We start from the raw sequence: 57671 nt of genomic DNA on the forward strand, positions 1-57671 counted from the left end.
CCGGGTCAACGCCGCGCCCGGCGCGGCATTGGCACTCCGCTTGACCGAGTGCTAACTCCGTCCTAGTCTCAGATCTGGCACTCAGCACTGCCGAGTGCCAATTACACAGCGACGGGCAGGTCCGGCACCCGCGACGACGGGCCTACCAGGTCGCCACCCATACAGACACTCCCGTTAGCCCTTTGAAGGGGGAGGTCGGATCGTGACGACCGCCAGCACCAAGGTTGCCATCAAGCCGCTTGAGGACCGCATTGTGGTCCAGCCGCTCGACGCCGAGCAGACCACGGCCTCCGGCCTGGTCATCCCGGACACCGCCAAGGAGAAGCCCCAGGAGGGCACCGTCCTTGCCGTGGGTCCGGGCCGGTTCGAGGACGGCAAGCGCCTGCCGCTCGACGTCGCCGTCGGCGACGTCGTGCTGTACAGCAAGTACGGCGGCACCGAGGTCAAGTACAACGGCGAGGAGTACCTCGTCCTCTCGGCTCGCGACGTCCTCGCGATCGTCGAGAAGTAATTCCGGCCCGGCTTCCGAGCCACCGGAACAGCAGTGACCACGCCCCGGTCCCACCGCGTCATACCGACCGGGGGCCCGGGGTGTGGTCTTTGACGAAGACTGAAGACGAGGTATTCCGCCGGTATGGCCAAGACCCTGAAGTTCGACGAGGACGCCCGTCGCGCCCTTGAGCGCGGCGTGAACAAGCTCGCCGACACCGTGAAGGTGACCATCGGCCCCAAGGGCCGCAATGTCGTCATCGACAAGAAGTTCGGCGCCCCGACCATCACCAACGACGGCGTGACCATCGCCCGCGAGGTGGAGCTCGACGACCCGTACGAGAACCTCGGTGCGCAGCTGGTGAAGGAGGTGGCGACCAAGACCAACGACATCGCGGGTGACGGCACCACCACCGCCACCGTCCTCGCCCAGGCCCTGGTCCGCGAGGGTCTGCGCAACGTGGCCGCCGGCGCCTCCCCGGCCTCGCTCAAGAAGGGCATCGACGCGGCGGTCAAGGCCGTCTCGGACGAACTGCTCGCCACCGCCCGCCCGATCGAGGGCAAGGAAGACGTAGCCGCCGTCGCCGCGCTGTCCGCCCAGGACAAGCAGGTCGGCGAGCTGATCGCCGAGGCGATCGACAAGGTCGGCAAGGACGGTGTCATCACCGTCGAGGAGTCCAACACCTTCGGGCTGGAGCTGGACTTCACCGAGGGCATGGCCTTCGACAAGGGCTACCTGTCGCCGTACTTCGTGACCGACCAGGAGCGCCTCGAGGCCATCCTGGACGACCCGTACATCCTCGTCACCCAGGGCAAGATCAGCTCGATCCAGGAGCTGCTGCCGCTGCTGGAGAAGATCATCCAGGCGGGCGCCTCCAAGCCGCTGCTGATCATCGCCGAGGACGTCGAGGGCGAGGCCCTGTCGACCCTGGTCGTCAACAAGATCCGCGGCACCTTCAACGCGGTCGCGGTCAAGGCCCCCGGCTTCGGTGACCGCCGCAAGGCCATGCTCGGCGACATCGCCACCCTCACCGGTGCGACCGTCATCGCCGAGGAGGTCGGCCTCAAGCTCGACCAGGCCGGTCTGGACCTGCTCGGCACCGCCCGCCGCGTGACCGTCACCAAGGACGACACGGTCATCGTCGACGGCGCCGGCGACAAGTCCGAGATCGAGGGCCGCGTCGCCCAGATCAAGGCCGAGATCACCAACACCGACTCCGACTGGGACCGCGAGAAGCTCCAGGAGCGCCTCGCCAAGCTCGCCGGCGGCGTCTGCGTCATCCGTGTCGGCGCGGCCACCGAGGTCGAGCTCAAGGAGAAGAAGCACCGTCTGGAGGACGCCATCTCCGCGACCCGCGCCGCGGTCGAGGAGGGCATCGTCTCCGGTGGTGGCTCCGCGCTCGTCCACGCCGTCAAGGTGCTGGAGGACAACCTCGGCAAGACCGGCGACGAGGCCACCGGTGTCGCGGTCGTCCGCCGCGCCGCCGTCGAGCCGCTGCGCTGGATCGCCGAGAACGCCGGCCTGGAGGGCTACGTCATCACTTCCAAGGTCGCCGAGCTCGAAAAGGGCCAGGGCTTCAACGCCGCCACCGGCGAGTACGGCGACCTGATCAAGGCCGGCGTCATCGACCCGGTCAAGGTCACCCGCTCCGCCCTGGAGAACGCCGCGTCCATCGCGTCCCTCCTCCTCACCACCGAGACCCTCGTGGTGGAGAAGAAGGAAGAGGAGCCCGCCGAGGCCGGTCACGGCCACGGTCACGGCCACTCGCACTGACCCGGGCCTGCCCGACCCGCGTACGAAGGCCCCCGCTCCAGCCGGAGCGGGGGCCTTCGGCCTGTCCTACGACGGCATTTCGACCACGCCGAGACGGCGCAGCATGCCCAGGAAGTCCCAGTGCCACCAGCCCTCCATGATCCTTCCGTCCTCGAACCGGAAGGTCGTGGTACCGGTCATCTCGACCGTCCTGCCGGTCGGCGGCATGCCCCGCATCTCCCCGGTGTTGGTGCCGCGCCAGCTCCAGCGCGTCGACACCTGATCGCCCTCGGCCACCTGGTCCTCGATGGTGAACCTGAAGTCCGGGAACGCCCTGCGGTATCCCAGGGTCTTCTCCCGGAAGGCGTCGGCGCCCGGGGTCTCCCGCTCGTCGGCGATGTCGTGGTCGACGTAACCGGCCGCGACCACCTCGTTGAAGGCCGCCGTGTGGTCCGTGCCGACGAGGTCTTCCAGCAGCCGGCGCACGGAGTCCTTGTTGAGCTGCTCGTCACGGACGACATCCAGGTCCGTGAACGTCGGCATCTCGTCGCAGAGCGCCACCATCTCCTGGAAGATCCGGTCGGTCTCCGGGAGCCGGGAGTTGCGCATCGCCTCCTCGTAGGAGGGGAACTCCACGATCTCGACGTAGTGGTCGTCCGCCGACCGGTCCTTGCCGATCATCGTGTGGGTCGCCGTCCGCCTGCCCTGCGTCGCCTCGGCCCACGAGTCCATGAGCCGGTTCATGTCGTCGTATCTGCTGGTCCTGCAGTCGATGATCTGGACGAATGTCATGGTGCCTCCCAAGAGTCCATGCCCGATCCCGGCCCCCGGTCCCTTGCTCATTTTAGGCCCGAATGACCGAATCGCCCCGGGTTCGGGTCAGTCCAGCGGATACGACGGCCCGAACTTCCGCCCCGCCCGGGTGGAGAACCGCCCCAGCGCTCCGCCCGGCGCCAGCCGGGCCGCCACCGCCACCGCCTTGTACCGGGCGTCCGGCACGCTCACCGACCTGCCCCGCGCCAGATCACGGACGGCCGCGGCCACCACCTTGTCGGCGTCCAGCCACGCCCACTGCGGGATGCTCGTCGCGTCCATCCCGGCCCGCTCGTGGAACTCCGTACGGACGAACCCCGGGCACAGCGCGAGCAGCCGCACGCCGGTGCCCGCCAGCTCCCGGTCCACGCCCTGGGTGAAGCTCACCACCCACGCCTTGCTCGCCCCGTACGTCCCGCGCGGCAGGAAGGCCGCCACCGACGCCACATTGATCACGAAGCCGCGCCCGCGCTCCCGCATCACACCGGTCGCGGCGCCCGTCAGCCGCAGCACGGCCTCGATGTGCACCTTGACCATCCGCAGCTCGTCCGCCATCGGCGCGTCCCCGAACGACCCGCGGTTGCCGAACCCCGCGTTGTTCACCAGCAGCGTCACCGGCCGGTCCCGGTCCAGCAGCCGGTTCTCGACCGCCTCGATCCCCTTGTCCGCGGCCAGATCCGCCGGCAGCACCTCCACCGGCACGCCGTACCGCTGCCGCAGCTCCGCCGCGTGCTCCTCCAGCCGCTGTTCGTCGCGTGCGACCAGGACCAGCGCGTGCCCGTCGTGCGCGAGGCGCCGGGCGAAGGCGGCGCCGATGCCGGCGGTGGCCCCTGTGATCAGTGAAGTCGTCATACGGTGCAGGCTAACGCCGGACCGGTGGCGCGGTGGGTACGGTCCGGGGCCTCCGGGGTGGGGTCCTGGACCGACATATTTACGTGCGTGACGGGTCGGTGCGTCGAGTTGCCCGGCATCCCGCACACAAATACGCGGAGCGTCCAGAACCCCGCCCTCCCCCAGCCTTCGGCCGGGGGTGCCCCCAACGACCCCGGCCCTCCCCTTTCGTCGGCGTCGAGCGGCCGGGAGGGGCCGGGGTCAGCTCAGTCGCTTCCGGGCGAGTGCCGTGATCTCCTCCGGCAGCGCGTCGGCGTCCAGCAGACGGGGCAGCAGCTCCGGTTCCCTCGTCACGGCCCGGAACTGCAGGGCGACCGTCACGGCGTGGTCCGGACGGTGGACGATCTCGATCGGGTCCCCGGCCCGGATCTCACCCGGGGCGATCACCCGCAGATAGGCGCCCGGGACGGCGGCCTGCGTGAAGCGCTTGATCCATCCGGTGCGGTCCAGCCAGCCCTGGAACGTGCCGCAGGGGATGCGGGAGCAGGAGACTTCCAGCACCACGTCGGCGCCGATGCGCCAGCGTTCCCCGATGAGGGCGTCGTTGACAGCGAGCCCCGCCGTCGTCAGGTTCTCGCCGAACATGCCGTTGGGCAGTGGCCGTTCGAGCTCCGTCTGCCAGGCGTCCAGATCCTCGCGGGCGTAGGCGTAGACCGCCTGGTCGGTCCCGCCGTGATGGGCGATGTCGTAGGCCCGGTCTCCGGCCAGGCCCACAGCCCCGTCGCCCTTCGGCCCCGGCGCGCTCACCGCCACCGGGCCTTCGACCGGCCGCTTGTCGATGGCGGTCAGCTCGGGACCGGTCTTCCACGGGTTGGGCCCGGGGCGGCCGACGTTCACGGAGAGCAGCTGCATACCGGCGACGCTACGGGCCCCCCGCGTCCGGTGCATCAGGTTTTACGGCGGGGTCGCCGCGTACGAGACGGGGGGGCCGGGGTCGGTGGGGGCACCCCCGGCCGAAGGCTGGGGGAGGGCGGGGTTCTGGACGCTCCGCGTATTTGTGTGCGGGATGCCGGGTCACTCACGCACCGACCCGTCACGCACGTAAATATGTCGGTCCAGGACCCCACCCCGGAGGTCCCGGACCGTACCCACCGCGCTGCCGGTCACCGGTTACCGGCCCGCGAGTGCGCCGAGCAGGCGGTCGACGTCGGCGCCGGTGTTGTAGAGGTGGAACGACGCGCGCAGGTGTCCGGCCCTCGCGGCGACCTGGATGCCGGCGGCACCCAGGGCCGGCACCGCCTCGGCCAGGCCGGGTACCGAGACGACGGCGGAGGGGGCGGCGCCCGGGGGGACCGCTTTGTGGCCCAGGTCGGCGACGCCGGCCCGGAAGCGCTCGGCGAGTGCCAGGTCGTGGTCGTGGACGGCGGTCACGCCGAGCCGTTCGACCAGCGCCAGCGACTCCGCCCCGGCGATGTACGGCAGGAACGGCGGGGCGACGTCGAAGCGGCGGGCGGACCGGGCGAGCTCCCGTACGGGGCCGTAGCACTCGCCCCACGGGTCCTCCGCCGCGAACCAGCCGGCGAAGTGCGGGGAGACCCCGTCCTCGGCGCCCTCGCGGACCGTCAGGAAGGAGACGCCGCGCGGGCAGAGCAGCCACTTGTAGGCGCCGCAGACCAGGTAGTCGTAGCCGTCCGCGTCCAGCGGGAGCCAGCCGACGGACTGGGTGGCGTCTACCAGCACCCGGGAACCGTGCCGCCGGGCGGCCTCGCGCACCGAGGCCAGGTCGGCGACCCGCCCGTCGGCGGACTGGACGCTGCTGACGGCGACCAGGCCGGTGCCCGGCCGGACGGCGTCCGCGACGCCGTCCAGGGGCACGGTGCGCAGGGTGATGTCGGGCCGGCTGGCGAAGGGGTTGACCACCGAGCTGAAGTCACCCTCGGCGACCACCACCTCGGCCCCGGCCGGCAGCGCGGCCGCGATCATCCCGACATGCGTGGTGACGGTGGCCCCGACGGCCACCCGGTCGGCGGTGACCCCGGTGAGCCGGGCGTACGTGGCGCGCGCCCGCGCGACGGCGGCCTCGCTGTCGGCGAAGGTGGCCGTTCCGTCGGCCCAGGCGCCGGTGGCGGCCCGCAGGGCGTCGGCGGCGCTGCGCGGGCCGATCCCGGCCGAGGCCGTGTTCAGGTAGACGGCCGTGCGCGGTACGTACTCCGCGCGCACCGTGAGGTCGAAGGGCTCGGACGAGGGCTCGGACGTCTCGGGGCTCCCCATGGGTTCCATGGCTCACGAGCCTGGACCCGGCGCGCCGCCGCGTCCAGGTCGCGGGTCGCCCCGCGGCCGCGACCGCGCTGCGGCGGCCGACGAGGCACGGGTACGTCCCGGCCCCGCCGCCCGTCTCAGGCGAAACGTTTCCTCAGTTGGTGTGAACGCTCATGACACGGTTGCGCGACCGGCCCATCATCTCCTCGCGCTCGTCCTCGGTCAGTCCGCCCCACACTCCGTAGGGCTCGCGGACAGCCAGTGCATGCGTCGCGCACTCGGCGCGTACGGGGCAGCGCATGCACACCTCCTTCGCCGCTGCTTCACGCGCGCTCCGGGCTGCGCCGCGCTCGCCCTCGGGGTGGAAGAACAGGGAACTGTCGACGCCACGACAGGCGGCGACCAGCTGCCAGTCCCAGAGGTCGGCGTTTGGGCCCGGGAGGCGGGAGAAGTCTGCCATTGCTCATCTCCTCAAGAGGTGGGCTTCAGGGGACGGTGCCCTCGACCGTACATCTACCATCGAAGTAGATGTAAATATGATTCATCACAAGAACGCCAGCAAACTCCCGCCATGCGGGTAAAAAGCCTCCAAACAGGCAAAAACTGACATTGCACCCCGGTCGGCGGGGGCGGTGTCCTGCAAGTGGATGCGCGAAGTGTGCGCTTTTGTTCCCTGTCGCACCCCTGTGACCTGCGATGTCGCTGCTCCGTGTCCGGGCGGCCACACAGGGCGTGCGAGACCTCCGCCAAACTCCGTAACTCTTTCGAGTGAGGGTCGTTGAACGTGCGGAAGTGGTTGGCGCTGGAACTATTCGGGCAGGCGCCCGAGGCCGTCAGCCCCACCGGTGACGATTTCGTACAGCCTGGAGGCTCAACGTGACGCGGATCAGCTGCGGAGGACGGTCATGACTTCCGTCCTCGTCTGCGACGACTCCCCGCTTGCCCGAGAGGCCCTGCGCCGCGCGGTGGCGACCGTGCCCGGCGTCGAGCGTGTAACGACCGCGGCCAACGGCGAGGAAGTCCTCCGCCGCTGGGGCGCCGACCGCTCGGACCTCATTCTCATGGACGTCCGGATGCCGGGCCTCGGCGGCGTGGAGACGGTGCGCCGGCTGCTGTCCGCGGACCCCGGCGCCCGCATCATCATGCTCACTGTCGCCGAGGACCTGGACGGGGTCGCCCTCGCGGTGGCCGCCGGTGCCCGGGGCTATCTGCACAAGGACGCCTCGCGCGCCGAACTGCGGGCCACGGTCACCCAGGCCCTTGCCGACCCGACCTGGCGGCTCGCCCCGCGCCGGCTGCGCTCGGCCGAGATGGGCGCGGCGCCCACGCTGACCGCCCGCGAGATCCAGGTGCTGGAGGGCATGAGTCACGGCCGCTCCAACGCGGAGATCGGCCGTGAGCTGTTCCTCTCCGAGGACACGGTCAAGACGCACGCCCGGCGACTGTTCAAGAAACTCGGCGCGTCGGACCGGGCACACGCCGTCGCCCTCGGCTTCCGCTGGGGCCTCGTCCGCTAGGCCGGCCCGGGGCGGTGACCGCGTTGGTTTCACCGGGTCGCGCGGGCGAAGGCCGGACGGACCCGGTGAGCGACTGCGGCCACCGCACTGGCCGGCCCGGCCGGTCATGGCTGTGCGCCGGCTGTGGGGTCGCTCCGCTCGTACCGGTTTCCGGAGCGAGGACGCATGCTTGAGGTATGGGACTCATCGGGGACAGACAAGCGGAGCGGCGTACAGCGCCTTCCCCTAAGGGCGGTGGCCGGGTGGCGGGTGGGAGGTTCGGGTTTTGCGTGAGCGGGTGCATGACATGACGGCAACCGGCGCGATCTCTCATAACGCTTCGGGGCAGAAGTCGGGGCGCGATGCGACGGATCGTCCGGCGGCGAGGCACTATGGACGGATGCGCGACGAGGCGATCGGAAACGAATCTGGCATTGGCGCCCTCGTCCGTCGCGCCGTCGAGGGCGACGAGCAGGCGACGCACGATCTGCTGGTCCATGTGCACCCGCTGGCCGAGCGGTACTGCCGCACCCGGCTGTCCCGGCTTCCCGGCGACGCGCGCCATTTCGTGGACGACCTCGCACAGGAGGTCTGCCTCGCGGTGCTGTGCGCGCTGCCCCGGTACCGGGACCAGGGCCGGCCCTTCGAGGCGTTCGTCTTCGGGATCGCCGCCCACAAGGTCGCCGATCTCCAGCGGGCCGCGATGCGCGGCCCCGGCAGCACGGCCGTCCCGTCCGACGAGATGCCCGAGCAGCCCGACGACTCCCTCGGCCCCGAGGAACGGGCGCTGCTCAGCAGTGACGCCGAATGGGCCAAGCAACTCCTCGCCAACCTCCCCGAGCACCAGCGCGAGCTGGTCCTGCTGCGGGTGGCGGTCGGGCTGAGCGCCGAGGAGACCGGCCAGAAACTCGGCATGTCGCCCGGGGCCGTACGGGTGGCGCAGCACCGCGCGCTCAGCAGGCTGCGGGCGCTGGCCGAGGAGACCACACAGGCAACCGCGCCGCTGGATGTGGACGGGCCCAAGGGCCTGAGCGCCTGAGCGCCTGACGCCCGCCGGTGGATTCGCCCGACCGGCGTGTCCCGCCGGGCCCAGTACCATGGGACATCTCGCCGGGCAAGACCATGGAGAAGGTGTCATGACGCTGAACGCCGACGGAGTAGCCGAGAAATTCGGGCTGCTCGGACTCACCTACGACGACGTGCTGCTTCTGCCGGGCGCGTCCGATGTGCTGCCGAACCAGGTCGACACCTCGTCCAGGGTCTCCCGCAACGTCCGGGTCAACATCCCGCTGCTGTCCGCCGCCATGGACAAGGTCACCGAGGCCCGGATGGCGATCGCCATGGCCCGTCAGGGCGGCGTGGGCGTCCTGCACCGCAATCTGTCCGTCGAGGACCAGGTCAACCAGGTGGACCTGGTCAAGCGCTCCGAGTCCGGCATGGTCACCGACCCGATCACGGTCCACCCCGACGCCACGCTGGCCGACGCGGACGCGCTCTGCGCGAAGTTCCGGATCAGCGGTGTCCCGGTCACGGACGCCTCCGGCAAGCTGCTCGGCATCGTCACCAACCGCGACATGGCGTTCGAGACCGACCACTCGCGTCAGGTCCGCGAGGTCATGACCCCGATGCCGCTGGTGACCGGGAAGGTCGGCATCTCCGGCGTCGAGGCGATGGGGCTGCTGCGCAAGCACAAGATCGAGAAGCTGCCGCTGGTCGACGAGCAGGGCCGCCTCAAGGGTCTGATCACGGTCAAGGACTTCACCAAGGCCGAGAAGTACCCCCACGCCGCCAAGGACGCCGAGGGCCGCCTGCTGGTGGGTGCGGCCGTGGGTGCCAGCCCCGAGGCGCTGGAGCGGGCCCAGGCACTGGTCGGGGCCGGGGTCGACTTCATCATCGTCGACACCTCGCACGGTCACAACAGCAATGTGCTGAGCTGGATCTCCAAGATCAAGTCCAGTGTGTCGGTGGATGTCATCGGCGGCAACGTCGCCACCCGGGACGGCGCCCAGGCGCTCATCGACGCCGGTGTCGACGGCGTCAAGGTCGGGGTGGGCCCCGGCTCCATCTGTACGACCCGGGTCGTGGCGGGCGTGGGCGCCCCCCAGGTCACCGCGATCTACGAGGCCGCGCTGGCCGCCCAGGCCGCCGGTGTGCCGATCATCGGCGACGGCGGTCTGCAGTACTCCGGCGACATCGGCAAGGCGCTGGCGGCGGGCGCCAGCACGGTCATGCTCGGCAGCCTGCTCGCGGGCTGCGAGGAGTCGCCGGGCGAGCTGATGTTCATCAACGGCAAGCAGTTCAAGTCGTACCGCGGCATGGGTTCGCTCGGCGCGATGCAGTCCCGCGGCCAGAGCACGTCCTTCTCCAAGGACCGCTACTTCCAGGCCGAGGTCTCCTCCGACGACAAGCTCGTCCCCGAGGGTATCGAGGGCCAGGTCCCCTACCGGGGCCCGCTCGGCACGGTGCTGCACCAGCTGGTCGGCGGCCTGCGGCAGACCATGGGGTATGTGGGCGCCGCCACCATCGACGAGATGGAGTCGAAGGGCCGCTTCGTGCGGATCACCGCGGCCGGGCTCAAGGAGTCACACCCGCACGACATCCAGATGACCGTCGAGGCCCCCAACTACCAGGCCCGCTGACCCGCACGGCACAGCCCGCGGCCCAGGGCCTCGCACCTACGGTCGCGGGCTCCCGCCTGTCGGCCCTGGGATAATGGGCTCGGCAAGCCACGAAGGAAAGGCCACACACGTGACTGAGATCGAGATCGGGCGGGGCAAGCGAGGCCGCAGGGCCTACGCATTCGACGACATCGCCGTCGTGCCGAGCCGGCGCACCCGCGATCCGAAGGAGGTCTCGATCGCCTGGCAGATCGACGCCTACCGCTTCGAGCTGCCGTTCCTGGCGGCGCCGATGGACTCCGTCGTCTCGCCCGAGACGGCGATCCGGATCGGCAACCTGGGCGGCCTCGGCGTACTCAACCTCGAAGGCCTCTGGACCCGGTACGAGGACCCCGAGCCGCTGCTCGCGGAGATCGCCGAGCTGGACGACGGGGCCGCGACCCAGCGGCTGCAGGAGATCTACGCGGAGCCGATCAAGGAGGAGCTGATCGGCCAGCGGATCAAGGAGGTGCGTGACGCGGGTGTGGTCACGGCCGCCGCGCTCTCGCCGCAGCGCACCGCGCAGTTCAGCAAGGCCGTGGTCGACGCGGGCGTGGACCTGTTCATCATCCGCGGCACGACGGTCTCCGCCGAGCACGTGTCGGGTTCGCACGAGCCGCTGAACCTCAAGCAGTTCATCTACGAGCTCGACGTTCCGGTCATCGTCGGCGGCTGCGCCACGTACACCGCCGCGCTGCACCTGATGCGCACGGGCGCGGCCGGCGTCCTGGTGGGCTTCGGCGGCGGCGCGGCGCACACCACCCGCAACGTGCTGGGCATCCAGGTACCGATGGCGACCGCGGTGGCCGATGTGGCGGCCGCGCGCCGGGACTACATGGACGAGTCGGGCGGCCGCTATGTGCACGTCATCGCCGACGGCGGGTTCGGGGCCAGCGGCGATCTGCCCAAGGCCGTCGCCTGCGGTGCGGACGCCGTGATGATGGGCTCTCCGCTGGCCCGCGCCACCGACGCGCCGGGGCGGGGCTTCCACTGGGGCATGGAGGCCGTCAACACCGAACTGCCGCGCGGCAAGCGGATGAACCTCGGTACGGCGGGCACCACCGAGGAGATCCTGCTCGGTCCCTCGCACGCCCCCGACGGGTCGATGAACTTCTTCGGGGCGCTGCGCCGCTCGATGGCGACCACGGGTTACAGCGACCTCAAGGAGTTCCAGCGCGTCGAGGTGACGGTGTCTCCGACCCACCACCGCTGACCGCTGACCGCTGGTCCGCACGTATCAGGACAGCCGTCCGCAGGGCCCGGCCGCGCGTTTCGCGCGGCCGGGCCCTTTGGTTTGCCCGTACGTACGGGAACGGAAACCGGATCGCAACACGGGATCTTGGCCTTTATTTGTGGTCACAACCGCCCCAACCTGCGCAATAACGCTTTGGCAGCCCCTGACACTCTTGAATTACTCAGATAAGCTCACGACACTCGGCTGGTTGTTCGCACCGGGGTTCGGCTGAGCGGTCGTGGGGGCAGACGGGCGTATCGCCCGGGGGGTCAAGAGCAGATGAGTGCAGTTCAGCCTGCCCGCGCCGGGGGGCACCGGGCGCAGGGCCAGCCGTCGGCGAACCGCCGGCGGGCGTTGGACAAGTCGCGGATCCAGCAGCTGGGGCTGCTGCCCAAGCCGCCGTCGGACGGTGAGAAGTACTCGTACGCCCGCCGCTATCTGTGGGTGCTGACGATCAGTTCGGTGATCAGCTTCTGCTGTCTGGCCTTCAGCCAGTACAAGCTGGCGCAGTCCAACCCGCTGCTGTGGCTGTACGCGCCGCCGCTGGTCTTCACCGTCATCTACTACCTGATATCCCTCCGGGTGAACGGCTTCACCAGAGACTTCGACCTCAAGGCCCACAAGCAGCTGGTCCGTGACTGGCGGCCGCAGGCCTATCCCACGGTCGATGTCTTCCTGCCGGTGTGCGGCGAGCCGATCGAGGTGCTGCACAACACCTGGAGCCATGTGCGGGCGCTGGCCGACCGCTACCCGGGCCGCTGCGTGCCGTTCGTCCTCGACGACGGCGCGAGCCCGGAGCTGGCGGCGATGGCCGCCGACTTCGGCTTCCGTTACGGCACCCGCCCGAACCGGGGCTGGTTCAAGAAGGCCGGCAACCTGCACTTCGGCTTCGGCCAGTCCGACGGCAAGTACGTCCTCATCCTCGACGCCGACTTCACCCCGCGCGCCGACCTGCTGGAGGAACTGCTGCCGTACATGGAGACGGACGAGCGGGTCGGCATCGTCCAGTCCCCGCAGTACTTCCGCGTCCTGGACTCGCAGAACTGGATCGAGCGTGGCGCCGGCGCCGTACAGGAGCTGTTCTACCGCTCCGTACAGGTCTCCCGGCAGGGCAGCGACGGCGCGATCTGCGTCGGCAGCTGCGCGATCTACCGCCGCGCCGCCCTGGACAGCAACGGCGGCACCACCCTCATCGAGCACTCCGAGGACGTGCACACCGGCTTCGACCTGCGTGGCCTGGGGTGGGACCTGCGCTATGTGCCGATCGCGGTGTCGACCGGGGTCTGCCCGGACAGCGCGGGCGCGTTCTTCAACCAGCAGTACCGCTGGTGCTCGGGCTCGATGAGCCTGATGGGCAGCAAGAAGTTCTGGGACGCGCGGATCAGGTTCTCCAGCCGGCTGTGCTACCTCTCGGGCTTCTTCTACTACATCCACACCGCGCTGTTCACCTTCGCGGCGCCGGTCATCCCGATCGTGCTGCTGCTGGCCATGCCCGACAAGCTCAAGGTCGACCATCTGGTGATGGTGCTGCCCAGCATCATCTACACGGCCGTGATCTTCCCGCTGTGGCACAAGTCCCCGTACCGCCTGGAGGCCTGGGCCGCCCGGCTGATGTACGGCTGGGCGCACTTCTTCGCCATCTGGGACATCCTGCGCAAGCAGCGGATGGGCTGGCAGCCCACCGGTTCGTCCACCGCGAAGAAGAACAAGACCCGCCGCTTCTGGCTGGGCCTGTGGGTGTGGAGCGCCGGCACCGCCGTGGTGTGGGTGGGCGCCGCCGCGTGGCGGCTGCTGCACGGCTATCCGCCGGACTTCGCGCTGGTGCTGTCCTCCGGACTGTTCTACGCCCTCGTGGTCGCCCGCGTCCTGGTGCAGCCCCGTACGCAGGCGCTCCCCGAGCCCGTCCTGTGACCCGCCCCCACCCGGTACGCCACGCCGCCGTGGCGCTGCTCGCCGCCGTACTGCTGTCCCTGACCGCCTGTACGTCCGGACCGGCGGACTCCGCCGGCTCCGGCTCCGGCTCCGACGGGTCGTCGTCCTCGTCGGGCGGCGGGGACTCCGCCCAGCAGAAGCCGGCGTTCGACGTCACCCCGCTGATCCACCCGGACGGCAAGTACCTCGGGGTGGCCGTCAACGGCGCCCCCTCCTCGATGAACCCGGTGGACCACTTCGCCGACCTGATCGGCAAGCAGCCCAACATCATCGCCTCGTACTCGGCATGGGGCGACGGCTTCAACGTCCAGGGCGCCAAGAACGCCCTGCAGTCCGGTGCGCTGCTCTACGTCTCCTGGGAGCCCTTCAAGCCCTCCGTGGCGAAGATCGCCGACGGCTCGCAGGACGACTACATCCGCGACTTCGCGGACGGCGTGCGCGAGGCCAACACCCCGGTCGCGCTGAGCTTCGGGCACGAGATGAACGGCGGCTGGTACCCCTGGGGCACCAAGAAGACCAAGGCCGCCGACTTCGTGAAGGCCTGGCGGCACATCCACGACCTCTTCCAGGAGCGGGGCGCCACCAACGTCATCTGGACGTGGAGCCCCAACGTCATCAACCCGGTCCCGGCGGTGAAGCTCAAGCCCTACTGGCCGGGCGACGCCTATGTGGACTGGGTCGGACTGGTCGGCTACTGGACGGCCGGCGGAGCCCACACCTTCAGCACCCTCTACGGCCCGACCACCCGGCAGATCCGCGGCTTCACCAAGAAGCCGTTCCTCATCACCGAGACCTCCTCCGAGACCGGTGAACGGCGCCGGGCCGACGTACGGGGCCTCTTCAAGGGCGTCGAGGACGATCCGGATGTCCTCGGCTTCATCTGGTTCAACATCGCCAAGCGCGCCGACTGGCGTATCCAGGCCAGCCCGCTGGCCATGGCCGAGTTCAAACGGCTCGCCGCCGACAGCGACTTCGGCTTCGACGTACGGAAGCAATGATGGGATCCGGAATCAACGAGCAGCACCACGGCTACGGCCGGCAGGCCGACCAGCAGCACGAGTACCAGTACCCGTACTGGGAGTACGCCGGCGCCCCGGCCGCGGCCGACCCCGACCCCGGCCCCGGCCCCGGCCCCGAGCCGGAGCCCGAGACGCCCGGCTATGTCGTGCCCGAGGTCCCGGTCTCCGCCTGGGCGGTCGACACCCGGCGCGCCACCTGGATCAGCCGCGGTGTGCTGCTGTGCGTCCTGCTGGTGCAGGCCGGGCTCTCGCTGCGGCTGCGCGGACGTGCCTTCGGCGACGAGGCGCTGTACATCGCCTCCGGCCACTACCAGATCGGCCGGCTGCTCCACGGCACCCCGCCGCCCGCCGACTTCTCCGGCTACTTCTCCGGCCATCCGATGCTCTACCCGGTGCTGGCCGCCGCCGTCGACTCGGCCGGCGGGCTGGCCGCCGTCCGGCTGGTCAGCCTGGTCTTCACGCTCTGCACCACGGCGCTGCTGTACGGACTGACCGCCCGGCTGTTCAACCAGCGGGCCGGACTGGCCGCCGCCGCGCTCTTCTCGGTGCTGGAGTCCACCGTCTTCCTCGGCAACTTCGCGACCTTCGACGCGCTCGCGCTGTTCCTGCTGGCCTGCGCCGCCTGGATCGTCGTACGGACCGGGCGCTCGCACCCGGCCCTGGTGCTGCTCGCCGTGCCGGCCGCCGTACTGGCTCCGGCCGTCAAGTACGCCGCCGCGCTGTACCTGCCGTCGCTGCTGGTGCTCGCCGTGCTGTCGGCCTATCCGTACCGGGGTGCGCGGGCCGTGGCACGCGGGCTGCTGCTCGGCCTCGGGGTCGTGGTGGTGCTCGGCGCGGCCGGCTATCTGAGCGGCTCCCTCGACGGCGTCGGCTTCACCACGACCGGCCGGGCGCAGGGCACGGACACCGCGCTGTCGGTGTTCCGGCGCAGCGCCGAGTGGGGCGGGGTGATGCTGCTGGTCGCCGTCGGCGGGGCGATCGACTACATCCGGCGGGCCCGGATGGGCGAGATGCCGTGGGCGCTGGGCACCACCCCGGGCCGGGTGCGGCGGACCGCGCTCGGGCTGCTGATGTGCGGCACGGCGCTGCTGGCCCCGCTGTACCAGGCGCATCTGCACGACGACATCTCCCTGTTCAAGCACGTCGGGTTCGGGCTGTTCTTCGCCGCGCCGATGGCCGGGCTGGGCATCAACCGGCTGATGGGCGCGCACTTCCGCTACCCGCAGCTCGGCATCATGGTCTGGGTCGCCGCGCTGGTCACGGGCATGGCGCAGACACAGGCCCTCTACCATCCGCCGGACTCCGCGCGCATGGTCGCCGCGCTGCGCAAGGTGATCGCCCAGGACGGGAAGAACGGCACCTATCTCGCCGAGCAGTTCGAGATCCCGGCCTACTACCTGCGGGACGTCACCGGCTGGAAGCAGTGGCAGAGCACCTTCGCCATCGACTACACCGACAAGGACGGCGACCGCCACACCGGCAACGACGGTTTCAGGGCCGCCGTGCGCGAGGGCCACTTCGACGCGATCGTGCTCACCGGCAACGTCACCCCCGAGGCCGACCGGGCGATCACCGCCGCGCTGCGCGGCAACGCCAGGTACCGCCTGCGGACCGTGCTGCACTCCACCGACGACTACGGATCGACGACCTACCGGATCTGGGTGAAGCGATGACCGTCACCGACCGCGCCCCGGCCGCCGACTCGGGCCGGGGGGACACCGACGCCCCCGCCGACGGCGGGCGGCGCTCCCGGCGCCGGACCACCCACCACCCGGCGGGCACCGCACTGGTCTTCCTGCTGCCGGCCCTCGTCACCCTCGGGGTCGTCCTGCGCGGCATCGGCGACCGGCAGCTGTGGCGTGACGAGCACGCCACCTGGTGGGCCGCGTCGCTCTCCTTCGGGGATCTGGGCGCCCTCATCAAGAACATCGACGTGGTGCTGGCGCCGTACTACGTCGTCATGCACCTGTGGATCTCGGTGTTCGGCACCTCGCCGACCGCGCTGCGCATCCCGGCCGCCATCGCCATGGCCGTCGCGGCGGGCCTGCTGGGGCTTCTCGGCCGGCGGCTGTTCACGCCGCGGACCGGTCTGCTCGCCGGGCTGCTCTTCGCCGCCGTGCCGAGCGTCACCCGCTACGGGCAGGAGACCCGGCCGTACGCCTTCGCGGTGGCCTGCACCCTGCTGTCCACGCTGCTGCTGCTGCGCGTCCTGGACCGGCCGACCCTCAAGGGCTGGGCGCTGTACGCGGTGAGCCTGCCGCTGGTGGGCTACAGCCACCTGGTGTCGCTGTCGGTGCTGGCAGGGCACCTGGGCCTGGTCGTGCTGGCCAAGCGCGGCGGCGACCGGACGGCGCACTGGGCGTTCGCCGCGGCGGCGACCTTCGGGCTCTCCTTCGTCCTGCCGATGCTCGCCCAGGGGTCCGGGCAGAGCGGGCAGATCGCCTGGAACAACCCGACCTTCCAGGACCTGGTCGACCACCCGCAGGAGCTGTTCGGCTCCTGGGTGACCGGCGGTGCGGTGATGGTCCTCGGCCTTCTCGGCCTGCTGGCGGCCCGCAGGTACGCGGTGCTGCTGGCGCCCTGGGTGCTGCTGCCGCCGGTCCTGACCTATCTGACCTCGGCGCAGCTGCACCTCTTCCTGCCCCGCTATCTGCTGTTCACCGTCCCCGCCTGGCTGCTGCTGGCCGCGGCCGCCGTCACGCGCCTCGCCGGGCAGCTGACCGAGGCCGCCGCCGCGCGGAGCGGGGCCGGGCGCCGGGTGGTGGGCGCGGTGCTGGTGCTGGCTTCGGCCGCGGCGTTCGTGTGGGTGGCCCAGCCGGGCATCGCGCAGGCGCGCAGAAACGATTCGGCCGAGCCGGACTACCGCAAGGCGGCCCGTATCGTCACGGCCGGCCAGAAGGCGGGCGACGGCATCGCCTTCTCCGGGCAGAAGTCCGAACGCCGGGCGATGTCCTACGAACTGCGGGACGACGCCGGGCGGCCCGAGGACGTGCTGCTGTACCGGACGCCGCAGCAGTCCGGCAGCTTCGGCGGGGTGGAGTGCCCCCTGCCGGCGAAGTGCCTGGCCGGCACCGACCGGCTGTGGGTGGTCTCAACCTCGCAACTCGGCAAGCCCTTCGCCGACATGAGCGAGCGGACCACCGAGGTCCTGGACACGTACTTCAAGGTGGCCCGGATCCAGAACCTGACCAACGTCCGGGTCGTGCTGCTGGAACGCGTGAAGCAGACCAAGCACGCGAAGAAAGCCCAGTAAGGAGGCCGTCGCCTTGCGGCTCACTGTCATCGGCACCGGCTACCTCGGTGCCACCCATGCCGCCTGTATGGCGGAACTCGGACACGACGTGCTCGGGGTCGACGTCGATCCCGACAAGGTCGCCGCGCTGGGCGCGGGCCGGATGCCCTTCCACGAGCCCGGGCTCGGCGAGCTGCTGGCCCGGCACACCGCGTCCGGACGGCTGCGCTTCACCACCTCGTACGAGGAGGCAGCGGCCTTCGGCCGGGTGCACTTCGTGTGCGTCGGCACCCCGCAGCGCGAGGACTCCGGGGCGGCCGACCTGACCCATGTCGACGCCGCCTTCGACGCCCTGGCCGCACACCTGGGCCCGGACGCGCTGGTGGTCGGGAAGTCGACGGTGCCGGTGGGCACCGCGCGGCGGCTGGCCGGGCGGCTTCCGGCCGGGGCGGAACTGGCCTGGAACCCGGAGTTCCTGCGCGAGGGCTTCGCCGTACGGGACACCCTGACCCCGGACCGGCTGGTGCTGGGGGTCGAGAGCGCCTCTGCCGAAACGTTTCTGCGGGAGGTGTACGCGGCCGTGATCGAGGCCGGGACGCCGGTGGTGACGGCGGACTTCCCGACCGCCGAGCTGGTCAAGACCGCCGCGAACGCCTTCCTGGCCACCAAGATCTCCTTCATCAACGCCATGGCGGAGGTCTGCGAGGCCACCGGCGCAGACGTGTCCGTACTGGCCCGCGCCCTCGGCCACGACGACCGTATCGGCGCCCGCTTCCTGCGGGCCGGCGTCGGTTTCGGCGGGGGCTGCCTGCCCAAGGACATCCGCGCCTTCGCCGCCCGCGCCGACGAGCTGGGCACCGGTGAGTCGCTGGCCTTCCTGCGCGAGGTGGACGCGATCAACCTGCGGCGCCGGGGCCGCGTGGTCGACCTGGCGCGTGAGCTGTGCGGCGGTTCGTTCGCCGGCCGGCGGACAGCCGTACTGGGTGCCGCCTTCAAGCCCGACTCGGACGACATCCGCGACTCGCCGGCCCTCGACGTGGCCGCCCGGATGCATCTGGAGGGCGCCGAGGTCGCCGTCTACGATCCACAGGCCATGGACAACGCCCGCAAGGCCTACCCGGCGCTCGGGTACGCCGCATCCGCGCCGGACGCGGTCAGCGGGGCCGATGTCGTACTGCACCTGACCGAATGGCAGGAGTTCCGGGACCTGGACCCGGCGGCGCTCGCCGCCGACGTGGCCCGCACCGGCACCGCCCGGCCGCGGATCGTCGACGGCAGGGGGGTTCTCGACGAGAAGCGCTGGACGGCCGCCGGCTGGTCATTTCACGCACTGGGCAGGCCGCATACGCCGCCCCACCCGAACGAGGAGAGACAGTGAGCACACCGGAGACGGCGGCGCCGATTCCCGCGCCCTGGGGGGACGTACCGGTCACGGTCGTCATGCCGACCTACAACGAGGCGGCCAACCTGCCGCGCGTGGCCGAGGCGGTGCTCGGCCTCCCGCTGCCCGGCCTGCACCTGAAGATCGTCGACGACAACAGTCCCGACGGCACCGGGCGCATCGCCGAGGAGATCGCCGAGAAGGCCAACGCGCTCGGTGTGCGCCGGATGAGCGTCATGCACCGCACCAGCAAGGACGGCCTGGGCCGGGCCTACGCCGGCGGGATGACCGCCGCCGTCGAGGAGGGCGCCGACTACGTCGTCCAGATGGACGCCGACGGCAGCCATCCGGCCCATGTCGTCCCCCAGATGCTCGGCACCGCCCTGTCGACCGGGGCCGGCTTCGTCGTGGGCAGCCGCTATGTCGACGGCGGCTCGCTGGCCGAGGACTGGGGCCTGCACCGCCGCGTGCTGTCCAAGTGGGCCAACTTCTACGCCGGTACGGTCCTGTCCACCCGGATCCGCGACATCACCGCGGGCTTCAACCTCTGGGACGCGCGGACCCTGCGGGCCGTCGACCTGGCCAGCCTGGACAGCGCGGGCTACAGCTTCCAGGTCGAACTCAAGTTCAAGGCGACCCGGTTGGGACACAACGGCGTCGAGATCCCGATCCGCTTCGAGGAACGCACCGAGGGCGTCTCCAAGATGAGCCTGGGCACCCAGATCGAGTCCGCGATCGTGCCGTTGCGCCTGCGGCTGCGCAACCGCGGTTAGGCCCTGTCTGACAAATCCCGCCTGTCCCACGACGCTCCCCCAGCCCGCCGGCTGGGGGGCACCCCCACCCGGCGGTAGCCGGGGGAGCCGCGGGACCCGCCCTCCGGGCGGCCGGCGCCATGTGTCGGACAGGGCCTGGGCCGCGACCGCCGGGCCGGCTGGTCAGAGCCGGGCGGCGGCCCCCACCGGGGTCGCCCCCCGGGTGTCCAGCAGCAGCTGGGCCTTCACGGCCAGGCCCTGCAGGTCGTACGTACGGTGGTGCTGGAGCAGCACCGTCAGATCGGCGTCCGCCGCGGCCTCCCACAGCGAGTCGGCGCGCGGCACCGGACGGTCCAGGACGCGCCACTCGGGGGCGTACGGGTCGTGGTAGCGGATCTGGGCGCCCAGCTCGATCAGGCGGGTGGCGATCTCGCGGGCCGGGGCGCCCTCCTGGTCGGCGAGATCGGCCTTGTAGGTGACCCCGAGCAGCAGCACTCGGGCGCCGCGCAGCGACTTGCCGTGCTCGTTGAGCAGCGCGGCCGAGCGTTGCACGACATAGCGCGGCATACGGGTGTTGACCTCCTGGGCCAGCTCGACCATGCGCAGCGGGTGGCCGAGCACCCGCCCTTGGTACGACAGGTAGTTGGGGTCCAGCGGCACCCCGTGGCCGCCGACGCCGGGGCCGGGGCGGAAGGCGTGGAAGCCGTAGGGCTTGGTCTCGGCGCAGCGGATGACGTCCCAGATGTCGACGCCGACGTCGTGGCAGAAGACCGCCATCTCGTTGGCCAGGGCGATGTTGACGTGCCGGAAGTTGGTCTCCAGCAGCTTGACCGTCTCGGCCTCGCGCAGCCCCCGGGCCCGTACGACGCGCTCGGTGAAGCGCCCGTAGAAGGCGGCGGCGGCCTCGGTGCAGGCCGGGGTGAGGCCGCCGATGACCTTGGGGGTGTTGGCGAGGGTGAAGTCCCGGTTGCCCGGGTCGGCGCGGCCGGGGGAGTAGGCCAGGTGGAAGTCGCGGCCGGCGGTCCAGCCGGACTCCTCCAGGACGGGCCGCAGGAATTCCCCGGTGGTGCCGGGGTAGACCGCCGACTCCAGGACGACGGTGGTGTGCGGCCGCAACTGCCCGGCCAGGGTGCGCCCGGCGGCCGCCACGGCCCCCAGGTCGAGCACCCGGTCCTCGCCCAGCGGCGTCGGCACGCAGATCACGGCGGTGCGCACCCGGCCCAGCGCCACCGGGTCGGCGGTGGCCCGGAAGCCGCCGGCCAGCATGCGGCGTACGTCGGCGGCGGGCAGGGTGCCGGTGGGTACGCGGCCGGCGTTGACGGCGGCCACGGTGCGTTCGTCGGTGTCGTAGCCGATGACGCCGAGCCCGGCGGCGCTGGCCGCCTGTGCCAGGGGGAGTCCGGTGTGGCCGAGTCCGATGACAGCGAGGTCTGCGGGCATGAGGCGGGTCCCTCTCCGTACGCCGTGGGTACGCTCCTGCGCGATCCCGAATGGCTTCAAAACATGCTAACCAGACAGATAGGTGATATGACTACGCGCCGCGCCGATAAGAGGACATGCCGGACAGGCAAGGCTGGCCGTGTGCGCGCGGACGGGTGACTCTGGAAGGACGGGTCCCCACCACGGGAGGCATGCACATGCGTACGGCGACACTCGGACCGTCGGAACGAGCCGCCGCGCTCGCGCGGATGGCTGAACAGGAACTCGACATTCTCGTCGTCGGCGGTGGTGTCGTCGGGGCGGGCACCGCGCTCGACGCCGCCACCCGGGGGCTGTCCACCGGGATCGTGGAGGCCCGCGACTGGGCCTGCGGCACCTCCAGCCGCTCCAGCAAGCTCATCCACGGCGGTCTGCGCTATCTGGAGATGCTGGACTTCGCCCTGGTGCGGGAGGCGCTGAAGGAACGCGGCCTGCTCATCCAGCGGCTCGCCCCGCACCTGGTCAAGCCGGTGCCCTTCCTCTACCCGCTCCAGCACCGCGGCTGGGAGCGGCTGTACGCGGGCTCCGGGGTCGCCCTGTACGACACCATGGCCATGACCTCCGGCCACGGCGCCGGGCTCCCGCACCACCGGCACCTCTCCCGGCGGCACGCGCTGCGCATAGCCCCCGCCCTGCGCAAGGACGCCCTGGTCGGCGCCCTGCAGTACTACGACGCCCAGACGGACGACGCGCGGTTGGTCGCCACCCTGGTCAGGACGGCCGCCGCCTACGGCGCGCTGGCCGCCAACGGGGCACGCGTCGTCGGCTTCCTGCGGGAGGGCGAGCGGGTCGTCGGCGCCCGGGTGCGGGACGTCGAGGGCGACGGCGAGTACGAGGTCCGGGCCCGGCAGGTCGTCAACGCGACCGGGGTCTTCACGGACGACACCCAGGCGCTGATCGGCGAGCGCGGCCAGTTCCACGTCAGGGCCTCCAAGGGCATCCACCTGGTCGTCCCCAAGGACCGCATCCACTCCACGAGCGGGCTGATCCTGCGTACGGAGAAGAGCGTCCTGTTCGTCATCCCCTGGGGCCGCCACTGGATCGTCGGCACCACCGACACCGACTGGGACCTCGACAAGGCCCACCCGGCGGCGTCCAGCGCCGACATCGACTACCTGCTGGAGCACGTCAACACGGTGCTCGCGGTCCCCCTGACCCGCGACGACGTCGAGGGGGTCTACGCCGGGCTGCGGCCCCTGCTGGCCGGCGAGTCCGAGGCGACCAGCAAGCTGTCGCGCGAGCACACCGTCGCCCACCCGGTGCCCGGCCTGGTGGTGGTGGCCGGCGGCAAGTACACCACCTACCGCATCATGGCCAAGGACGCCGTCGACGAAGCCGTCCACGGCCTCGACCGCCGGGTGGCCCCCTGCTGCACGGAGGACGTGCCGCTGGCCGGCGCCGAGGGCTATCACGCCCTGTGGAACACCCGGGCCAGGATCGCGGCCGACTCCGGGCTGCACGTCGCCCGGATCGAGCACCTGCTCAACCGCTACGGCTCCCAGACGGAGGAGGTCCTCGCCCTGATCGCCGACGACCCCTCCCTCGGCGACCCGCTGGGCCACGCCGACGACTATCTGCGGGCCGAGATCGTCTACGCCGCCTCCCACGAGGGCGCCCGCCATCTCGACGACGTCCTCACCCGGCGGACCCGGATCTCCATCGAGACCTTCGACCGCGGCACCCGCAGCGCCCGGGAGGCCGCCGAACTGATGGCACCGGTGCTGGGCTGGGACAAGGAGCAGATCGAGAAGGAGGTCGAGCACTACGAGAAGCGCGTCGAGGCCGAACGCGAGTCCCAGCGCCAGCCGGACGACCTGACGGCCGACGCCGCGCGGCTGGGAGCCCCGGACATCGCCGCGCGCTAGCGCGGTGGCGGGTCGGTCCCCGATCGCCGTACCGGACGGCATGCCGTCCGGTACGGCGATCGGTACGGCGATCGGGGACGAGCACGGCCGAAGGCCGCGCGACCCGGGGGCCGGTTATCGTTCTGGCAGCACAGCGATGCAAGCCACGGAGGGGGCGCGGTGTCGGACGAGGGAAGGCTGGTGGCCGGGAGATACCGGCTGTTGGAGCGGATAGGGCGCGGCGGCATGGGCACCGTGTGGCGGGCGGTGGACGAGCTGCTGGGCCGCGAGGTCGCGGTCAAGAAGCTGCACGCCCCGCAGGCCCACCTGCACGAGGACGAGCTGGCGACCCTGTTCGAGCGCACCCGGCGTGAGGCCCGGGCGGCGGCCCGGATCACCCACCCCAACGTCGTCGTCGTCCATGACGTCGTGGACGACGAGGGCCTGCCGACCATCGTCATGGAGTACGTGCCGTCGACCACCCTCGGCGAGCTGATCAAGAAGCACGGCCCGGTCGCCCCCGCCGAGGCCGCCCGCATCGGACGCGGCATGATCGCCGCGCTGCGGGCCGCGCACGCCGCCGGGGTGCTGCACCGCGACGTCAAGCCCGGGAACGTCCTGCTGGGCACCGGGGGCGCTCCCCCAGCCTTCGGCCGGGGGCACCCCCACCCGACGGAGTCCGGGGGAGGCAGGGTCGTACTCACCGACTTCGGGATCGCGCAGGCCTCCGGCACCTCCACCCTCACCCGGACGGGCGAACTGATCGGGTCCATCGACTTCCTCGCCCCGGAGCGGCTGACCGGCGGCGCCCCGGGCCCCGGGGCGGACCTGTGGGCGCTGGGCGCGACGCTGTACCAGGCGGTGGAGGGCCGGTCGCCGTTCCGCCGGGACACCGCCATCGAGACCGCGTACGCGATCGCCACCGACGAGGTGCCCCCGGCCGGCAACGCCGGGCCGCTCGGGCCGGTGATCGCGGGGCTGCTGGTACGGGAGCCGGGGGAGCGGATGTCCGCCGAGGAGGCGGAGCGGCTGCTGCGGGGCCCGGCGTCGGAGCAGCCGACCGCCCCGGTGGACCGGTCCGGCCTGCCCCGGCCGGCGCAGGCCGGACCGGTCCGCACCGGCCCCACGACCGCCCTGCCGGGCCCCCCGCCCGGGACCGCCCTGCCGGGCCCCGCGCCCGGGACCGCCACCAGTGGCGGCCGCCGCCGCAAGCTGCTGCTCACCGCCCTGGTGGCCGTCGTGGCGATCGCGGGAAGCACGGCGTACCTGGTCACCCGCCCCGGCAGCGACACCGGCAGCGACACCGGCAGCGACACCGACGCGCACGGCGACCGCAGCGGCAAGGCCACCGGGACCGCCACCCCGAGCGTGTCCGAGTCCGCCCTGCCGGAGATCCCGGCCGGCTACCACCTCGTCGACGAGACCGACCACGGCTACTCCGTCCCCGTCCCCGACGGCTGGACCCGCCGGGCCGCGGCCAACGGTGACGTGGACTTCATCGACCCGACGCGGAAGGTCGACCTCAAGGTCAGCGCCATGGACTTCGCCGCGGCGAGCCCGCTCCAGGCCTGGAAGGACCTTGAGCCCGAGACGCACGAGCGGGTCGGTGACAGCTATGAGCGGCTGCGGATGAACGGCACGAGCTGGCGCGGCCGGCCCGCCGCCCTCTGGGAGTTCCGCTGGCAGGGCACCGCCCGCGTCTGGCACGCCGTGGACCTGGGTTTCGGCCAGGAGGGTGGCACCGCGTACGCGATCTATCTTTCCGCCCCCGACGAGCAATGGGCCACGTACAAACCGGTGTTCGACAACGCCGTCGCCGGACTGCGGCTCGCGGGGTGACCCGCCTGGCAGGGGGTGCGCAAGATCACCCCGCGGCGTCAGGGATGATGGAGCCCCATCCGAACGGCAGCGGGGGCAGAGGGAATTCATGGGCCAGGGGCAAGGCACGGACGGTGCCGCCGGCACCGACCGCACCGAGGGACGTCTGCTCGCCGACCGGTACCGGCTCGGTGAGGTCCTCGGCAAGGGCGGAATGGGCACGGTGTGGCGGGCCAGGGACGAGACCCTGGGCCGCAGCGTCGCCGTGAAGGAGCTGCGTTTTCCGCACAACATCGACGAGGACGACAAGCGACGCCTCGTCACCCGCACGCTCCGCGAGGCCAAGGCGACCGCCCGCATCCGCAACACCGGCGCGGTCACCGTCTTCGACGTCGTCGAGGAGGACGACCGGCCCTGGATCGTCATGGAACTGGTCGAGGGCCGTTCCCTGTCCGACGCGATCCGCGAGGACGGCCCGCTCACGCCGAAACGTGCCGCCGAGGTCGGCCTCACGGTTCTCGACGTGCTCAAGGCCGCCCACAAGGAGGGCATCCTCCACCGCGACGTCAAACCGTCCAACGTGCTCATCGCCGACGACGGCCGCGCCGTGCTGAGCGACTTCGGCATCGCGACGATCGACGGCGACCCCTCCGTCACCTCCACCGGCATGCTGGTCGGCGCGCCCTCGTACATCTCGCCGGAGCGCGCCCGCGGCCACAAGCCCGGCCCGCCCGCCGACCTGTGGTCGCTGGGCGCGCTGCTGTACGCCTGCGTGGAGGGCCGCCCGCCGTACGACCGCGGTTCGGCCATCGCCACCCTCACCGCGGTGATGACCGAGGAGCTGAAGGAGCCCCTGAACGCGGGCCCGCTCGCGGACGCCATCCACGGCCTGCTCATCAAGGACCCCGACCTCCGGCTCGACGACGAGGGCGTACGGCCGCTGCTCACCGCGGTCGTCAACGCCCCCGACGACGCCGTGGCCCCGCCGCCCGACGCCACCCGCGTCATCCCGCTGCCCCCCGACCCCCCCGACCCGCAGCCCACCCCCACCGACGCCCCGCCGGCCACCCGCAAGGCCGCCGCAGACCAGGCCCGGGTCCGCAGCGCGCTGCGCGCCGTACGCAAGACCAAGCCCGTCCCGGTCCAGGCGCCGGTCGCGGACGCCGCCACGCCCCCGACCGCCGCCATGGCCGCGGTGGCGGGGCCGGCGCCGCAGGACGGGCGGCGGAAGCGGGTGATGCTCATCGTCGCCACCGGGGTCGCCCTCGCCGTACTCGGCACGGTCATCGGCTTCTACGCCGCCGCCCGGACCGGCGACGACGGCAGCGGCGTCAAGAAGCCGTCCGACTCCAAGAACAGCGGCTCGGCCAGTCCGTCCGCCTCCACCAAGGCCTCCGAGAAGGCGGCGGCGAACGGCGGGACCACGGGCAAGGGGTCGTCCAAGAACGCGGCCGACGGGTCCGCGTCGTCATCGTCGTCCTCTTCTTCCTCGTCATCTGATTCGTCATCCGACTCGTCCTCCTCCGGCAGCAAGAACACCCTGGCCACGACGCGGTACACCGCGTCGCAGGGCTTCTCGATCGGTCTGCCCAAGGGCTGGAAGTACGCGAGCGTCAGCAGCGCCGGAGTCCGCTTCACCGGCCCCAACAGCCAGAAGCTGCTGGTGGGATGGACGACCACGCCCAAGGACGACCCGGTCGCCGACTGGAAGAAGCAGGAGGGGTACATGACCCGCACCGCGTACCAGCGGATCTCCATAAAGGCCGTCGGTTACCGGGGCTGGGACACCGCCGACTGGCAGTTCACCTACACAGAGGGCGGCACCCGCTATCACGTCGTCGACCGGGGTACCGTGGTCAACAGCGGCCTGGGCTACGGAATCATGTACACGGCCCCGGACGCGTACTGGGACGGCGCCACCTCCACCGCGACCCGCCGCGCGTTCTTCCGCACATTCAAGTCGGCGAACTGATTGAACCCAGCCAGGTGATGTGGCCCGAGCACGTATCGTGAATGCCTGCGGACAGAAAGCTCCGGTTCCGGACCGGATCTGACGCTTTGGGGAGGCGTCGTGGACGACTACGCGGGACGGGTACTCGCCGACCGCTACCGCCTGCCCCGGCCGCCCGCCGACGAGTTCGAGCTGGTCGAGACACGCGCCTTCGACACGTACAGCGGGCAGGAAGTGCTCGTCCGCCAGGTGTTACTGCCGGAGGTGGTGGGCGCCGAGCCCGGCGACGACGAGACGGGCGGCGACAGCGCGCACCGCGCGCTGGAGGCCGCCCGGGCGGCGGCCGCGATACCCGATCACCCGCGACTGGTGCAGGTCTTCGACATATTCGTGGACGGCGGCAGCCTCTGGGTCGTCAGTGAACTGGTCGCCGCCAGGCCGCTGGCCGCGCTCCTCGCCGACAAGCGGCTCAGCCCCTACCGGGCCGCCGAGGTCGCCTCCGACGTGCTCACCGGGCTGGGTGCGCTGCACACCCACGGCTGGACCCACCGCAACGTCACCGCCGGTACGGTCCTGGTCTGCGACGACGGCCGCGCCATGCTCTCCGGGCTGGCGGCCGGCGCCGCGCAGGAGGCCCTGTGCGGCTACAACCCGGTACCGCGGCACGTCCTGGCGGGGCCGCCCGGCGCCTCCGGCGACGAATGGGCGGGCCCGGACTCCGCGCTGGAGCTGGAGCGCGCCCGGCAGGCCCGGATCACCGTCGTCGGCGCCGTCACCGAGCGCTGGGCGCCCGAACAGGCCACCCCGGTCCACGAGAACTGGCAGCTCGCCCCGCCCGTCGGCCCCGCCGCCGATCTGTGGGCGCTCGGTTCGCTGCTCTTCCGCAGCGTCCAGGGCCATCCGCCCTTCCCCGAGGAGAACACCGCCGAGCTGGTCCAGCTCGTCTGCGCCGAACCGCCCGCCTACGCCGAGGAGTGCGGGCCGCTGCGGCCCATCGTGGAGTCCCTGCTCCGCCAGGACCCCTCCGAACGCCCCGGCTCCGAGGAACTGCGCGGCTGGCTGCGCTCCCTGATCCGCTCCGCCCCCGAACCCGATCTGGGCCTCCAGACCGTGCCGGTGCCCGCCGACGACCCGCACAAGCTGCCGATCGTACGGCGCCGGGGGGAGCTCGTCCGCAAGCGCAAACAGGCCGCGGACCCGGTCCCCGTCCACCCCTCCCACGGCCGCCACGCCCGCGCCAAGGACCGCAAGGGCTCCCGCGCCCCGCGCAGCCTCGGCCTCTCGCTGCTGGTCGGTGTCGTCCTGCTGCTGGTCGCGGCGGTGGCGTACGCCGTCCTGTTCATGCCCCGTACCGACGACACGAGCGGCTCCGCCGACACCTCGAACACGCTGCCCGCGCAGGTCTCCGACGGCAAACCGGAACCGTCGAAGTCCGCCGCCTCGCCCAACTCCCCGCAGTCCTCGGCGCCGGCCACCAGCAAGGCGCCCTCGCGTTCCGCGTCCCCGAGCGCCACCGAGAGCGATATCGGCAGCGACTTCAAACTCCGCGCGGACCCGGCCGGCTTCACCGTGGCCGTCCCCACCGGCTGGCAGCGGCACGGCGAGAACACCAAGGGCCAGATCCGTTACACCGGCGGCGACATGGAGCTCATCGTCGTCCCCGGCCGGGACTCCGTGGCCGACTTCGGTTCCGACCCGATCGCCTACCAGTCCGACGGCGAGGCGGAACTCAACGCCTTCCACTCCTCCGACTGGTCCTCCGCCTTCGGTGTCCGGCGCCTCGACCTCTCCGGCGGCATCTCCGCCGCCGAGGGCGAGTACACCTACCGCGAGTCCGGCGGCCGCGAGGTCTACGCCGCCAACCTCGTCATGCTCCGCGGCGGCAAGTACCACACGGTGCTGTTCATCGGCCCCACGGCACGGACCGCCGACCTCAAGCGGTACTTCGACAAGGCCTCCGGGACATACCGCACCTCCGGCTGACAGCCGTCCGAGCTGACCTGCGGAAATCCGCAGCGCGCCAGCGAACACTGGCGTAATTGTGCGCGCCGGGTGAAAACTGGCTACTGGTGGGTATGCAGGAGGTGGGCAACCGCCGTAACCTCACGTCATGACGGACTCACCTACTGGCGGTAACCCGGTCGCTCCCACGGGAACCCGGACCGCGGCCGATGTGGTCACCCCCGATCTGGTCGCCCGGCTCGCCCGCGGGGTGGTCGGCAGCGGACGGACGGTGAACCACACCCCGCTGACCGGGGAGAAGCTCGCGGACCTGCCCGAGGCGACCCCCGAGGACGTGGCGGCCGCCTACGAGCGGGCCAGGAAGGCCCAGAAGGAGTGGGCGGCGACGCCGGTCCGCCGGCGGGCGGCCGTGCTGCTGCGCTTCCACGACCTGCTGCTCGCCCGGCAGGCCGAGATCCTGGACCTGATCCAGCTGGAGACCGGCAAGGCCCGCCTCCACGCCCACGAAGAGGTCCAGCTGGTCGCCGTCACCGCCCGCCACTACGGCCGCAAGGCCCCCGCATACCTGCGGCGGCGCCGTCACACCGGCGCGATCCCGGTCCTCACCAAGGTCGCCGAACTGCGCCAGCCCAAGGGCACGGTCGGCTTCATCGTGCCCTGGAACTACCCCTTCGCGCTCGGCGCCGGTGACTCGCTGCCCGCCTTCGCCGCCGGCAACGCGGTGGTGATGAAGCCGGACACCCAGACCGCCCTGACCCTGCTGTGGGCCCGCGAGCAGCTGATCGAGGCCGGGCTGCCCGAGGACCTGTGGCAGATCGTGATCGGCGAGGGCCCGGTGGTCGGCCCGGCCGTCGTCGAACACGCGGACTACGTCTCCTTCACCGGCTCCAGCCGCACCGGCCGGGACGTCGCCCGCCGGGCCGCCGACCGGCTCGTCGGCTTCTCCCTCGAACTCGGCGGCAAGAACGCCATGCTCGTCCTGAAGGACGCCGACCTGGACAAGGCGGCCGAGGGCGCCGTACGGGCCTGTTTCGCCTCCGCCGGCCAGCTGTGCGAGTCGATGGAGCGGATCTACGTCCACCACCTGGTCGCCGACGACTTCCTCACCCGCTTCACCGCCCGCACCAAGGCCCTCAAGCTCGGCACCGGCCTGGCCTACGGCGCCGGAATGGGCTCGCTGGCCGGCACCCGCCAGCTGGAGACCGTGACCCGGCACGTGGACGAGGCGGTCGCCAAGGGCGCCACCGTCCTGGCCGGCGGCCGGGCCCGCCCGGACGTCGGCCCGTACTTCTACGAGCCGACCATCCTGGACGGCGTCGAGGCCCCGATGGCGGTCTGCGCCGAGGAGACCTTCGGCCCGGTCGTCTCCGTCTACCGCTTCCGTGACGAGGACGAGGCGGTCGACCGCGCCAACTCCACCCCGTACGGCCTCAACGCGGCGGTCTGGAGCAAGGACACCCGCCGCGCCGCGCGCCTGGCCGCCCGCCTCCGCTCCGGCACCGTCAACATCAACGAGGGCTACGCCTCCGCCTACGGCAGCGTGCAGGCGCCGCTCGGCGGCATGGGGGAGTCCGGCATCGGCCGCCGCAACGGTTCCGAGGGCATCCTCAAGTACACCGAGGCCCAGACGCTCGCCACCCAGCGGCTGCTGCCGATGGCCCCCTCGCTGGGCATGAGCGATGAGCAGTACGCGGCCTTCATGAGCCGCTCGCTGCGCGCGATGAAGGCCCTCCGTCTTCGCTGAACCAGCGCCCGTACCAGGAGGTTTCGTACAGTGCCGTACGACTGTGACTACGACGTGATCGTCATCGGCTCGGGCTTCGGCGGCGCGGTGAGCGCCCTGCGCCTGACGGAGAAGGGGTACCGGGTCGGTGTCCTGGAGGCGGGCCGGCGATTCACGCGCGAGAGCCTGCCCAGGAACTCCTGGCGTCTGAAGGACTATCTGTGGGCCCCGGCCCTCGGTCTGTACGGCATCCAGCGCATCCATCTGCTGGGCAAGGTCATGATCCTGGCCGGCGCGGGTGTCGGCGGCGGCTCCCTCAACTACGCCAACACCCTGTACGTACCGCCGAAGGCCTTCTTCGAGGACCGCCAGTGGGGCCACATCACCGACTGGCAGGAGGAGTTGCGGCCGTACTACGACCAGGCGCGGCGGATGCTCGGCGTACGGCTCAACCCGACCATGACCCCCTCCGACGTCCACCTCAAGGCGGCCGCCGACAGGATGGGCGTCGGCGACACCTTCCACCTGGCGCCGGTCGGGGTCTTCTTCGGCGACGGCCAGGACGCCGACGGACAGGCCAGGACCGACCCCGGCGGCGAGGTCCCGGACCCCTACTTCGGCGGCGCCGGCCCCTCCCGCCGGGCTTGCCTGGAGTGCGGCGAGTGCATGACCGGCTGCCGGCACGGCGCCAAGAACACCCTCAACGAGAACTACCTGCACCTCGCCGAGCGGGCCGGGGCCGTGATCCACCCCATGACGACCGTCACCGGCCTGTCGGAGAATCCCGAGGGCGGCCACGACGTCACCATCGTGCCCACCGACAGGCGCCGCAGGGCCACCCCGAGGGTCCTGCGCGCCCGCCACGTCGTGGTGGCGGCCGGCACCTACGGCACCCAGACCCTGCTGCACCGCATGCGCGACACCGGCCGGCTGCCCGGCCTGTCGGGCCGGCTGGGCGAGCTGACCCGCACCAACTCCGAGGCGCTGGTCGGCTCCCAGACCATCGACCGCCGCTACCGCAAGCGCCACCCCGGCGCCACCGTGGACTTCACCCGGGGCGTCGCCATCACGTCCTCGATCCACCCCAACGACAACACCCATATCGAGCCGGTCCGCTACGGCAAGGGATCCAACGCGATGGGCGGCCTGGCCATCCTGCAGGTCCCGCACGGCGGACGGCTGCCCCGCGGCCTGGCCTTCCTCGCCAACTCCGCCCGGCACCCGGTGCTCACCCTGCGCTCGCTGTCCAACTACCGCTGGTCCGAACGCACCATCATCGGCCTGGTGATGCAGTCACTGGACAACTCCCTGACCACCTACCGCAAGCAGAAGGGCCCCGGAAAGGGACTGCTCACCGCCCGGCAGGGCCACGGCGCGCCCAACCCCGACTTCATCCCCGAGGGCGCCGAGGCCGCCCGGCTGGTCGCCGAGGACATCAACGGCTTCGCCGGCAGCAACATCGGCGAACTGATGGGCACCCCGCTGACCGCGCACTTCCTCGGCGGCTGCCCGATCGGCGAGGACCCCGATCACGGGGTCATCGACCCGTACCACCGTCTCTACGGGCACCCGGGCATCCAGGTCGTCGACGGCGCCGCCGTCTCGGCCAACCTCGGGGTGAACCCCTCGCTGACCATCACGGCCCAGGCCGAGCGCGCCATGTCCCTGTGGCCCAACAAGGGCGACGCCGACCCCCGCCCGGCCCAGGGCGAGGGCTATGTCCGCCTGCCGGCGGTGGAGCCCCGCCACCCGGCGGTCCCCGAGGACGCGTTCGGCGCGCTGCGGCTGCCGCTGCTCCCCGTCCCCGGGGTCCCGCCGAAGCAGGGATAACGGCTCAGGTTTCCGGCTCCGGCTCCGGCTCCGGCTCCGGCTCCGGGTCAGGCGGCCGTCCTGCGGCGCCGTACGAGGAAGACCGAGCCGACGCCGACCGTCACGGCCGCGCCACCCGCGAGGGCGATGTACGGCAGGGCCGCGGAGGAACCGGTGTCGGCGAGGCTGCCGATCGCGGTGTCGCCGGCCGGCCTGGTGTGCGACGCGCCGCCGTCCTGCGGCCCGGCGTCGTCGACGTCGCCCGGCTCCGTACCGGCGGCCAGGATGTCGAACTCGTAGAAGCTGTCGCCGCCCGCGTAGACGCACTCGCCCTTGTCGTCGGCGTAGCTGCCGATGCTGATGGCGACCCCGACGCCGGCCGGGGCGGTCCGGTCCACGTTCAGCCGGAGCTTGAGGGAGAAGGACTCGTGCGCCTGGACGTCGGTGTAGCCGACGTAGCCCGCCGCCCGGTCGTCCGGGCCCATCGAGATGTCGTGCCAGGTGCCGCTGTCCGGGTCCTGCCACTGGAGGGCCAGGTGCTCGCTGGTGACCTCGAACGACCCGCTGTCGACGGAGGCGGCGAACACGCCGAGGTCGACCCGGGTGTACGCGGTGTCGGAGGAGTTGTCGACGTCGAGGGTGAAGCCGTGCCAGCCGCTGCCGGCCACGATCTTGGAGGGCAGCCCGACGAGCGCGGTCGTGAGGTTGTCGTCGACCAGGTAGTCGTCGCCGTCGTCGCTGCAGTCCGGCCCGGCCGACGGGAAGGCGGACGGGCTCGCGCTGGCGCTCGCTGAATCCGACGCCGAAGCGGACGCCGAGGCCGAGGCCGATTCCGATTCCGACGCCGATTCCGACGCCGATTCCGAAGCGGACGCCGACTCGCTCGCCGTTGCCGATTCCGAGGCGCTCTCCGAGGCGGACGCCGAATCGGCGGCGGCCGGCGACCGGGTCGGCGTGTCGTCCGCGGCGGCGGCACCGGCACTGAGCAGCGCCGCGGGCACGATGGCGGCGGTCGCCGCCGCGGCGGCGAGGGTACGGCGAAGGTTCATACCGGCAAGACCCTGATGAAGGGTGCCCGGTTGTACGAAAAGCGCAGAGGATACGAATCCGTGATCTATTCGGTTCGTCCGTCCGTGGGTCGAATGTCCGCACCTGTCCCGCGAATGAGTACGCTGGATCTCGCAGAGCGGCCGGTCCCGGGCGTCCCCGGAACCGACCGCCTCTTTGAGTCGTGGCCGGGCCGCTGTCCCCTGCTGCCCAGCCACATCACCGGAGCGAGGTCCCACGGCGTGCCCCGCTTGTTCCACTCGGCGGGGGCCCGCCTCATCGCCCCGATGGCAGTCCCGCCCAGCTGCGTCTGGGCGGTGTCCACGCGTGGTTGTCCGACGTCTTCAGTTTTCCCTGGCCAAGGTGACCGCCCCTGGCTGGGACGGACACCGGTTTCAACGAACGCGGCCGGGCGCGGTCACGTGCCGTACGGGTGACGCCCCCCGAACGGGTCACACACGACCCCGGCAGAGCTCCAGAAGTGTCATCGCCAGTGCCGTCCCGGACCTGCCGAGGGCATCGCTCCAGTGGCCCAGCACCTCCATCTCGCGGGAGAGGTGCACCCGGCGGCCGCCGGACTCGATCCGGGTCCGCTGGATCTCGGCCGAGACGCCCATCCGTTCCTGGACGAGGGCGATGATCTGCCCGTCCAGCTCGTCGATGCGCCGCCGGGCGCCGCTGATCACGTCGCCGCTGATCACGTCGCCGCTGATCACGTCGGTGGGCCGGGTGGTGGGAGTGGCCGGCGTGGTCGGAGCTGTCGGAGTTGTCAGAGCTGTCATGGGGAGTGTCTCCTCCGGATCACGGCCCCGGTGCGCAGGACCCGGGAAACGCCAAGCGCCCCGGGCCGAGTGGCCCGGGGCGCCTGGTGAAGTCTGGGGTGAAGCTCTCAGACAGCACGACCATGGCAGCCGGACCAGCCGGTGCCATAGGTAAACGCGAAGCGCGCTGTCGAGAACATGGGGGGAGTATGCCATGCGGGCCGGGGGCCGGGCGAGGCCCGGTAGACTCGGCTGCAGCCCCCTCGTACGAAACCGCCGGAAGGCACGCCGTGGCATCAGCGACCCCAGCCGCCCCCGACACCGCGACGGACACCGTCCTCGTTGTCGACTTCGGAGCGCAGTACGCCCAGCTCATCGCGCGCCGTGTGCGTGAGGCCCGGGTCTACAGCGAGATCGTGCCCAGCACGATGCCGGTCGAGGAGATCCTCGCCAAGCGGCCGAAGGCGATCATCCTCTCCGGTGGCCCCTCGTCGGTCTACGCCGAGAACGCCCCGACGCTCGACCGCGCCATCTTCGAGGCCGGCGTCCCCGTCTTCGGCATGTGCTACGGCTTCCAGCTGATGGCCACCGCCCTGGGCGGCACCGTCGACAACACCGGCTCCCGCGAGTACGGCCGCACCCCGCTGGCCGTCTCCAAGCCGGGTTCGACCCTCTTCGAGGGCACCCCGGACCGGCAGTCGGTGTGGATGTCCCACGGCGACGCCTGCTCGGCCGCGCCGGCCGGCTTCACCGTCACCGCCTCCACCGACGTCGTCCCCGTCGCGGCCTTCGAGGACGACGAGCGCCGGCTCTACGGGGTCCAGTACCACCCCGAGGTCATGCACTCCGAGCACGGCCAGCAGGTCCTGGAGCACTTCCTCTACCGCGGCGCCGGCATCTCCCCGGACTGGACCACCACGAACGTCGTCGACGAGCAGGTCGCCGCCGTCCGGGCCCAGGTCGGCGACAAGCGCGCCATCTGCGGCCTGTCCGGCGGGGTGGACTCCGCGGTCGCCGCCGCTCTCGTGCAGCGGGCCATCGGTGACCGTCTGACCTGCGTCTACGTCGACCACGGCCTGATGCGCAAGGGTGAGTCCGAGCAGGTCGAGAAGGACTTCGTCGCGGCCACCGGCGTCCAGCTCAAGGTGGTCGACGCGCAGGAGCGGTTCCTCGGCGCCCTGGCCGGGGTCTCCGACCCCGAGGAGAAGCGGAAGATCATCGGCCGCGAGTTCATCCGGGTCTTCGAGCAGGCCCAGGCGGAGATCGTCGCCGAGGCGGCGGACGGCGAGGAGGTCGCCTTCCTGGTGCAGGGCACCCTCTACCCCGACGTCGTCGAGTCCGGCGGCGGCACCGGCACCGCCAACATCAAGTCCCACCACAACGTCGGCGGTCTCCCCGACGACCTGGAGTTCGAACTCGTCGAGCCGCTGCGCAAGCTGTTCAAGGACGAGGTCCGCATGGTCGGCCAGGAGCTGGGGCTCCCCGAGGAGATCGTCCAGCGCCAGCCCTTCCCGGGCCCCGGCCTCGGCATCCGTATCGTCGGCGAGGTCACCAAGGAGCGGCTCGACCTGCTCCGTGACGCCGACGCCATCGCCCGCGAGGAGCTCACCCGCGCCGGCCTGGACCGTGACATCTGGCAGTGCCCCGTCGTACTCCTGGCCGACGTCCGGTCGGTGGGCGTCCAGGGCGACGGCCGCACCTACGGCCACCCGATCGTGCTCCGCCCCGTGTCGTCCGAGGACGCCATGACGGCCGACTGGTCCCGGCTCCCGTACGACGTACTCGGCAGGATCTCGACCCGGATCACCAACGAGGTCGCCGATGTGAACCGTGTGGTGCTGGACATCACCAGCAAGCCGCCGGGCACCATCGAGTGGGAGTAGCCCTCCCCGACCCCTCGACGGCCACGCCGCCGCCCCGTACCGGGCGGCGGCGTGGCCGTTCTCGTCGGATCCGGGTGGATGCGAGGAGCCGGTGCGGCGGCAGGCCTGGTCATCTCGGGTACCTAGCGGTAACTTCCGCCGCATGAACGACACCGCGCCGACGCCGCCGCAGCCCGTGCCCACCGAGCAGCTGCACTTCGCGCTGCCGCCCGCCTTCACCGACCCCGCCGACGAGCGGCGCCACCGCCGGGAACGGCTGGCCGTCGCGCTGCGCCTGTTCGGGCGGCTCGGGTACGAGGAGGGGGTGTCGGGCCACATCACGGCCCGCGACCCGGAGCTGACCGACCACTTCTGGGTTAACCCGTTCGGGGTGCCGTTCGAGCATGTCGGGGCCGGCGATCTGGTCCTGGCCAACAGCGCGGGCCAGGTGGTCGAGGGCACCCATCACGTCAACCAGGCGGCGTTCGCGATCCACGCCCAGGTGCACCTGGCCCGTCCGGAGGTGGTGGCGGTGGCGCACAGCCACTCCCCGTACGGCCGGGCCTTCGCCGCACTGGGGGAGCGGCTGGAGCCGATCACCCAGGACGTCTGCGCCTTCTACGAGGACCACGCGCTCTTCGACGCGTACACCGGCGTGGTCGTCGACGAGGACGAGGCCCGCCGCATCGCCGAGGCTCTCGGGCCGCACAAGGCGGTGATCCTGCGCAACCACGGGCTGCTGACGGTCGGGGGCACGGTGGACGCCGCGGCGTGGTGGTACGTCACGATGGAGAAGGCCTGTCACGCGCAGCTGACCGCGAAGGCCGCGGGCAAGCCGGTGCCGATCGGCCACGACGACGCGGTGCGCACCCGGGACCAGATCGGGAACGATCTGGTGGCGTGGATCAACTACCAGCCGATGTACGAGGGGATCGTCCGTAGGGAATCCGGCGTCCTCGACTGAACCAGGCTCCGCCCGAGCACGTATGCACAGGTGGAGCGCATCGGGCGAGCGAAGGGCGGAATGCGATGAGTGTGACCGGTATATCTGGTAATGAGACGGCAGGGCCTGAAGGCCTCGGCGGCCCCGGAGACGCCGGGCACAGTCAGGGCCCCTGGCGGGACGCCGCCGGGCGGTTCGCCCTGCTCCCGCTGCGGATCTTCCTCGGCGTGACCTTCGTCTACGCCGGCCTCGACAAGCTGACCAGCGACACGTTCTTCACCGACTCGGCTCCCGGTTCCCTGGTGAACATCCTGAACGGGGTCAAGACCAGCGCCGCCGTCCCGGCCCTGATCGACCTCGCCCTGAAGAACCCGCACGCCTTCGGCTACGCCATCGCCCTCGGCGAGGTCGCGGTCGGCCTCGGCACACTGCTCGGCCTGCTCACCCGGCTGGCAGCCCTGGGCGGCGCGCTGATCTCGCTGAGCCTGTGGCTGACCGTGAGCTGGGCGACTCACCCGTACTACTACGGCAACGACCTGGTCTATCTGATGGCCTGGCTTCCGCTGGTCCTGGCCGGGGCGCCGCTACTGTCCGTCGACGCCGTCATCGCCGGCGCCCGGAACCGGAACCGGAGCCGGAGGCACTGACCGCCGCCCCCGTACGATCCGGCTCAGCAGCGCGCCCACGGCGGCCAGGGCCAGGCCGCCGGCCGCCAGCGGCACCGACCGCTGCGGCCCCAGCCGCCAGGCGCCCGAGGCGTCCAGCAGGAAGGCCGCCGCGAGGCAGAGCAGGACCAGGCCCGTGAGCAGGGCCGCGGCGTCGAAACGGTGCGGCTTCACCGGAGCACCTTCACCTGTCCGAGGGTGACCCGCAGGTCGAGCCTCATCGTGCCGGCGGACTTCCCGCCGTCCGCCGGCGGGAGTGTGACCTCGCGCTCCAGGTCGGGCTGTACGTCGACGTCCTTGTCGGTGTCGCCCGGCAGCTGGATGTCGCCGACGCCCACCTGGAGGCGCATGATCACGGTGACGTCGTCCGGCACCGTGACCTCGACCTGACCCGCGCCCAGCTCGACCCGGGTCCGTACGGCCGTGCGCCCCGGCCGGACCGCGCTCAGGTCGAGTCCGGCCCGGCCCGCCCCCAGCGTGTACGAGGGCCGCACCGCCGCCGCGTCAGCCGGCGCCCAGGACCGGTCCGCCCAGTCCGTGCCGATCGACTTCGGCATCGCAGCCGAGGCCACCAGCAGCCCGGTGAACAGCACCGCCCAGAACACCGTGCCGCCGCCGAGCCGCCCCCACCAGGTGCTGACCAGGAAGCCGAGCCCCAGGACGGCCAGCGCCGACCCGAAGCCGATCTCCAGGGCGGTGCCGAGCGGCCGGCCGTGCCAGGACACCGCCGTCCCGGTCGCGGCCGCCGCCGCGGCCAGCAGGAACAGCGTCCCGCCGAGCATCGACCCCTCCCGGCGCCGGGCGGCCCGGCGCCGTTCACGCCAGGCCCGGCGGTGCGGCTCCTCGTACGGCCCGTCGTCGGGGCCCCAGACGTACGGCGTGGCGTACGGCCCCTCCTTGGTGAGCGGCTCCCGCCACCACGACCCCGTACTGGGGGTGGGCGGCGGCTGCGCGGCGGGCGGGGCCGCCGGCGCGGGCTGCGGGCCCGCCGCCTCGGCACCGCGTCGGGCGTTCTGCGACCAGTAGACGGCACCGGCCAGCGCGGCCAGCAGGACCAGCGAGAAGGCCTGGTTGCCCGGACTGCCCAGCGTCGACAGGAACAGCCCGCAGCCGACCAGGGTGACCAGCACCGCCGTCAGCGCCATGCCCTCCACGCGCCCCGACAGCAGCCGGTGCGCCTCGCTCTGCTCCACCTCGCCGCGCTGCTTGCCCTCCAGCGGCACCAGCAGCCAGCCGACGCCGTAGGCGACCAGCCCCAGGCCGCCGGTCAGCGCCAGCACCGCGAGCACCACCCGGAACACCACCGGGTCGATGTCGAAGTACCGGCCCGCGCCCTCACAGACGCCCGCGATCACCTTGCGCTCACGACCGCGTACGAGTCGCCGGACGGGCGGTGCGCCGGCCTCCGTGGTCTGCTGTGTCATGCCCCTATGGTGGCGGCCCGGGACCGCTCCGGGTACCGGGGTCCGACCCTGGAAGGGCCCTGATCCGCTGTCCGGGGCAACCCTGATGCCGTAACGGCCCCCGGCGTGTGACGATCGGGGCATGCCGTCAGCCGCCAGCCCGCCGACCGGGGCGTCCTTCCTGCAGGAGCCGCCCGCGCAGCAGGGCCGCAAGCTCTACCGCAGCTCCGAGGGCCGCATGGTCGGCGGCGTCGCCCGGGGCCTGGCGGGGCACCTGTCGCTGCCGGTGGCCTGGGTGCGGGTGGTCTTCGTCGTCCTGGCCACCATCCACGGGCTCGGCATCCTGCTCTACGCCATCTTCTGGTTCGTCGTCCCGCTCGGCGTCGGCGGCGTCAACCCCGCCGAGGCCAAGGAGCCCCGCGACGCCCGGTCCTGGCTCGCGGGCCGGCGCCCCGACAAGGGCCAGATCGTCGCCCTCATCGCGCTCGCGTGCGGTTTCGGCATCCTGCTGGACAGCCTCAACCTCGGCCGCGCCAACACCTATGTGTGGCCCCTGCTCCTCATAGGCCTCGGTGTCGCCCTGGTCTGGCGCCAGGCCGACAACGCCCGCCGCGCCCGCTGGGCCGAGATGAGCCGGGGCAAGCGGTTCCTGCCCGTCGCCCGGGGCGCCGCCGGGGTCATCCTGGTCGGTGTCGGCGTCACCGGCTTCCTGGTGGTCCGCAGCTCCGCCAGCCACATCGGCACCATCCTCCAGGCCGCGCTGGCCGTCCTGGTGGGCGTCGCCCTGATCACCGGGCCCTATCTGGTACGGATGACGCAGGACCTGTCCGCCGAGCGCCGGGAGCGCATCCGGGCCCAGGAGCGGGCCGAGGTCGCCGCCCACGTCCACGACTCCGTACTGCACACGCTGACCCTCATCCAGCGGCACGCCGACGACCCCCGTGAGGTCGCCAAGCTCGCCCGCGCGCAGGAACGCGAACTGCGGGCCTGGCTGTACCGGGCCGCGGGCAACGGCGCGGACCGGGCGGGCGAGGAGCCCGACACCGTCGCCGAGGCGGTACGCCGGGCCGCCGCCGAGGTCGAGGACGCCCACGGGGTGCCCGTCGAGGTGGTCTGCGTCGGCGACTGCCCCCTGGACGAACGCCTCGGCGCCCAGATGCAGGCCGCGCGCGAGGCCATGGTCAACGCGGCCAAGTACGGTGGGGACGAGCCCGTTCAGGTGTACGCGGAGGTCGAGGAGAGCAAGGTCTTCGTATCCGTGCGCGACCGCGGCCCCGGCTTCGACCTGGACGCGGTGCCGCAGGACCGCATGGGCGTCCGGGAGTCGATCATCGGGCGTATGAAGCGCAACGGCGGCGAGGCGCGGCTGCGCTCCGCGCCCGGCGGGGGGACAGAAGTGGAACTCGAGATGGAGAGGTCGTCATGACGGAAGAGCAGCGACGGGTCAGGGTCGTGCTGGTCGACGACCACCGGATGTTCCGTACCGGTGTCCAGGCCGAGATCGGTGACACCGACCGCACCGGCGTCGAGGTCGTCGGCGAGGCCGCGGACGTGGACCAGGCCGTCACCGTCATCGCCGCCACCCGGCCCGGCGTGGTCCTGCTCGACGTCCATCTCCCCGGCGGCGGCGGGGTGGAGGTCCTCAAGCGCTGCGCGCCGCTGATGTCCGACGCCGAACAGCCGGTGCGTTTCCTGGCGTTGTCGGTCTCCGACGCCGCCGAGGACGTCATCGGCGTCATCCGCGGCGGTGCCCGCGGCTATGTCACCAAGACCATCACCGGCCCCGACCTGGTCAACTCCGTCTTCCGGGTCTCCGACGGCGACGCCGTCTTCTCCCCGCGGCTCGCCGGTTTCGTACTCGACGCCTTCGCCTCCACCGACGCCCCGCCCGTCGACGAGGACCTGGACCGCCTCACCCAGCGCGAACGCGAGGTGCTGCGGCTGATCGCGCGCGGCTACGCCTACAAGGAAGTCGCCAAACAGCTCTACATCTCCGTCAAGACCGTCGAGTCCCACGTCTCGGCGGTGCTGCGCAAACTCCAGCTGTCCAACCGTCACGAGCTGACCCGCTGGGCGACCGCCAGGCGCCTCGTCTAGGAATCAGGCGAGGCGCCTCCGTGACGGAACGGCTCAGCTCTCGGTGACCATGAGGGCGGCCATCATTCCCTCGTCCTCGTGCTGGGCGAGATGGCAGTGCAGCATGTACATGTACGTGTCGTCCGCGTAGTCCGTGAACTCCATGGCGATCTTGATCGTGGCGGCGCCGATGACCTCCACGGTGTCCTTCCAGCCGAGGTTCACGCCGGTCGGAGCCACGCCGTTGATGGAGACGATCTGGAACGGCACGTCGTGCAGATGGAACGAGTGCTCCAGCTGGGAGGAGTTGACGACGGTCCAGATCTCCTTGGCGCCCAGCGTGGTGGAGAGCATGGTCATACCGGCCATGGTGGTGCCGGCGTTGCCGTTGACGGTCATGGTGGCGCCGGTGTTGTTGAGGGTGATGGTCCTGGCGGTGAAGTCGGCCGTGTCGTAACGGGTGATGGTGTTCAGGGTGTCCGGGAGGTCGTCGGGGCTGTCGGTGCCCTCGGCGGAGATGGACAGGAACTCGTAGGTGCCGCTGCCGCCGGTGATCCAGCCGGTGGTGATGACCGCCTGGAGGGCGGCCGCGTCGGAGAGGTCCATGACGATCTCGGCCCGGGAGCCCGCGACGAGGCGGATCTCCTCGACCTCGGTGGCCTCGGTGAGGTAGGCCTGCTCGGTGGCGATCTGGGTGAGGGTCTCGCCGTCGGAGCGGGAGATCGTGATGATGTCCGACAGCGACGCGTTGAGCAGCCGGAACCGCACCCGCTTGGTGGTGGCGGTGAAGGTGAGCGTGGTGTCGTCGACATTGGTGCCGTTGACGAGGAGGGGGAAGTTGAGGCCCTGCTCCTGGTAGCCCGCGAGGTCGTACTTGATCTCGCCGTCGTCGTCGACGGCCAGGCACTGGAAGATCAGCGGAATGTCGTCGACGCCGTAGTCACTGGGGAGCGCGGCGGTGGCGTCGGAGTCGTCCTCGACGATCAGCATGCCGGCCAGGCCCATGGAGACCTGCTTGGCCGTGGTGCCCAGGGCGTGCGGGTGGTACCAGAGGGTGGCCGCCTCCTGGTTGACCGTGAAGGACGGTGACCAGGTCTCGCCGTCGGCGAAGGCGACCTGCGGACCGCCGTCGACCTTGGCGGGGACATGGGCGCCGTGCCAGTGGACGGTGGTGTCCTCGCCGAGGTTGTTGGTGACGTCGATCTGGACGGTGTCGCCGTTGGTCACCTTGATCGTCGGGCCGAGGAACGAGCCGTTGAAACCGGCCGTGGCGCTGCTGACGCCGCTGAGCACCTCGTACTTGCCCGTCTGCATGTCGAGGGTGAAGACGGAGGTGCTGTCCGACGTGGTGGCGGTGAGCAGCTCGGGGACGACCAGGGTGCCGGTGGTCGAGGTGGTGGCCGCCGAGGCGCGGGACTTGTCGTCGGCGAACTCGATGAACGACAGGGCGGCGGTGGCCGTGGTGAGCGCGGCTCCGGCACCGATGAGTCCGCCGAGAAAGCGCCGGCGGTGCAGGCCCTTGCCGCTTCTGCGGTCGGCGCGGTTTCCAGGGCCTTTGGATCCCTCGGGTGACGGGGGTCTCGTGGTGTGTGTCATGAGGCAGGAGAGTGGCCTCGTGATCAAGGAAGAAGCTGTGGTTCAGGCGAACAGCATCTGAGATAACCCCGATTTTGCTGTGAGTTGGTCTCATGTGCGCCCCGCCCGGCTGCCCGACTGCCTTGTGTGCACGCCGAGTTGTGGGTTGCGCGTCGCGTTGCGCGGGCCGTGTCGGCGGGCCGTGTCACGCGGGCCGCGCCGCCCCCGCGAACGGCATCTCGTCGATCGGCGCGATCCGCACCGGCGCGCCCGGGTGCGGGGCGTGGATCATCTGGCCGTTGCCGATGTAGAGGCCGACATGGCTGATGCCGGAGTAGAAGAACACCAGGTCACCCGGCTGGAGTTCGGACCGCGGGATCCGGGACCCGGCGTTGATCTGGGTGTACGTGGTGCGGGGGAGGGAGACGCCGGCGGCCCGCCAGGCGGCCTGGGTCAGGCCGGAACAGTCGTAGGCGGAGGGGCCGGTGGCGCCCCAGACATAGGGCAGGCCGAGGGCTCCGTAGGCGAAGGAGACGGCCTGCGCGGCGCGGGCGTTGGGGGCGGCCTCCGTGCCGGCCTGGCTCCCCGGGCCGGACAGGGCGCCGCGGGCCCCGCCGGAGACGCCGCGGGTGGCCCGGTAGCCCGGGGAGGCGGCGTCCAGGGCGGTGCGCTGGGCCCCGGTGAGGCGGTCCAGGATCTGCTGGGCGGCCTTGAGCTTGGACTCGACGGCGCGTTTGTGGGCGCGCAGTTCGGTCCGGGCCCCGCGCAGGGTGGCGAGTTCGCCGTCGGCCTCGGTGCGCAGTTGCCTGACCTCACGGCGCTGCGCGGTGAGGGTGCGCAGGGCGGCGGACTGGCGGCCGCCGAGCTGGTCGATGAACTGGGCCCGCTCCAGGTACTGCGCGGGGGTGGAGTCGAGGGCGAGCTGTACGGCGGGGTCGATGCCGCCGGAGCGGTACTGGGCGGTGGCGATGGAGCCGAGACGGTCCCGGGTGGCGTTGAGACGGCCGGTCCTGCGGGCCAGTTCGTCCTGGAGGCCGTCGATCCTCGTCAGGGCGGCGTCGGCCTTCGCCCGGGCGCCGTTGTAGGCCTCGGTGGCGGTCTCCGCCTCCTCGTACAGCCGGTCCACCTGGGCCTTGGCCTCGGCTGTGGTCAGCCGGGGCTCCGCGTGGCCGGTCTCACCGAGCAGGGCCACGGACGCGGCACCGGCCATGGCGATGGTCGCGGCGGTGCGAGCGGTGGAGCCGGCCAAGGAGCGCTGCTTGGGCCTGCTGTGCGACGGCACGTACGCCTTCTCCCTTCCTAGCCGCCGTTGACCGCGATCCGGCGGCGGCCGCACGGGGGGCGGCCGCCGCCGGATCCTCGGCGGGGGCGGCCGTGCCGGCGCTTGCTCGCCGGCAGTGGGGATCGGCCACCTGGAGGAGGACGCTAAACCTGCCCGTCACCCGGGGGCGGGCAGGAGCGCGGGACTGCTTTGATTCGTCCGGTAACCGACCGGGGATGACCGCTGTTCGACGGGCGTTCCGCCCGTTCGCCGACCGTCTGTGACCGATGAGGTGATTGAGGCACACCTGGGTGTCGGGGGCTGCTATGGGCCTGGCTATGGTCCTGTGCCATGGACGTACTCATTCACTTCGTCGTCGGCCTGCACATCATCGGCATCGCGGCACTGCTCGGCGGCTTCCTCACCCAGATGAAGGCCATGGGGCGCGGCGAGGCCCGCTTCGTGCCCGGGATGCTGCACGGCGCACTGACGATGCTGGTGACCGGTGCCCTGCTGGTGGGCCTGAACCAGGCCGACGACCAGCCCGTCAACAACATCAAGATCGGCGTGAAGCTGGCCGTCCTGGTGGTGATCCTGGGCCTGGTCTACGTCAAGCGGGACGAGGAACGGCAGCCGGCGGCGGTTTTCGGCGCGGTGGGCGCCCTGACCATCGCCAACATCTTCATCGCGGTGCTGTGGACCTGAGCCCGGTCGGGCCCGGCCGGGCCCGCCGCGGGGCCGGGCCCGCCGCGGGGCTGTGCCGCCGCGGGCCCTTCGTCCGCTCAGGCCATCCGGGCGTAGCCGACGATCGGCATCTCGCTGATCGGCGCGATCTTGACGACCGTGCCGGTGTGCGGGGCGTGGATCATCTGGCCGTTGCCGATGTAGAGGCCGACGTGGCTGATGCCCGAGTAGAAGAACACCAGGTCCCCCGGCTGGAGGTCGGACGCGCTGACCTTGGTGCCGTAGCTGTACTGCGCGGCGGCGGTCCGCGGGATCGAGACCCCGGCGGCGGCCCATGACGCCTGGGTGAGCCCCGAGCAGTCGTAGGAGTTGGGGCCGGTGGCGCCCCACACGTACGGCTTGCCGCGCTGGGCCTGGGCGAAGGCGATCGCCTTGGCGGCCTTGGCGCTCGTGCTGCTGCTGGAACCGGTGCTCGTGCTTGTGCTCGTACTGGCGCTGCCGCTGGTCGAGGAGTGCACCGTGGCCGCGGCCTTCGCCGCGGCGGCCTGCTCCTGCTTCTTCTTCAGCGCCGCCAGCCGCGCCTTCTCCTTGGCGGTGAGGCCGTTCAGCAGCTTCTGGGCGGCCGTCAGCTTCTCCTGGACGGCCTTCTTCTCCTTGCTGAGCTCCTTCTGCGCGGCGTCCAGCTTGGCCAGGCTCTCCACGGCCTCGCCGCGCTGCTTGGCGACCTCCATCTGCTGGGTGCGGAAGGTCTCCAGCGCCGTTTCGGTGCGGCCGGACATCCGGTCCATCACGTGCGCGTTCTCAAGGAGTTGCTGCGGGTCGTTGGCCAGCAGATAGGTGGTCGTGCTGTCCAGGCCGCCGCTGCGGTACTGGGCGGCCGCGTACTCGCCGAGCTGGTCCCGGGTGTCGTTGAGCTTGGCGGTCTTGCGGGAGACCTCGTCCAGGAGCTTGTCGGCGGCGGTGCGCTGCTTCTCGGCCTTGTCCTTGGCCGCGTTGTAGCGCTCGGTGGAGGCCTCGGCCTGCTCGTAGAGCTTGTCGACCTTCGCCTGGACCTTCTTGATGGCCACCGTGGTGCTGCCGGCGCTGGGTGCCGCGCTCGCGCTCTCCCCGAAGAGAGTGACCGTCGCCAGTGCGGCGGTCGTGAGCCCCACGGCCGCACGCGGGCCGGGGGCGGTGAGTATGCCGGTGCGGGGTTTGCGGTGGGTCGCCAAGGCAGGCGGCTCCTTCCGTTGACCGCTTACCGGGTTAGCTGTCGGGTTCGGGCATCGGAAGGCCGCCCTACGGTCCGCGAAGGACCGATTCACCCCAAGGTCGTCGTACGTGGGTCCCCGGCTCCGGCTCGCGCCGGACTCAGCGAAGGCGGCCCGTGACGGCACGGTCACCGCCGGAGGAGCGGGCCACCTGATGCGGAACCGTAATCAACGGGAGTGGTCCTTGGGAAGACTGATGTTCGATATGTCCGGAAACCCATGTGTGACCTCTACCGTACGTACACGTTCCGGCAGGGACTGTCGGTGGCACGGCCTAGACTCGGGAGGCGATGAGCAGCCTCTTTGACGACAGCTTCCTGGCCCACCTCGAACCGGCCGACGGCCCGCCTCCGCCCCCGGAGGAGACGCCCGCGCCGGAGCCGGTTCCGCACGACCTGTTCGGCGGTCACTTCGACGTGCCCGTCGAGCGGGACGCGTACTACCGCGACGGCGCCCACCGGCCGGTACTGGACGCCGCCGCGCTGCTCGAAGGGCTCAACGAGCAGCAGCGCGCGGCCGTCGAGCACGCGGGGGGCCCGCTGCTCATCGTCGCGGGCGCCGGTTCCGGCAAGACCCGGGTGCTGACCCACCGGATCGCCCACCTGCTGGCGACCCGCCATGTGCACCCGGGCGAGATCCTGGCGATCACCTTCACCAACAAGGCCGCCGGCGAGATGAAGGAGCGCGTCGAGCAGCTGGTCGGCCCGCGCGCCAATGCCATGTGGGTGATGACCTTCCACAGCGCGTGCGTGCGCATCCTGCGGCGGGAGAGCAAGCGGCTCGGCTTCACCTCCAGCTTCTCGATCTACGACGGCGCCGACTCCAAGCGGCTGATGGCCCTGGTCTGCCGGGATCTCGACCTCGACCCGAAGCAGTACCCGCCGAAGTCCTTCAGCGCCAAGGTCTCCAACCTCAAGAACGAGCTGATCGACGAGGAGACCTTCGCCGGCCAGGCGGAGAACCCCTTCGAGAAGAAGCTCGCCGAGGCGTATGTGCTCTACCAGTCCCGGCTGCGCGAGGCCAACGCCCTGGACTTCGACGACATCATCATGACCACGGTCAACCTGCTCCAGGCCTTCCCCGACGTGGCCGAGCACTACCGGCGGCGCTTCCGCCACGTACTGGTCGACGAGTACCAGGACACCAACCACGCCCAGTACACCCTGGTGCGCGAGCTGGTCGGCACGTCGGAAGGCGTGGAGGATCCGGCCGAGCTGTGCGTGGTGGGTGACGCGGACCAGTCGATCTACGCCTTCCGCGGCGCCACCATCCGCAACATCCTCCAGTTCGAGGAGGACTACCCGCAGGCGCGGACCATCCTGCTGGAGCAGAACTACCGCTCCACGCAGACCATCCTCACCGCCGCCAACGCCGTCATCGAGCGCAACGCCTCGCGGCGTCCCAAGAACCTGTGGACGGAGTCCGGCGACGGCCCCGTCATCACCGGCTATGTCGCCGACCAGGAGCACGACGAGGCGCAGTACATCGCCGACGAGATCGACCGGCTGACGGACGCCGGGGACTCCAGGCCCGGCGATGTGGCGGTCTTCTACCGCACGAACGCCCAGTCCCGGGTCTTCGAAGAGGTCTTCATCCGGGTCGGGCTGCCCTACAAGGTCGTCGGCGGGGTGCGCTTCTACGAGCGCAAGGAGGTCCGCGACGTCCTCGCGTATCTGCGCGTGCTCGCCAACCCCGAGGACACCGTGCCGCTGCGGCGGATCCTGAACGTGCCCAAGCGCGGCATCGGCGACCGCGCCGAGGCCATGCTGGAGGCACTGGCGCTGCGGGAGAAGATCTCCTTCGCCGCCGCCCTGCGCCGGGTCGACGAGGCCTACGGCATGGCCGCGCGCTCGGCCAACGCGGTGAAGCGGTTCAACGAGCTGCTGGAGGAGCTGCGCACCGTCGTGGAGTCCGGCGCCGGGCCGGCCACCGTCCTGGAGGCCGTGCTCGAACGCACCGGCTACCTGGCGGAGTTGCAGGCCTCGACCGACCCGCAGGACGAGACCCGGGTGGAGAACCTGCAGGAACTCGCCGCCGTGGCCCTGGAGTACGAGCAGGACCGCACCGACGACGAGCCGGGCACCCTGGCGGACTTCCTGGAACGGGTCGCGCTGGTCGCCGACTCCGACCAGATCCCGGACGGCGAGGAGGGCGACGGCGGTGGCGTCATCACACTGATGACCCTGCACACCGCGAAGGGGCTGGAGTTCCCCGTCGTCTTCCTGACCGGCATGGAGGACGGTGTCTTCCCGCACATGCGCGCCCTCGGCCAGACCAAGGAGCTGGAGGAGGAGCGCCGGCTCGCCTACGTCGGCATCACCCGGGCGCGTGAGCGGCTCTACGTCACCCGCTCCACGATGCGCAGCGCCTGGGGCCAGCCCTCGTACAACCCGCCGTCACGCTTCCTGGAGGAGATCCCGGAGACGCTGATCGAGTGGAAGCGCACCGGCGGTTCCTCCGCTCCCTCGGCCTCCGCCTCCGCGGCGGCGGGCGCCGCCGCGGGGATCTTCTCCTCGCGGTCCGCCAAGGCCGGGCCGAGCGGCTTCGCGACCCGGCGGGTCGCCAAGGAGCGTCCGGTGGTGGCGCTGGCGGTCGGCGACCGCGTCACGCACGACTCGTTCGGGCTGGGCACGGTCGTCGGAGTGAAGGGCGCCGGGGACTCGGCGGAGGCGACCGTCGACTTCGGCGAGGAGAAGCCGAAGCGGCTGCTGCTGCGGTACGCGCCGGTGGAGAAGCTCTAGGGGCAGGGCAGGGCAGGGCAGGGCAGGGTCGTGCGGTGCGGGCCCGGGCCGGGCTCTGCGGGGCTCTGCCCTAGCGGGGGTCGAGACCCTTTTTGATCAGCCACTGCAACGGGTCGATGGCCGCGCCGCCGGCGGGCCGTACCTCGAAGTGCAGATGCGGGCCGGTGGAGTTGCCCGAGTTGCCGGAGTAGGCGATGACATCGCCGGCCTTGACCGTGCCGGAGCGGATCTTGGTGCTGCTGAGGTGGCAGTACCAGGTCTCGGTGCCGTCCGGGGAGGTGACTATGGCCATGTTGCCGTAGGCGCTGTTCCACTGGGTGCGGACGGTGCCGTCGGTCGCCGCCATCACGGGGGTGCCGTAGCTGACCGGGAAGTCGATGCCGGTGTGCACGGACATCCAGTTGACGCCGGCCTGGCCGAAGTAGGCACTGAGGCCCTTCTGCGTCACCGGGAGCAGGATCTTGGGGCGGGCGGCCTCCTTGGCGATGGCCTCCGCCTCCTTCTTCTTCCTCTCCGTGGCCTGGCGTTCCTTGAGGTCGATCCGCTCCTGCGTACGGCTGGCGCGGTCCGCGAAGTCGTCGGCGTCCCGGCTCACCCCGGCGAGCTGCTGGTCGAGCTTGGTGGTGGCGGTGGTGGTCGCCGCGTCGGCCCGGGTCTTCGTGGAGCCGGAGCCGGCGCTGCTGCCGGTCACGGTGGCGGCCGCGCAGGCGGCGACGCCCATCACGGCGACGGAGGGGACGGCGACGGTGAGCAGGGCAGAGCGCTTCGCGGGGCGGCGGCGCCGGCTGCGGTTGGCACTGCGGGGCCCGGCGGGCGAGGGGATGAGTACGGCGGCCGCGGGTTCCGCTTCGCATTCCGGTTCCGGTTCCGGTTCGTACTCGGGCTCAAATTCCAGCTCGGCTTCCGGCTCCGGCTCGTAGTACGCCTGGATGTCGGGCGCGGGCTCGGGCTCGGGTACGGGCTCGGGTACGGGCGTGGGCTCGGCGTACTGCTGGTACTCGGCGTACGCGTACTGCTGGGGGTACTCCTGGTACTGCTGCTGATAGGGCTGCTGCTGGTACTGCGGATACTGCTGGTACTGCTGGTACCCGTTGGTGTCCCAGCTCTGGGGGTAACCGTTCGATCCGAAGAGCGGATCATCGTCCGCGTAGACGGCTCCCACGGGCTGGTAGGAGGCGGTCGCATAGCCGCTCTCGTACCCGTAGGTGCTGTACTCCGGATCGTTCACCGCTTCTCTTTCGCCTCGGCAGCAGGAGAATTAGCGGCGACTGTATCCCCCTGTGGGGGACGGGGACAATCTTCGGCAGGTTTCGGACCTCCGCAATGCACTGTGTTCGATACGGTTTCGAGCGTCTTCGGCGTCCCTAGGCCGCGTCCATGGCTCCGGACGCCAGTTCCTCGCCCACCAGTGCCTCCCGGATCCCGGCCGCGATGGCCGCGTGGACGGGCATGGTGAGATGTCCGATTCCAGCGATGTGCACATTTCGTGCGATGAGATCCGGATGTTCCAGGCGCGCCGATTCGACGGGACTCATCAATTCGTCGAGGTCGCTCCAGAAAGCGACAAAGCGGGTGCGGCAGCCGGGGGCGGCTTTCGCCAGCTCGTCCATGAGTTCGGAATTGGGCCGCATCTGCCGGACGATCGGATGCGGGTTCAGCAGCGGCGCGGCCCGGGTCCCCGAGTGCGGGGTCCCCAGGGTGACCAGGGTGCGGACGCGGGAGTCGCCGCCGAGGCGCTGGACGTAGTACCGCGCGATCAGGCCGCCGAGGCTGTGGCCCACGATGTCGACCTGGCTGTGCCCGGTGCGTTCGCAGACCTGTTCGATGTGGCGGCCGAGCAGGGCGGCGGCGGCCCGGACGTCACAGGTGAGCGGGGAGTAGTTGAGCGCCTGGACATGGGTCCAGCCGTGCCGGCGCAGAAAGCGGCGCAGCAGGGCGAAGACCGACCGGTTGTCCACGAAGCCGTGCAGGAGGAGGACGGGCGGGTGGGAGCGCCCGGCGGTGGGGAGGAGAGGCGGTGCCTCCGATTCCGGGCCGGGATCGATGACGATCTGGAGCTCGCGCTCCTGAAGGATGCCGGTCGGATAGAGGAAGAGATGCCCGGTCAGGATGGCGATCTCCACGGCTGCGGCTCTCAGGTATGCCGCGTGGCGCAGCAGACGGTCTCCGGCTCCGAAAGACAGGACGGCCATGGCCTACCTCCCGTGCGGCACGCCGGGAACGTCCCTGTCCCCCGTGTGCCGAAGAACGCTTGAGCCCGCGCCGGGCCCCCGACCGATCGGGGGCCGTCTGCGGGCCCTTCGCGTTGCCAACGTGTTTCGTGTCCCACTGTGTGATTTCCCCCTCGCTGCGCGTTGTAAAACTGTCCGGCGCGGGATCCTGGCGATAACGTTCGTTCACGCTTGGGTCCGCCGAGCGCTGGAACCGTGCATGGAGGCAGTGATGGGAGTGTCCGGTCCGATCCGCGTTGTGGTGGCCAAGCCAGGGCTGGACGGCCATGACCGTGGGGCCAAGGTCATTGCCCGTGCCCTGCGCGACGCGGGCATGGAGGTCATCTACACCGGCCTGCACCAGACGCCCGAGCAGATTGTCGACACCGCGATCCAGGAGGACGCCGACGCGGTCGGGCTGTCCATCCTGTCCGGCGCCCATATGACGCTCTTCGCCAAGGTCCTGGACCTGCTCCGGGAGCGCGACGCGGAGGACATCAAGGTCTTCGGCGGCGGCATCATCCCCGAGGCGGACATCGCGCCCCTCAAGGCGCTGGGCGTCGCCGCGATCTTCACCCCGGGTACGCCGACCGGTGACGCGGTGGCATGGGTCCGGGGGAACGTGCGTCAGACCGCGGAGGCGTAACCGCACAGCCCTGGCCAAAGCCCGGCGCCGCCGCGGGACAGACGGGGCGCAGGCGGGGCACGGAGCCTAGGCCAGCTCGGCGAGCATGGCCGCGCGCAGCCGCAGTGTGCCGACCAGTCGCTGGAAGGCCTCGGCCCAGTAGGCGGCGGCGCCCGGAGTGGCGTCGGCCGGCTCGTCCGCCACGGCGGTGAGCGGGGTGGCCCGGTCCGCCACAGCCGGGTCGAGACAGCGCTCGGCCAGCCCCATGACGCCGCTGAAGCTCCACGGATAGCTGCCGGCGTCCCGTGCGATGTCCAGCGCGTCGATCACGGCTCCGCCCAGCGGCTCGGCCCAGGGCACCGCGCACACGGCGAGCATCTGGAAGGCCTCGGACAGCCCGTGCGAGGCGACGAAGGCGGCCACCCGGTCCGCGCGCTCCCGCTCCGGCAGCACCGACAGCAGCTTCGCCGGGTCCCCGACCGGTGTCTGCCCCAGCAGGGCCCTTGCCCATTCCGCGTCCCGCTGCCGTACGGCGGCCCGGCACCACGCCGCGTGCAGGTCGCTCTGCCAGGAGTCGGCCACGGGCAGCCCCACGACCTCCTCCGCCGTACGGCCGCCGAACCGCTCCCGCCAGGTCGCCAGCGGTGTGGCGTCCACCAGCTGCCCGAACCACCACGCCCGCTCCCCGCGCCCGGCCGGAGGGACCGGCACGATGCCGTCCCGCTCCATCGCGGCGTCGCAGGCGTACGGCGCCTCCACCAGGATCCGGGGGCCGGAGTCCGTGCGGCCGCCCCGGTCGGTGGACAGGTCGAGGGACACACAGCTGCGGGCGCGCTGCGCCATCCGTGCCGCCAGCGCCGAGCCGGGCAGGGCGGACAGCAGCTCGGCGGCGGTCGCCCGGACGTTGCGGCTGCGGTCGGACAGCGCCTGTTCGAGGAACGGCTCGTCGGCCGGTGTCAGGCCGTCGCGCAGCGCGTCCACGAACATCAGCCTGTCCTCGGCCCGCTCCGAGGCCCAGGTGGTCCGCAGCAGCGCCAGCCCGCGCTCCGGGTCCCCGGTCCGCAGCCGGGTGAGCACCGCTATCCGCTCCGCGAACAGGCCCTCCTCCCACTTCCCGAGGTCGGGGTCGGCGCCCGGGGCCCCGCCGCCCCCGGTGCGCAGCGCGAACCTCCAGTCGGTGTTCAGCTCCGCCAGCCACAGCGCCCTGGCCCCGGCCAGCGTCAGTGCCTCCGTACGGATGTCCGTGCGCGCCCTGGCCGCGTCCAGCAGTGCGGGCAGCAGCGCGGGCGGGGCCGCGTACCCCCGGGCGTTGGCCGCCGCCAGCCACTGGGGCAGCAGTTCCCCGACGTTGGGCTCCGCGCTGCGTCTGCCCCCCGCGCCGGACGCACCGCCGCCCTTCCGGTCGGCCAGCAGCAGGGCCAGCCTGCGCCGTGCCGCCTCCGGCAGTGCCGGCCGCTGGTCCACCGGGGCCGGGGCCGGCCGGGGCCCGGCCGATGCCGGACGCAGGCCCGCCCGGCGCCGTACGGTCTCGGCCGCGGCGCGGGCCAGCAGCGCCTCCGGCTCCCCGCCACGCCGCTCCGTACCGAGCAGGGCGGTGCCCACGAGTTCGTTCCAGGTCATCCTTCAGCTCTCCGTTCAGGGCGGGAGTCGGCAGGGTGCTTCAGGGGCGGGGCCTCACAGCGGCACCGGCAGGCCGTCGCCGCCCCACACGGTGAGCGGCTGGAAGCCCCGGTGGCCGAGCTCCCCGAAGACGGTGACGGGGTGGCCGCCGGAGACGGCCGCGAGCCGCCACGGGGTGGCCCGGAGGGCGAGGGGCAGGGCGTCGGCGCCACCAGCCGGGTCGCCCGCGGCGTCGGCGAGCTGCCAGCCCGTGGAGGACGGTATGGGCACGACCCCCGAGAGGACGACCGGCCAGGCGTCCAGCCAGGGGTCGTCGGCGAGGGCGTCGCCGTAGGAGGAGAGGGCCGGGCCGACGGCGGTGCCGGGCGGGACGCCCCCCGGGACGGCGGGCCCGTGAGCGGGGCCGAGGGTGGCGCGCAGCGGGCGGGCGGCGGGGTGGTACGCGAGGTCGGCGTCGAGCCGGAGACCGACGGGAAGGGCGAGTTCGGGTGCCCGGCCGCCCGCGCCGAAGGACAGCAGCAGCGCGGGACGGCCCCCGGACTCGCCGTGCAGCCAGATGCGACGGGTCGTCAGCCGGTCGTCGGAGGTGTCGTGCTGGGCCAGTACGAGCCAGTGGTCCCGTACGGGGCAGGCATCGCCGGTGCCGGTGCCGGTGAAGCCGATCCGGGTGCGGACGGTGGCCGCCAGACCGGCCGGCAGGGTGTCCTGCCGGGTGTAACCCTGCGTCAGCAGGTAGAGGAGCGAGGCCTCCTCCAGCATGCGTGAGGGCCAGTCACCGCCCGTGCCGACGACGCCGCCGAGCTCACGGACCCGCGAGGCCAGTCCGGGCGCCTGGGCGTCGACCATGCGGGCGGCGGTCTCGTCCCAGCTCCGGTAGTCCTCGCGTTCGGCGCCGGCCAGGCCGGTGCGCAGCAGGTCGGCCAGCCGCTGTTCGAGCTCGGAGGCGCCGGCCGCGACCCGCTGGGCGCGCCGCTCGGCCCGCTGCCGGGCGGCGGCGGGGTCGGCCAGGGTCCCGGCGGCCGGGCGGGCGGCCTCCCGCTCCCCACGGCCGTGGCGGGCGTCGAGCCATTCCGTCACCCAGTCGGGACGGCCGGCGGCCGCGGTGGCCGCGACGGTGCCCCCCGACCACAGGAGCAGCAGCCCGAGTGCGTGCTTGCACGGGAACTTGCGGCTCGGGCAACCGCACTTGTAGCCGGGCCCCGACGTGTCGACGACCGTGCGGTAGGGATTGCCGCCGCTGCCCGCGCACAGCCCCCACACCACCGGCCCGGTCGTGCCCGTGCCGGACCAGGGCGCGGGCGCCGCGAGCCGGGCCCCGGCCTTGCGTGACGAAGCGTCAGGGGCCAGTGCCAGAACCTGGTCCGCCGTCCATCGTTCCTGTCCCTCTTCCTCCATGTCCGCAACGCTACGGCCGAGCACTGACAAACGGCTCCGACCTGGGCGTTCGGCTCTGCCGAGGCCGATTGTCAGTGGCGTGATGCATGGTGGGAACCACGGACGGCCGCGGGGGCTGACGGGTCGTCCGTTCCATTCCATGTGCGAGAAAATCAGGGGGGATCCATGTCCGCCGACACCACGCTCAGGCCGCATGCCGAGGACGCGTTCGCCCAGGAGCTCAAGGCCCTCGCGGCGGCCGACGACCGGCCGCGCCCGGCCCGCTGGAATCTGTCGCCCTGGGCGGTCGCGACATATCTGCTCGGAGGTGTGCTCCCCGACGGCCTGGTCATCACGCCCAAGTACGTGGGTCCGCGGCGGATCGTCGAGGTCGCTGTCAGCACCCTGGCCACCGACCGGGCGCTGCTGCTGCTCGGTGTGCCGGGCACGGCCAAGACCTGGGTGTCCGAGCATCTGGCGGCGGCCGTCAGCGGTGACTCCACGCTGCTGGTCCAGGGCACCGCGGGCACACCCGAGGAGGCCATCCGCTACGGCTGGAACTACGCGCAGCTGCTGACGAACGGGCCGAGCCGGGACGCGCTGGTGCCGGGCCCGGTCATGCGGGCGATGGCCGAGGGACGGATCGCGCGGGTGGAGGAGCTGACCCGGATCCCGGCCGACGTCCAGGACACCCTGATCACCATCCTGTCCGAGAAGACCCTGCCGATACCGGAGCTGGCCGCCGAGACGCAGGCCGTGCGCGGCTTCAACCTCATCGCCACCGCCAACGACCGTGACCGCGGGGTCAACGATCTGTCCAGCGCCCTGCGCCGCCGCTTCAACACGGTGGTGCTGCCGCTGCCCGCCTCCGTGGAGGACGAGGTCGACATCGTCGCCCGGCGGGTCGACCAGCTCGGCCGTTCGCTGGAGCTGCCGGTGCTCCCGGACGGCACGGACGAGATCCGCCGGGTCGTCACGGTCTTCCGCGAGCTGCGCGGCGGGGTGACCGCCGACGGCCGCACCAAGGTCAAGTCGCCCTCCGGGACGCTGTCCCCGGCCGAGGCGATCTCGGTGGTCACCAACGGGCTGGCCCTCGCGGCGCACTTCGGCGACGGCGTCCTGCGGGCGGGCGACATCGCGGCCGGTCTGCTGGGCGCCGTGGTCCGCGATCCGGCGGCGGACCGGGTGGTGTGGCAGGAGTACCTGGAGACGGTGGTCCGTGAACGGGACGGCTGGAAGGACTTCTACCGGGCCTGCCGTGAGGTGTCGCGATGAGTGGTGAGGGCATCGCGCTGCTGGGGGTGCGGCACCACGGGCCCGGCTCCGCCCGGGCGGTCCTGGCCGCCCTGGACCGTCACCGGCCGGGCATCGTGCTGATCGAGGGCCCTCCGGAGGCCGACGCGGTGGTGGCGCTCGCCGCGGACGAGGGCATGCGGCCGCCGGTCGCGCTGCTCGCGCACGCGGTGGACGACCCCTCGCGGGCCGGGTTCTGGCCGTTCGCCGAGTTCTCGCCGGAGTGGGCGGCGATCCGCTGGGCGCTGGCCGGGGATGTCCCGGTGAGCTTCATCGACCTGCCGGCGGCGCATTCGCTGGCGATGCGGGATGGGGAGGAGGACCGGCAGGATGGGGAGCCCGGTCCGGACGCGAGGCTGGATCCGCTGGCCGTGCTGGCGCGGACCGCCGGGTACGACGACCCGGAGCGCTGGTGGGAGGACGCCGTCGAGCATCGCGGGGCGGCGGACCCGCTGGCGGCCTTCGAGGCGCTGGGCGAGGCGATGGCCGTCCTGCGGGAGGCGTTCGGGGACGGCGGACACCCGCGGGACGCGCCGCGCGAGGCGCATATGCGGCTGCGGGTACGGGAGGCACGGCGGGCGCACGAGCGGGTCGCCGTGGTGTGCGGGGCCTGGCATGTCCCCGCACTGGCCGCGCGGGCCACGGTGGCCGCCGACCGGGCGCTGCTGCGGGGGCTGCCCAAGGTACGGGCCGAGGTCACCTGGGTGCCGTGGACGCACCGGCGGCTGGCGCGGGCGAGCGGATACGGAGCCGGCATCGCCTCGCCCGGCTGGTACGGGCATCTGTACAGCGCCCCCGACCGGCCGGTCACCCGGTGGATGACCAAGGTCGCCGGGCTGCTGCGGGAGGAGGATCTGCCGGTGTCCTCCGCCCATGTCATCGAGGCCGTGCGGCTGGCCGACACCCTCGCGGCGATGCGCGGCCGCCCGCTCGCCGGGCTGACCGAGACGACCGACGCGGTGCGGGCGGTGATGTGCGACGGCTCCGATGTGCCGCTGGCGGTCATCCGGGACCGGCTGGTCGTCGGCGACGTGCTGGGCGAGGTGCCGGACGGGGCCCCGGCGGTGCCGCTCGCCCGCGACCTGGCGCGGGAACAGCGAAGGCTGCGGCTCAGGGCCGAGGCGGCGGACCGGGAGATCGAGCTCGACCTGCGCAAGGAGACCGACGCGGGGCGCAGCAGGCTGCTGCACCGGCTGCGGCTGCTGGGCATCGGCTGGGGCGAGCTCATACCCTCCCGCGCCGGGACCGGGACCTTCCGGGAGACCTGGCGGCTGCGCTGGGAGCCCGAGCTGGCCGTGCAGGTGGCCGAGGCGGGCATCTGGGGCACCACGGTCGGTTCCGCCGCCACCGCCCGGGCCGAGGACATCGCGTCGGCCGCCCGCGCCCTGGCCGATGTCACCGGGCTCGCCGAGCGGTGTCTGCTCGCCGCGCTGCCGGACGCCCTGCCGGTGGTCATGCGGGTGCTGGCCGACCGGGCCGCGCTCGACGCGGATGTCGCCCACCTCGCCGCCGCGCTGCCGGCTCTCGTCCGGGCCGTGCGCTACGGCGATGTGCGCGGCACGGATTCCGCCGCCCTGGACGAGGTCGCCCGGGGTCTGGCCGAGCGGATCTGCGTCGGGCTGCCGCCGGCCTGCGGCGGCCTGGACCAGGACGGGGCGCAGGAGATGCGGGGGCATGTCCGCGCGGTGCACCAGGCGGTGGCCCTGCTCTCCGACGGGCCGCTGCGGGAGCGGTGGTCGGCGGTGCTGCGCGGCCTGGCCGGGCGGGAGCGGGGGGTGCCCGGGGTGCTGCGGGGCGGGGCGGCGCGGCTGCTGGTGGACGAGGGGCGGCTGGAGGGGGAGGAGGCG

44 protein-coding genes, 1 pseudogene and 1 riboswitch (1 of these 46 only partly in view) are annotated in these 57671 nt (G+C 71.9%); of the genes and pseudogenes, 28 read left to right on the plus strand and 17 right to left on the minus strand.

What is annotated here, in order from left to right; genetic code table 11:
- Positions 1 to 202: 202 nt before the first annotated feature.
- The gene (groES, locus tag RWE79_RS23700) at positions 203 to 511 is read left to right on the plus strand and encodes a co-chaperone GroES (RefSeq protein WP_127358538.1); all 309 of its coding nucleotides are present in this window, start codon (positions 203 to 205) and stop codon (positions 509 to 511) included.
- Positions 512 to 634: 123 nt separating this feature from the next.
- A complete protein-coding gene (gene groL / locus RWE79_RS23705) occupies positions 635 to 2263 on the plus strand; it encodes a chaperonin GroEL (protein ID WP_475942062.1) in 1629 nt (542 codons plus the stop codon).
- 66 nt (positions 2264 to 2329) lie between these two features.
- Here the strand turns inward: groL and RWE79_RS23710 are convergent, their stop codons facing one another.
- The 5 genes from RWE79_RS23710 to RWE79_RS23730 all read right to left on the minus strand — a co-directional run bounded on the left by RWE79_RS23710 (position 2330) and on the right by RWE79_RS23730 (position 6605).
- On the minus strand, positions 2330 to 3034 hold the full coding sequence (locus tag RWE79_RS23710; protein WP_475942063.1) for an ester cyclase: 705 nt from the start codon (positions 3032 to 3034) through the stop codon (positions 2330 to 2332).
- 87 nt (positions 3035 to 3121) lie between these two features.
- Positions 3122 to 3907 (minus strand): SDR family NAD(P)-dependent oxidoreductase, encoded by a 786-nt coding sequence (locus tag RWE79_RS23715; RefSeq protein WP_475942064.1) that lies wholly within the window; start codon positions 3905 to 3907, stop codon positions 3122 to 3124.
- Between the two features lie 240 nt (positions 3908 to 4147).
- On the minus strand, positions 4148 to 4798 hold the full coding sequence (locus tag RWE79_RS23720; protein ID WP_475942065.1) for an MOSC domain-containing protein: 651 nt from the start codon (positions 4796 to 4798) through the stop codon (positions 4148 to 4150).
- A 258-nt stretch (positions 4799 to 5056) separates the two neighbouring features.
- On the minus strand, positions 5057 to 6157 hold the full coding sequence (locus tag RWE79_RS23725; RefSeq protein ID WP_475946052.1) for an aminotransferase class V-fold PLP-dependent enzyme: 1101 nt from the start codon (positions 6155 to 6157) through the stop codon (positions 5057 to 5059).
- Between the two features lie 142 nt (positions 6158 to 6299).
- Entirely contained in the window at positions 6300 to 6605 is a 306-nt protein-coding gene (locus RWE79_RS23730; protein WP_475942066.1) for a WhiB family transcriptional regulator, read from the minus strand.
- 445 nt (positions 6606 to 7050) lie between these two features.
- Here RWE79_RS23730 and RWE79_RS23735 point away from each other — a divergent pair, with 445 nt between their 5' ends.
- From RWE79_RS23735 to RWE79_RS23780, 10 genes are all read left to right on the plus strand, one after another.
- Positions 7051 to 7662 carry a response regulator transcription factor gene (locus tag RWE79_RS23735; protein ID WP_003948568.1) on the plus strand — a complete coding sequence of 204 codons (612 nt, stop codon included), beginning with the start codon at positions 7051 to 7053 and terminating at the stop codon, positions 7660 to 7662.
- A gap of 379 nt (positions 7663 to 8041) precedes the next feature.
- The gene (locus RWE79_RS23740; RefSeq protein WP_475942067.1) at positions 8042 to 8680 is read left to right on the plus strand and encodes a sigma-70 family RNA polymerase sigma factor; all 639 of its coding nucleotides are present in this window, start codon (positions 8042 to 8044) and stop codon (positions 8678 to 8680) included.
- Positions 8681 to 8777: 97 nt separating this feature from the next.
- Positions 8778 to 10280 carry an IMP dehydrogenase gene (gene guaB / locus RWE79_RS23745; protein ID WP_475942068.1) on the plus strand — a complete coding sequence of 501 codons (1503 nt, stop codon included), beginning with the start codon at positions 8778 to 8780 and terminating at the stop codon, positions 10278 to 10280.
- Positions 10281 to 10389: 109 nt separating this feature from the next.
- Positions 10390 to 11511 (plus strand): GuaB3 family IMP dehydrogenase-related protein, encoded by a 1122-nt coding sequence (locus RWE79_RS23750; RefSeq protein WP_475942069.1) that lies wholly within the window; start codon positions 10390 to 10392, stop codon positions 11509 to 11511.
- Between the two features lie 300 nt (positions 11512 to 11811).
- Positions 11812 to 13443, plus strand: a complete 1632-nt coding sequence (locus tag RWE79_RS23755; RefSeq protein ID WP_475942070.1) for a glycosyltransferase family 2 protein — start codon at positions 11812 to 11814, stop codon at positions 13441 to 13443.
- Positions 13440 to 14462, plus strand: a complete 1023-nt coding sequence (locus RWE79_RS23760) for a glycoside hydrolase family 26 protein (protein WP_475942071.1) — start codon at positions 13440 to 13442, stop codon at positions 14460 to 14462. The genes RWE79_RS23755 and RWE79_RS23760 overlap by 4 nt, the downstream gene beginning before the upstream one ends.
- Positions 14462 to 16156, plus strand: coding sequence for an ArnT family glycosyltransferase (locus RWE79_RS23765; RefSeq protein ID WP_475942072.1), 1695 nt, complete (start codon positions 14462 to 14464; stop codon positions 16154 to 16156). The genes RWE79_RS23760 and RWE79_RS23765 overlap by 1 nt, the downstream gene beginning before the upstream one ends.
- Positions 16153 to 17736, plus strand: coding sequence for a glycosyltransferase family 39 protein (locus tag RWE79_RS23770; protein WP_475942073.1), 1584 nt, complete (start codon positions 16153 to 16155; stop codon positions 17734 to 17736). The genes RWE79_RS23765 and RWE79_RS23770 overlap by 4 nt, the downstream gene beginning before the upstream one ends.
- A gap of 13 nt (positions 17737 to 17749) precedes the next feature.
- Positions 17750 to 19093: a UDP-glucose dehydrogenase family protein gene (locus RWE79_RS23775; protein WP_475942074.1), complete on the plus strand. Its 1344-nt coding sequence runs from the start codon at positions 17750 to 17752 to the stop codon at positions 19091 to 19093.
- A gap of 62 nt (positions 19094 to 19155) precedes the next feature.
- Complete coding sequence (locus RWE79_RS23780) at positions 19156 to 19869, plus strand: polyprenol monophosphomannose synthase (RefSeq protein ID WP_475946054.1); 714 nt, start codon at positions 19156 to 19158, stop codon at positions 19867 to 19869.
- A 162-nt stretch (positions 19870 to 20031) separates the two neighbouring features.
- On the opposite strand, the gene RWE79_RS23785 is transcribed toward RWE79_RS23780, so the two are convergent.
- Positions 20032 to 21288 (minus strand): nucleotide sugar dehydrogenase, encoded by a 1257-nt coding sequence (locus tag RWE79_RS23785; protein ID WP_475942075.1) that lies wholly within the window; start codon positions 21286 to 21288, stop codon positions 20032 to 20034.
- 197 nt (positions 21289 to 21485) lie between these two features.
- On the opposite strand from RWE79_RS23785, the gene RWE79_RS23790 reads away from it, so the two are divergent.
- The 6 genes from RWE79_RS23790 to RWE79_RS23815 all read left to right on the plus strand — a co-directional run bounded on the left by RWE79_RS23790 (position 21486) and on the right by RWE79_RS23815 (position 32455).
- Positions 21486 to 23192, plus strand: coding sequence for a glycerol-3-phosphate dehydrogenase/oxidase (locus tag RWE79_RS23790; protein WP_475942076.1), 1707 nt, complete (start codon positions 21486 to 21488; stop codon positions 23190 to 23192).
- Between the two features lie 159 nt (positions 23193 to 23351).
- Entirely contained in the window at positions 23352 to 25010 is a 1659-nt protein-coding gene (locus RWE79_RS23795; RefSeq protein ID WP_475942077.1) for a serine/threonine-protein kinase, read from the plus strand.
- A gap of 88 nt (positions 25011 to 25098) precedes the next feature.
- On the plus strand, positions 25099 to 26961 hold the full coding sequence (locus tag RWE79_RS23800) for a serine/threonine-protein kinase (RefSeq protein WP_475942078.1): 1863 nt from the start codon (positions 25099 to 25101) through the stop codon (positions 26959 to 26961).
- A gap of 99 nt (positions 26962 to 27060) precedes the next feature.
- Positions 27061 to 28923 carry a protein kinase gene (locus tag RWE79_RS23805; RefSeq protein WP_475942079.1) on the plus strand — a complete coding sequence of 621 codons (1863 nt, stop codon included), beginning with the start codon at positions 27061 to 27063 and terminating at the stop codon, positions 28921 to 28923.
- Between the two features lie 127 nt (positions 28924 to 29050).
- Positions 29051 to 30646 carry a succinic semialdehyde dehydrogenase gene (locus RWE79_RS23810; protein WP_475942080.1) on the plus strand — a complete coding sequence of 532 codons (1596 nt, stop codon included), beginning with the start codon at positions 29051 to 29053 and terminating at the stop codon, positions 30644 to 30646.
- Between the two features lie 30 nt (positions 30647 to 30676).
- Positions 30677 to 32455 (plus strand): GMC oxidoreductase, encoded by a 1779-nt coding sequence (locus RWE79_RS23815; protein ID WP_475942081.1) that lies wholly within the window; start codon positions 30677 to 30679, stop codon positions 32453 to 32455.
- Between the two features lie 47 nt (positions 32456 to 32502).
- Here RWE79_RS23815 and RWE79_RS23820 read toward each other — a convergent pair whose 3' ends face one another.
- Both RWE79_RS23820 and RWE79_RS23825 read right to left on the minus strand, forming a co-directional pair.
- Positions 32503 to 33483 (minus strand): hypothetical protein, encoded by a 981-nt coding sequence (locus RWE79_RS23820; RefSeq protein WP_475942082.1) that lies wholly within the window; start codon positions 33481 to 33483, stop codon positions 32503 to 32505.
- 450 nt (positions 33484 to 33933) lie between these two features.
- The gene (locus RWE79_RS23825; protein ID WP_475942083.1) at positions 33934 to 34263 is read right to left on the minus strand and encodes a chorismate mutase; all 330 of its coding nucleotides are present in this window, start codon (positions 34261 to 34263) and stop codon (positions 33934 to 33936) included.
- A gap of 269 nt (positions 34264 to 34532) precedes the next feature.
- Between RWE79_RS23825 and guaA the strand changes: the two genes are divergently transcribed.
- The 3 genes from guaA to RWE79_RS23840 all read left to right on the plus strand — a co-directional run bounded on the left by guaA (position 34533) and on the right by RWE79_RS23840 (position 37694).
- Positions 34533 to 36125, plus strand: a complete 1593-nt coding sequence (gene guaA / locus RWE79_RS23830) for a glutamine-hydrolyzing GMP synthase (protein ID WP_475942084.1) — start codon at positions 34533 to 34535, stop codon at positions 36123 to 36125.
- Between the two features lie 142 nt (positions 36126 to 36267).
- Positions 36268 to 37068, plus strand: a complete 801-nt coding sequence (locus RWE79_RS23835) for a class II aldolase/adducin family protein (RefSeq protein WP_475942085.1) — start codon at positions 36268 to 36270, stop codon at positions 37066 to 37068.
- Between the two features lie 65 nt (positions 37069 to 37133).
- The gene (locus RWE79_RS23840) at positions 37134 to 37694 is read left to right on the plus strand and encodes a DoxX family membrane protein (protein WP_475942086.1); all 561 of its coding nucleotides are present in this window, start codon (positions 37134 to 37136) and stop codon (positions 37692 to 37694) included.
- Here the strand turns inward: RWE79_RS23840 and RWE79_RS23845 are convergent.
- On the minus strand, positions 37632 to 37886 hold the full coding sequence (locus RWE79_RS23845) for a hypothetical protein (protein WP_475942087.1): 255 nt from the start codon (positions 37884 to 37886) through the stop codon (positions 37632 to 37634). The genes RWE79_RS23840 and RWE79_RS23845 overlap by 63 nt on opposite strands.
- Positions 37883 to 39136, minus strand: a complete 1254-nt coding sequence (locus tag RWE79_RS23850; RefSeq protein WP_475942088.1) for a PspC domain-containing protein — start codon at positions 39134 to 39136, stop codon at positions 37883 to 37885. The genes RWE79_RS23845 and RWE79_RS23850 overlap by 4 nt, the downstream gene beginning before the upstream one ends.
- Positions 39137 to 39257: 121 nt before the next feature.
- Between RWE79_RS23850 and RWE79_RS23855 the strand changes: the two genes are divergently transcribed.
- Both RWE79_RS23855 and RWE79_RS23860 read left to right on the plus strand, forming a co-directional pair.
- On the plus strand, positions 39258 to 40541 hold the full coding sequence (locus RWE79_RS23855; protein WP_475942089.1) for a PspC domain-containing protein: 1284 nt from the start codon (positions 39258 to 39260) through the stop codon (positions 40539 to 40541).
- A complete protein-coding gene (locus RWE79_RS23860; RefSeq protein WP_475942090.1) occupies positions 40538 to 41212 on the plus strand; it encodes a LuxR C-terminal-related transcriptional regulator in 675 nt (224 codons plus the stop codon). The genes RWE79_RS23855 and RWE79_RS23860 overlap by 4 nt, the downstream gene beginning before the upstream one ends.
- Positions 41213 to 41245: 33 nt before the next feature.
- On the opposite strand, the gene RWE79_RS23865 is transcribed toward RWE79_RS23860, so the two are convergent.
- Both RWE79_RS23865 and RWE79_RS23870 read right to left on the minus strand, forming a co-directional pair.
- Positions 41246 to 42787 carry a multicopper oxidase family protein gene (locus RWE79_RS23865; RefSeq protein ID WP_475942091.1) on the minus strand — a complete coding sequence of 514 codons (1542 nt, stop codon included), beginning with the start codon at positions 42785 to 42787 and terminating at the stop codon, positions 41246 to 41248.
- Between the two features lie 184 nt (positions 42788 to 42971).
- Positions 42972 to 44048, minus strand: a complete 1077-nt coding sequence (locus RWE79_RS23870; protein WP_475942092.1) for a C40 family peptidase — start codon at positions 44046 to 44048, stop codon at positions 42972 to 42974.
- Between the two features lie 330 nt (positions 44049 to 44378).
- On the opposite strand from RWE79_RS23870, the gene RWE79_RS23875 reads away from it, so the two are divergent.
- A complete protein-coding gene (locus RWE79_RS23875) occupies positions 44379 to 44732 on the plus strand; it encodes a hypothetical protein (RefSeq protein ID WP_475942093.1) in 354 nt (117 codons plus the stop codon).
- A 77-nt stretch (positions 44733 to 44809) separates the two neighbouring features.
- On the opposite strand, the gene RWE79_RS23880 is transcribed toward RWE79_RS23875, so the two are convergent.
- Positions 44810 to 45922, minus strand: coding sequence for a C40 family peptidase (locus RWE79_RS23880; RefSeq protein ID WP_475942094.1), 1113 nt, complete (start codon positions 45920 to 45922; stop codon positions 44810 to 44812).
- Positions 45923 to 45930: 8 nt separating this feature from the next.
- A riboswitch (cyclic di-AMP (ydaO/yuaA leader) is annotated at positions 45931 to 46077 on the minus strand.
- Between the two features lie 174 nt (positions 46078 to 46251).
- Here RWE79_RS23880 and pcrA point away from each other — a divergent pair.
- On the plus strand, positions 46252 to 48702 hold the full coding sequence (pcrA, locus tag RWE79_RS23885) for a DNA helicase PcrA (RefSeq protein WP_475942095.1): 2451 nt from the start codon (positions 46252 to 46254) through the stop codon (positions 48700 to 48702).
- A 70-nt stretch (positions 48703 to 48772) separates the two neighbouring features.
- On the opposite strand, the pseudogene RWE79_RS23890 reads toward pcrA, so the two are convergent.
- Together RWE79_RS23890 and RWE79_RS23895 are read right to left on the minus strand one after the other, a co-directional pair.
- A pseudogene (locus RWE79_RS23890) lies at positions 48773 to 49492 on the minus strand (M23 family metallopeptidase); the annotation flags it as partial.
- Positions 49493 to 50066: 574 nt separating this feature from the next.
- Complete coding sequence (locus RWE79_RS23895) at positions 50067 to 50894, minus strand: alpha/beta fold hydrolase (protein WP_475942096.1); 828 nt, start codon at positions 50892 to 50894, stop codon at positions 50067 to 50069.
- Positions 50895 to 51144: 250 nt separating this feature from the next.
- On the opposite strand from RWE79_RS23895, the gene RWE79_RS23900 reads away from it, so the two are divergent.
- Positions 51145 to 51558, plus strand: a complete 414-nt coding sequence (locus RWE79_RS23900; protein WP_475942097.1) for a cobalamin B12-binding domain-containing protein — start codon at positions 51145 to 51147, stop codon at positions 51556 to 51558.
- Positions 51559 to 51624: 66 nt separating this feature from the next.
- Here the strand turns inward: RWE79_RS23900 and RWE79_RS23905 are convergent, their stop codons facing one another.
- Positions 51625 to 53157, minus strand: coding sequence for a DUF5691 domain-containing protein (locus RWE79_RS23905; RefSeq protein ID WP_475942098.1), 1533 nt, complete (start codon positions 53155 to 53157; stop codon positions 51625 to 51627).
- A gap of 54 nt (positions 53158 to 53211) precedes the next feature.
- The gene (locus tag RWE79_RS23910; RefSeq protein WP_475942099.1) at positions 53212 to 54552 is read right to left on the minus strand and encodes an SWIM zinc finger family protein; all 1341 of its coding nucleotides are present in this window, start codon (positions 54550 to 54552) and stop codon (positions 53212 to 53214) included.
- 165 nt (positions 54553 to 54717) lie between these two features.
- Between RWE79_RS23910 and RWE79_RS23915 the strand changes: the two genes are divergently transcribed.
- Together RWE79_RS23915 and RWE79_RS23920 are read left to right on the plus strand one after the other, a co-directional pair.
- Positions 54718 to 55806, plus strand: a complete 1089-nt coding sequence (locus RWE79_RS23915) for an ATP-binding protein (protein WP_475942100.1) — start codon at positions 54718 to 54720, stop codon at positions 55804 to 55806.
- Positions 55803 to 57671, plus strand: partial view of a DUF5682 family protein gene (locus tag RWE79_RS23920; RefSeq protein WP_475942101.1) — the 5' portion only. 384 nt of this gene lie beyond the right edge of the window; only the first 1869 of its 2253 coding nucleotides appear in the window; the start codon lies at positions 55803 to 55805; its stop codon lies beyond the right edge, outside the window. Before RWE79_RS23915 ends, RWE79_RS23920 begins: the two co-directional genes overlap by 4 nt.

Source organism: Streptomyces sp. RLA131 (assembly GCF_056270125.1).

Excerpts from the sequence above, each read along its gene's own strand:
- RWE79_RS23770 (WP_475942073.1), top strand. The coding sequence starts at position 16,153 with ATGACCGTCACCGACCGCGCCCCGGCCGCCGACTCGGGCCGGGGGGAC.
- RWE79_RS23855 (WP_475942089.1), top strand. The coding sequence starts at position 39,258 with ATGCCGTCAGCCGCCAGCCCGCCGACCGGGGCGTCCTTCCTGCAGGAG.
- RWE79_RS23810 (WP_475942080.1), top strand. The coding sequence starts at position 29,051 with ATGACGGACTCACCTACTGGCGGTAACCCGGTCGCTCCCACGGGAACC.
- RWE79_RS23825 (WP_475942083.1), bottom strand. The coding sequence starts at position 34,263 with ATGACAGCTCTGACAACTCCGACAGCTCCGACCACGCCGGCCACTCCC.
- RWE79_RS23915 (WP_475942100.1), top strand. The coding sequence starts at position 54,718 with ATGTCCGCCGACACCACGCTCAGGCCGCATGCCGAGGACGCGTTCGCC.
- groL (WP_475942062.1), top strand. The coding sequence starts at position 635 with ATGGCCAAGACCCTGAAGTTCGACGAGGACGCCCGTCGCGCCCTTGAG.
- RWE79_RS23730 (WP_475942066.1), bottom strand. The coding sequence starts at position 6,605 with ATGGCAGACTTCTCCCGCCTCCCGGGCCCAAACGCCGACCTCTGGGAC.
- guaB (WP_475942068.1), top strand. The coding sequence starts at position 8,778 with ATGACGCTGAACGCCGACGGAGTAGCCGAGAAATTCGGGCTGCTCGGA.
- RWE79_RS23850 (WP_475942088.1), bottom strand. The coding sequence starts at position 39,136 with ATGACACAGCAGACCACGGAGGCCGGCGCACCGCCCGTCCGGCGACTC.
- RWE79_RS23785 (WP_475942075.1), bottom strand. The coding sequence starts at position 21,288 with ATGCCCGCAGACCTCGCTGTCATCGGACTCGGCCACACCGGACTCCCC.
- RWE79_RS23900 (WP_475942097.1), top strand. The coding sequence starts at position 51,145 with ATGGGAGTGTCCGGTCCGATCCGCGTTGTGGTGGCCAAGCCAGGGCTG.
- RWE79_RS23765 (WP_475942072.1), top strand. The coding sequence starts at position 14,462 with ATGGGATCCGGAATCAACGAGCAGCACCACGGCTACGGCCGGCAGGCC.
- RWE79_RS23895 (WP_475942096.1), bottom strand. The coding sequence starts at position 50,894 with ATGGCCGTCCTGTCTTTCGGAGCCGGAGACCGTCTGCTGCGCCACGCG.
- RWE79_RS23725 (WP_475946052.1), bottom strand. The coding sequence starts at position 6,157 with ATGGGGAGCCCCGAGACGTCCGAGCCCTCGTCCGAGCCCTTCGACCTC.
- RWE79_RS23875 (WP_475942093.1), top strand. The coding sequence starts at position 44,379 with ATGGACGTACTCATTCACTTCGTCGTCGGCCTGCACATCATCGGCATC.
- RWE79_RS23715 (WP_475942064.1), bottom strand. The coding sequence starts at position 3,907 with ATGACGACTTCACTGATCACAGGGGCCACCGCCGGCATCGGCGCCGCC.
- RWE79_RS23780 (WP_475946054.1), top strand. The coding sequence starts at position 19,156 with ATGCCGACCTACAACGAGGCGGCCAACCTGCCGCGCGTGGCCGAGGCG.
- RWE79_RS23720 (WP_475942065.1), bottom strand. The coding sequence starts at position 4,798 with ATGCAGCTGCTCTCCGTGAACGTCGGCCGCCCCGGGCCCAACCCGTGG.
- RWE79_RS23910 (WP_475942099.1), bottom strand. The coding sequence starts at position 54,552 with ATGGAGGAAGAGGGACAGGAACGATGGACGGCGGACCAGGTTCTGGCA.
- RWE79_RS23835 (WP_475942085.1), top strand. The coding sequence starts at position 36,268 with ATGAACGACACCGCGCCGACGCCGCCGCAGCCCGTGCCCACCGAGCAG.
- RWE79_RS23790 (WP_475942076.1), top strand. The coding sequence starts at position 21,486 with ATGCGTACGGCGACACTCGGACCGTCGGAACGAGCCGCCGCGCTCGCG.
- RWE79_RS23710 (WP_475942063.1), bottom strand. The coding sequence starts at position 3,034 with ATGACATTCGTCCAGATCATCGACTGCAGGACCAGCAGATACGACGAC.
- RWE79_RS23800 (WP_475942078.1), top strand. The coding sequence starts at position 25,099 with ATGGGCCAGGGGCAAGGCACGGACGGTGCCGCCGGCACCGACCGCACC.
- RWE79_RS23735 (WP_003948568.1), top strand. The coding sequence starts at position 7,051 with ATGACTTCCGTCCTCGTCTGCGACGACTCCCCGCTTGCCCGAGAGGCC.
- RWE79_RS23905 (WP_475942098.1), bottom strand. The coding sequence starts at position 53,157 with ATGACCTGGAACGAACTCGTGGGCACCGCCCTGCTCGGTACGGAGCGG.
- RWE79_RS23755 (WP_475942070.1), top strand. The coding sequence starts at position 11,812 with ATGAGTGCAGTTCAGCCTGCCCGCGCCGGGGGGCACCGGGCGCAGGGC.
- RWE79_RS23865 (WP_475942091.1), bottom strand. The coding sequence starts at position 42,787 with ATGACACACACCACGAGACCCCCGTCACCCGAGGGATCCAAAGGCCCT.
- RWE79_RS23860 (WP_475942090.1), top strand. The coding sequence starts at position 40,538 with ATGACGGAAGAGCAGCGACGGGTCAGGGTCGTGCTGGTCGACGACCAC.
- RWE79_RS23840 (WP_475942086.1), top strand. The coding sequence starts at position 37,134 with ATGAGTGTGACCGGTATATCTGGTAATGAGACGGCAGGGCCTGAAGGC.
- pcrA (WP_475942095.1), top strand. The coding sequence starts at position 46,252 with ATGAGCAGCCTCTTTGACGACAGCTTCCTGGCCCACCTCGAACCGGCC.
- RWE79_RS23820 (WP_475942082.1), bottom strand. The coding sequence starts at position 33,483 with ATGAACCTTCGCCGTACCCTCGCCGCCGCGGCGGCGACCGCCGCCATC.
- RWE79_RS23740 (WP_475942067.1), top strand. The coding sequence starts at position 8,042 with ATGCGCGACGAGGCGATCGGAAACGAATCTGGCATTGGCGCCCTCGTC.